Source organism: Clostridium gallinarum, assembly GCF_014836325.1.
Taxonomy (GTDB): Bacteria; Bacillota; Clostridia; order Clostridiales; family Clostridiaceae; genus Clostridium; species Clostridium gallinarum.
Genome location: NZ_JACSQZ010000030.1, coordinates 1 through 40389, shown reverse-complemented (window position 1 = coordinate 40389; position 40389 = coordinate 1). Strand labels below are relative to the sequence as shown.

Below are 40389 nucleotides of genomic sequence, written 5' to 3'. Positions count from 1 at the left end.
TTCGCAACTCAATCTTAACACGAAAAGTAATCCTATGGATTTTTTTATTTAGTTCAAGTTCATTTTACAACTAATCATTTGTTTTTATATTAAAGATTAATATAGAAATTAGAGTAAAACTTAGTTAATCAGAATAAAATTAATAGAAGTTTAGATTTTTAGTGTTTTTTTTATAATTTGAAGAATCTATCAATTTGAATATATAGCTTTTTAGTGTATTATATAATTAATGATACAATAGATAAAAGGAGAAGAGAAATGAAGACATTAGTAATTAACTGTGGAAGTTCGTCATTAAAATACCAATTAATTGACATGGAAACAGAAAAGTCATTAGTTCAAGGATTGGTTGAAAGAATTGGTATTGAGGGTTCAATTTTAACACAAAAAGTTGAAGGTAAGGATAAATATATTATTAAAGAAAACATGCCAAATCACAAAGTAGCAATAGAACATGTTTTAAAAGCTTTAATCAATAAAGATCACAATATAATTCAATCAATGGATGAAATAGGGGCTGTAGGACATAGAGTTGTGCATGGTGGTGAAAAGTATTCTCATTCAGTAGTAATTGATGATGAAGTTTTAGAATCTATTAAAGAGTGTAGTTCATTAGCACCTTTACATAATCCACCTAATATAATAGGAATTGAAGTATGTAGAGAACTTATGCCAAATACTCCTATGGTTGCTGTATTTGATACAGCATTTCATCAAACCATGCCTAAAGAATCATATATTTGTCCTTTACCATATGAATTATATGAAAAGTATGGTATTAGAAAATATGGGTTCCATGGAACATCACATATGTATGTTTCACAAAAAGTAGCAGAAGTTATGGAAAAAGATATTAAAGATTTAAAAATAGTTACATGTCATTTAGGAAATGGTTGTTCACTAGCTGCTGTTAAGGGTGGTAAATCAATAGATACTTCAATGGGATTTACACCACTAGCAGGTGTTATGATGGGAACTAGATCAGGAAGTATAGATCCTTCAGTTATTAGTTATTTAATGGAAGTACATGGATATGAGATAAATGATATTAATGAAATATTAAATAAAAAATCAGGGGTATTAGGAATTTCAGGAATATCTTCTGATTTTAGAGATGTATTAGAAGAGGCTGAAAACGGAAATGAAAGAGCTAAGCTTGCTTTAAATATATTCCATTATAAGGTAAGAGCGCAAATTGCTGCTTATGCTGGAATAATGGGAGGCGTTGATGCAATTGTATTTACAGCTGGTATAGGAGAAAATTCATCCGTAACTCGAAAAGAATGTTTAAAAGGACTTGAATTCTTAGGATTTGAAATTGATGATGAAAGAAATTCAGTTAGAGGAAAAATACAAGAAATATCAACTGATAATTCAAAAGTTAAGGTTTATGAAATACCTACTAATGAAGAACTTATGATTGCTAGGGATACAGTAAAATTAATTTCTAATATTTAATTTTAAGGCAGGTTTATGACCTGTCTTATTTTTATTTTAGGAAATCATTATACTTTAATACTTTTTATATGAAAAAACTGTATTGAATTAATATTCTAGCAATATAGAATAAAATAAAAGAAATAAAAGGAATGAGGAGATAATATATATATAATTTATGCTATTCAGTTTGTAATTAATAATTATTATTAATATAATAATAGAATAAGACTATAAAGGAGATGAAAAAATGATATCTGTTTGTCCAATTTGTTCAGGTATTGATATAGATGAATTAGAATTAAAATTTGGAGCCGATAATGTGGAAGTTGGTTGTATAGGTGAATGTGGTGGTATTGATGGATTAGTAATAGGTTACGTTAATGGTAAATATATAGAAACAGAAAGTGAAGAAGAGTTTATAGAGAAAATAGAAAAATAATTTCAAAAGTCTTAGATTTTATCCTCTAAGGCTTTTGATTTTTTTAGAAAATAAATGTATTATAAATTAAAAGGAGTGGTAAAATGAATAATTTAAGCAATAGAGTAAAGGGTATAATATTTATAATTTTTTCAGCTTTTGGGTTTGCTGGAATGTCGGCTTTTGTAAAGTTAGCTGGGGATTTACCATCATTTCAGAAAACTTTCTTTAGAAATTTAGTATCATGTATCATTGCATTAATATTTATTATAAAAAATAAGGAAAGTTTTTTTGGGAAAAAGGAAAGTCAAAAACTTTTGATATTAAGATCAACTTTAGGAACAATTGGAATAGTTTTAAATTATTATTCAATTGATAAATTAATATTATCAGATGCAAATATGCTAAATAAATTAAGTCCTTTTTTTGTTATAATTTTTTCAGCTTTATTTTTGGGAGAAAAAATTAATTTCAAACAAGTTATTTCTATTTGTATTGCATTTATAGGTGTATTATTTATAATTAAACCTACATTTAATGTAGATATGTTTCCATTTATTATAGGAATTTTAGGAGCTATTTTTGCAGCAGGAGCATATACTTGCTTAAGAACATTAGGTTCTAAAGAAAAACATTATACTATAGTATTTTATTTTTCTTTATTTTCTTTAATTGTAATTTTTCCTTTTATGATTGTGGTATATAAAAAAATGGAATTTATACAGTTATTTTATCTATTAATGGCCGGAGTTTTTGCGAGCATAGGTCAATTTGGAATTACAATTGCGTATAAATATGCTCCTGCAAAAGAAATATCAATATTTGATTACTCTAATATAATATTCTCAGCTATAATTAGTTTTATAATTTTTGGACAATTACCTGATAAATTAAGTTTTATTGGATATGGAATTATCTTTATAGCTTCATTATATATGTTTTTATATAATAAAAAGTTAGATAAAGTAGAAAAAAAATAAAGTAGATCCTCCGAAAGGAGGATTTACTTTATTTTAGGATATCTTTTACCATTGGATTAATTTTAGATCTATCAAATTTACCATTTACCATTGGCATTATTTCTTTCATTATTTTTCCCATATCAGCTGGACCATAGTTTCCTTTTGTTATTATTTCCTTTAACATTTCTTGAACTTCTTCATCACTTAATTGTGCTGGAAGATATGGTGTAAGTAATGTTATTGCAAAATTTCCCTCTTCTATTTTAGCTTCATCATTTAATTGAATAGCATATTGAAGAGTTTCTTTTAATTGTTTAAGTTGTTTTTCAACGATTTTAATAACTACGTCATCTGTTGCATCTTTTCTTTCATTTACTTCATATGCTTTAATTTCAGCATTTACTAATCGTAATACACTAACCGTTTGTTTATCTCTAGCTTTCATTGCAGCTATTTCATTTTTTTTCAGTTCTTCTTTTAACATAATTTCACCTCAAAAGATAAATTATAATAAACTAAGTTTATCATAGTATAAATTATAACTTTAATAAAAAATTATTTCAACAATGGAAGTGTTATCATGATAATATAATTTTTTCACCTATACATATTGCTTTAGAATTAGCACTATGCCCTAAATTAGATGTTTTTATAATAGGAAAATCATATTCTTGTAATTTTTCTAAAAATAAATCTATTACGAAAGACTCATTATATGTTTCCTCTAATTCAGTAAATTTTCCTAAAATAAGTCCTTTAATATCAGAAAAAGCTCTCAACTGCTTATATTGAGCAATAAAAGTAGATATTTTATTAACATCCCCGCTTAAAGCTTCTAAAAATAATATTTTATCTTTAAAATCTGGCATATATTCAGTACCAGCAAGTTTTAAAAAGCATCTTATATTTCCGCCTATTAAAACTCCTTCCATAGACTTACCTTTTATAAATTTATAATTAAGTTCTTCTAACATATTAGTATTTTCTAAAAATACATTTCTAAAATAATGAATTTGTTCTAGACTATTTTCTCTTATTAAATTTCTTAATTGATAGTTAAAATTTATTAAATTAGTTTTAGTATATAAAGCATTTAAAATTACGGTTAAGTCACTATATCCTATAAAAGGGGTATTAGATTTTAAAATTACATTATAATCTAAGAAGTCTAAAATTTCATTGCATAAATCTCCACCAGATAAATCAAATATAGCCTTTATATCTTTATTATTATATAAATTCATTAATTCATTAGCTCTAAATTTTCCATTTTCAGTAGAATTATATTTATTCTTAAATAAAGCATTTGAAGTAATCACATTTAGATTTAAAGATTTTAGTATGGTAATTAGTTTATCTATATTTTTTTTCATTGAGATATCTAAAGCATTAGAACAAGATATTAAAGCGATAGTATCATTTTTATTTAAAATACTCATTCTATCCTCCTTTATTTTTGTAATAAGATTATAATAAGTATTTTACAATTAACTTAACTATATTTCAAATTTTTATAATTATATAAAAAGATATAAATATAAAAATTAAATAAGAATAATAAAAATAGAATATGAATAACTTATAATGTATTAGGTTTATTGGAGGATATATGAAATACAGACTTTATGTCAGTGGATATTGTAGTGATAGTAGAGCTTTGCAAAGTAATATGAGTATTGGAGGAGTAATCTTAAGTAGTGATACTGAAAAAGAATTTTCTGAAATAGTAGGAAAGGGAACTTTGTTGGAATCTCATGTATATGCAATTATATATGGAATTGATGAAATTCTAAAGAATAATAAAGTTACAAGTATTGAAGTATATAGTACAAACTTAATGATAATAAATTATATAAACAATATGAATATTGAAATACCTATAAATGCAAAATTAATTATGAAAAAATTAGTTAAATTAATTAAGGACATAGAAGTAGATATTAAGTTTGAGTACTTCGAAGGAACTGAATATAAATATGTAAAAAATTTAGCTATAGATGCTTTAGAAGTTTAATTTAAAATTATATAAATAGGAGTGAATATTATGGTAAAAAAATTACAAGTTTATAAGTGTGAAGTTTGTGGAAATATGGTTGAAATATTAAACGATGCTGGTGGTTCCTTAGTTTGCTGTAATAAATCTATGATATTAATGTCTGAAAATACATTAGACGCTGCAATAGAAAAACATGTACCTGTCGTTATAGAAAAGGAAGGAAAAGTAATAGTTCAGGTTGGTGAAGTAGAACATCCTATGTTAGAAAAGCATTTTATTCAATGGATAGAGGTAATAACTAAAAGTGGACAAGTATTAAGACAATATTTAAATCCAGGAGAAAAACCAGTTGCTATATTTAAATTTAAAGGAGATATAGATAGAGTAAGAGAATATTGTAATATACATGGTTTATGGAGTAATAAATAATTTAAAAGGCTATCTTCTTTAGATAGCCTTTTAAATTATTTATAATTATTATAATATTATAATGAACAAAATAATTTGGAGGTTTACTAATGAAAAAATATTATAGTTTAACGACATTTTTAACATTTGGTGTATTCAGTATTTTAACAACATTTTATTTTCCTTATTTAAATCAAGAAATAGGGCTTAATCTTAATGAAGTAAGCAAGGTAGTTTCTATAGGTGCTTTATTTACTTTAATTTTTCAACCTATATTATCTAATAAGTTTTCAAGATCAGAAAATAAAAATAAATTTATTATTTTTTATCTATTACTAGTATTTATAGCTATTATTGGGCTTATGATTTTAAATAAAGATTTTACAATTTTATATGCACCTATTTATGGTGGAGCATTAGGATCATTAGCGGGTATTTTTGAAGTATATATTGAAGAGTTATGTATAAAAAGCAAATATGAGTTTTCGGATATAAGAAAATGGGGATCCATTGGATATGCAATAATAGTATTTATATCAGGTATAATAATAAATAAATTTGGATATAAGATATTACATATAATTGCTTTAATAATGGTAATGACTATGATATCAATTATTTTATTTAATTTTAAGGAAAATATAGAGATAAAAAAAAGTAAGAATGATTTTAAGTTTATAGATTTATTTAAAAATAAGAATATAATTTTACTTATTATTGTTGTGTTTTTAGGTATGGGAAGTTATATGGGGCTAGATTTCGCATATTCATCATATTTGGTTGATATAGTAGGTGATGTAAATATAGCAAATGAGATATATAGTAGCTCTATAAGTTTTAGAGTACTTATAGAGTTTTTATCTTTTATAATTATATATAGATATTTAACAGACTCTAATAGTAAAAAGTGTTTATTAATAGCCTTAATAATAGCAGCTTTAAAAATATTAATGTTTTCAACTGGAAATGTAATTCTAATTGTAATAGGAGATCAATTACATGGGATTATGTATAGTTTATATTTAAGTTTCTTATTTAAATATCTAAGAGATATTTTAAGTAATGAAATAATTGCAACTTCATTCGCTGTATTATCAGTATTAAGTACAGGAGGATCTAATTTTATCTATCCAACTATATATAGTTTTATTCAAGGTATATTGGGGTATTTTGGTATGTATTTTTCAGGATTTATTCTAATAATGATTTCTGTTATTATTTTCTTTATTTTTTTACCTAATCCTAAAAAGTCATAGGAGTAAGTTTATGAAGAGACAGATAAGCATAGAAAATACTGATATTTATTATGATTTGATTTTGAAAAATAAAAAGAATATTTCTATAAAAATAAATTCAAATGGACATCTTATTATTTATGCACCAATAGGTATAAGTTTAGCTTATATTGAAAAGTTATTAATAAGAAAGAAAAAATGGATAATAAAAAATCTAAATATAGTAAATAATAACCCGTACAATTTAAAAAATAGCATAATTTTTTTAGGAAATAAATATGATATTAAGTTGGAAATTACACAAAAAGAAAGTATCTGTTTAGATAGTGAATTTATTTATATTAAATCAAAGAGTATAGACTATAAATATATACAAAATTTATTAGGTAGTTGGTATAAAGAACAGGCTGAAAAAATCTTATTTGATAGAGTTAATATTTTATCAAATTATTGTAGATTATATCCATCTAATATAATTATAAAGGATCAAAAGACAAGATGGGGAAGCTGTAGCAGTAAAAAAGAAATAAGACTAAATTGGAGACTTATTTTAATGCCTAATAGTATAATTGACTATATTATTATACATGAATTATGTCATTTAAAAATAATGAATCATTCTAGTGATTTTTGGGAATTGGTTAAAATATATGTTCCTAATTATAGAGAATATAAGAAATGGCTAAATGAAAATGGAAGTTTAATTATGTCTGTAAAATAAAAATATAAAATTATATAATAAAAAATATTTATAAATTATACTAGTCAAAAACAACAGATAACTTTATAATATACTTAATTACATTAGATAATATAAGGAGATTAAAATGAGAACAGTTTATAGAAATCCAAAAGAATTAGCAACATGCTTAAAGGACTTAGTAGATAATTATTTGGAGTTTTTAATAAGTTATGATGACCTAGAAGAAAAAGTTAGAAAAATAGTTTCTGCAAATGGTGATAGAGTTTATAAGGATGGAATATTTTCTTCAAAATTATATCCTTATTTAGGTGATGAAAGAGTTGAAATTATTAATAATATTGTAAATAATTAAAAGTAAACCTCCTTAAAGAATATATCTTAAAGGAGGTTTTTAATATTTATAAAGGGGTGATTTAATGATAGAAGATGTACTAAAAGTATTTGAAAATTATACTCCCTATATTAATGGGTGGGAAAATATGAAGAGAGCTTCAGTAGCTATACTGATGGTGGATATGGAAAATAAAACTAATATAATATTTCAAGTTAGATCATTACATATGAGAAATCAGCCAGGTGATATATCATTACCAGGTGGTAAAATTGAAGAATATGAAAGTCCAATAGAAGCAGTTGAGAGAGAAGTGTGTGAAGAATTAGGCTTAATTAGAGATGATTTCGAAATAGTGGAAGCATTGGATTTACTTGTAACACATTATGGATTAATTATTCATCCTTTTTTAGGATATATAAAAAATATTAATAATATAAAAATTAATGAAGATGAAGTTGACCATATATTCACTGTTCCAATTGAAGAGTTAATTGATAAAAAACCTTTAGAAATAATAAGTGAAATAAATGTAAATAGAAATGAAAATTTTCCTTACAATTTAATTAATGGTGGAGAAAATTATAAATTTAAGACAGGATTATATAAATCTTTATTCTTTAAATACAAAGAATATACGATTTGGGGAATGACAGCACTTATAATTGAGAACTTTTTAAGTTTATTAAATAATAATAAATAAAGTACTTAATATAAAAACAAAAATTTAGAGTTATTATAAATGCTCTAAATTTTTGTTTTTTACTTAAAACCTATTATATTGTATTTAAAATGAAGTAAAGAATAAAAATAAAAGATATTATATACATAGTCATTGAGATTTCTTTACTTTTTCTAGTTCCTAGTTTCATTATTGTATATGAAATAAATCCAAAAGCTATTCCATCTATTATACTAAATGTTAATGGTATTAACACTATTATTAAAAAGCAAGGAATTGATTCTGAAATATCATTAAAATTAATATGAATAACTCCTTTAATCATTAAACTTCCAATAATAATTAATATTGGAGCAATTACTTCATTAGGAATTATACTTATAAAAGGAATAAATAATAGTGATATTAATAATAATATTCCTGCTATAAATGATGTTAATCCTGTTTTACCACCTATAGCTATACCAGCAGTTCCTTCTACAGTAGAAACTGAAGGACTAGTTCCAAGAAGTCCACAACTTATTGTAGATAATGCTATAGCAATTAATGATTTGCTTTGTTTCTTAGGACTTTTTAATAATCCAGTAACTTGGCCATGTAGCAATCCTATATTTTCAAAAACTAAGACTAAAGTTAAAGAAAATGTTGATATCCAAAATCTTATATTTAAAAATTCACTTAAATCAATATTAAAAAATATTTTCTCATACTCTTTAAAATTAGGCAGTGTAAAATTTAAGCTAGATATATCAACAAATTTAAATAAAATTGCTAAAATAGTGCCAAGTACTATACTAATTAAAAAACTACCAGGTATATTTTTAGCGAAAAGTATAATAGTTAGTATAAAAATAAATATAAAAAATAATATTCTTGGATTTGATATATCTCCTATTTTTACCAGGTTTGTAGGATCTGATATGATAAGGCCACCTTTTTGTAAACCTAAAAAAGTTATAAAAAATCCTATACCGATTGTAATTGATTCTTTCAAAGCATTTGGTATAGATTTATCTAACAATCTAGATAAAGGTGTAATAGCTATTATTAAAAATAATAATCCAGCTATAAATACACTACCTAATGCTTGATTAAAGCTTAATCCCATATTTAAAATAATAGTATATGTGAATAAAGCATTAATTCCCATACCGGGCATTATTATAAGAGGAGTATTACTTATAAATGCAACTAATAAACATCCTATAAAGGAAGCGAGAACTGTTGCTATTATAAGTGGTTCTTGAGATATACCTCCATCACTTAATATACTTGCATTAACCACAATAATATATACTGCAGCAAAAAAAGAAGTTACCCCAGCTATTAGCTCGGTTTTTAAATTTGTCTTATGTTCTTTTAGTTTGAATATTTTTTCCATCCTTTCTTTAAAACCTCTTTTCTTTTTCCCTCTCCCACCCACATCATATGATGCCTAAATATTATATCATTTAAATTCATTTTTTAAATAGTAAATTAAAAAAAAAAGAGCAATTAGCTCTTTTTTATTCTAACTTTAATATTATTTTATGCATATTTTTTATTATAAAGCTAAGATTTAATAAATCCTCTTCATCTAAATAAGAAAGTTTAGCCATTAAGTTGTTTTTTATTTCTATTTTCTTTTCCTTTAAAAAAGAATGTGCTTTTTCAGTTAATTCGACATTTATTTTTCTTCTATCATTCGGATCTTGATATCTATGCACGTATCCATCATTAATTAATTTATCTATAATAGGTGTCATATTAGGTTTTGATATATCTAAACATTTAGCCATTTGTGATACTGACATTGATTTTTTGTGTGAAAGATAAAAAATTACTTTTATATGTGATGGAGGCAAAATACTTCCTTTAATCATTTCACTTGGATTTAAAAGCTTGTTATGTATTTGGACTAATAATTCTAATAATTCACTAGTTAAAGTATTCATATCATTATTATTCATAAGTGTTCCTCCTAATTATTTATCAATTTTATTATAATCTATATTTTTTAGTTATACAAGTATAATTATTATTGACATATAATAGTTATGAAAATATAATTAATATATATTTATAATAAAAATACAATGCTTATTTTGAAAGGAGACAAAATAAAATGATGAAGCTATCAAAGTACTTAAAACCATTTATAGGTTCTATCATTGCTGTAATAATTTTATTATTTGTGCAAGCTGTTAGTGAACTATCATTACCAGATTATATGTCTAATATAGTAAATGTGGGAATACAACAGGGTGGAATTAAAAACTCAGCTCCAGAAGCTATAAGAAAAAGTCAATTTGATAAATTGCTATTATTTATAGAGGAGAATGATACGAAATTAATAGAGGATAATTATAAACTGATTAATAGAAATATTTTATCCGAGAATGAGTATAATAATTACTTGAAAAAGTATCCTATTATAGAAAAGGAGGATATATATGTCCTAAATACTAAGGATAGCTCAACCGTAGAAACAATAAGTTCTATTTTGGCTAAACCAGAGCTTATAGTTTCTGGGCTTAATTCAGGTAATTTAGGTGGAAAAGAGTTTCAAGGCCAATTGAATTTACCAGAGAATACTGATATATTTGTAGTATTTAAAAGCTTACCTAAAGAACAATTTAAAGAAATTTTAAATGATATTAATAAAAAATTTGATGAAATGCCAAATAGTATAATTGAGCAATCATCAGTTTCTTTTATAAAAGATGAGTATAAAGCTATTGGAATAAATACGGATAAATTACAAACAAACTATATAGCTTTAGCTGGATTAAAAATGCTTGGAATAGCATTAATAAGCATGGCTGCTACAGTTATTGTTGGATTACTTTCAGCAAAAATTGCAGCTGGACTAGGTAAAACTTTAAGAGGTGATGTATTTAAGAAAGTTACTAAATTCTCAAATGCTGAATTTGATAAATTCTCTACTGCATCTTTAATAACAAGAAGTACAAACGATATACAACAAATACAAACATTAATGGTTATGCTATTTAGAATAGTATTTTATGCACCTATTTTAGGAATAGGTGGAGTAATAAAAGTTTTAAAAACTGATACGAATATGACTTGGATAATCGCCATTGGTGTTATATTAATAATACTTTTAGTAAGTGTGCTATTTACTTTTGCAATGCCGAAGTTTAAAGCGGTTCAGAAGCTTATAGATAAACTTAATTTAGTTACTAGAGAAAGATTAACAGGAATGTTAGTTATAAGAGCTTTTAGTACAGAAAAACACGAAGAAGAAAAATTTAATAAAGCTAATATAGATTTAACAAAGACAAATTTATTTGTAAATAGACTAATGTCTTCAATGATGCCTATTATGATGCTTATTATGAACGGTTTAACATTATTAATAGTTTGGGTTGGAGCACATCAAGTTGATTTAGGGACAATGCAAGTAGGAGACATGATGGCATTTATGCAATACGCAATGCAAATAATAATGTCATTCTTAATGATTTCAATGATTTCAATAATGCTTCCTCGTGCATCAGTATCTGCTCAACGTATAAGTGAAGTTCTTTATACTGATATATCTATAAAAGATAATAAAGAAACTAGAAAATTCAATAATTCTAAAAAGGGATTAGTTGAATATAAAAATGTAAGCTTTAAATATCCAGGAGCTGAAGACTATGTAATTAAAGATATTAGTTTTACTGCAAAGCCTGGTGAAACAACAGCGATTATAGGGAGTACAGGTAGTGGTAAATCTACTTTAATAAATTTAATGCCAAGATTTTATGATGTATCTAATGGTAGTATACTTGTTGATGGAATAGATATAAGAGAAGTTAACCAAAAAGAATTAAGAAGTAAAATAGGATATATTCCTCAAAAGGGAGTTTTATTCTCAGGGACTATTGAAAGCAACTTAAAATATGGATCTCCAAATGCTGAGCTTGATGATTTAAAGTTAGCTTCAGAAATTGCACAAGCAACAGAATTTATTGAATCAAAACCTGATAAATATAATACAGAAATTTCACAAGGTGGTTCTAATGTTTCTGGAGGTCAAAAACAAAGATTATCTATTGCAAGAGCTTTAGTTAAAAAACCAGAAATATATATATTTGATGATAGTTTCTCAGCTTTAGACTTTAAAACAGATTCTAACTTAAGAAAAGCAATTAAAGAAAATATAAAAGATGCAACAATGATAATTGTAGCTCAAAGAATTAGTACAATTAAAGATGCTAATCAAATTTTAGTTTTAGATGAAGGAAGGATTGTAGGAATTGGAACTCATAAAGAACTTTTAGAAAACTGTGAAGTTTATAAACAAATAGCTTCATCACAACTTTCAAAGGAGGAACTAATGTCATGAGTAATAATGTAAAAGGTAAAAGACCTGGTGGCTTTGGTGGTCCAATGGGAGGAATGCATCTTGCCGGTGGAAAAGCTAAAGACTTTAAGGGGACATTAAGAAAGTTAATAAATTATTTAAAACCATATAGGCTATCTATAATTATTGTATTAATTTTTGCAATTGGTAGTGCTGCTTTTTCGATAATTGGACCAAAGATTTTAGGAAAAGCAACTACTAAATTATTTGAAGGTCTAATAAGTAAAATATCTGGAACAACTGATGCTGGAATAGATTTTACTTATATAGGTAAAATTATATCTTTATTATTAGTATTATATGTAATTAGTGCAGTATTTTCATTTATTCAAGTATTCATTATGTCAGGTATTGCACAAAAAGTTTCATATAAATTAAGAAAAGAAATATCTTTGAAAATTAATAAAATGCCACTAAAATACTTTGATAAAATGACTCATGGAGAAGTTTTATCTAGAGTAACTAATGATGTAGATACTGTAAGCAATACATTAAATCAAAGTTTATCTCAAGTATTTACATCTATTACAACATTAATTGGTGTACTTATAATGATGCTGTCTATAAGTGTTACAATGACATTAGCAGCTATAATAGTAGTTCCTTTATCAGGACTTCTTATATCACTTGTAGTAAAAAAATCACAAAAGTACTTTAAAGAACAACAAACATTTTTAGGTCATGTTAATGGACATGTAGAAGAAATATATAGTGGACATAATATAATGAAGGCATTTAACGGAGAAAATAAAGCGGTTGAAGAATTTGAAGAAATAAATAATACTTTATATAATTCAGCTTGGAAATCTCAATTCTTATCCGGAATGATGATGCCTATAATGACTTTTATAGGTAATATAGGTTATGTTATTGTTACAATATTAGGTGGATATTTAACTGTTAAAAATCGTATTGAAGTTGGTGATATTCAATCATTTATTCAATATATAAGATCATTTAATCAACCTATAGCACAAGCGGCTCAAATAGCTAATGTACTTCAATCAACAGCAGCTGCTGCTGAAAGAGTATTTGAATTCTTAGAAGAAGAGGAAGAACTAGATGATGCTGTAACTCCAATAAATATTGATAAAATAAAAGGGGAAGTTACATTTAAAAATGTTCACTTTGGCTATAATGAAGATAAAATTATAATTAATAATTTTTCAAGTAAAATAAAACCTGGTCAAAGAATAGCTATAGTAGGACCTACTGGTGCTGGTAAGACAACAATTGTAAAACTTTTAATGAGGTTTTATGAGTTAAATGGTGGAGAAATATTGCTAGATAACTATAATATAAATGACTTTACAAGAAGAGATCTTAGAAAGATATTTGGGATGGTTCTTCAAGATACATGGTTATTTAATGGATCTATTATGGAAAATATAAGATATGGTAAACTTAATGCAAGTGATGAAGAAGTTATTGAAGCTGCAAAAGCCGCACATGTTCATCATTTTGTAAAAACTCTTCCTGATGGATATAATATGGAGTTAAATGAAGATGCAGGCAATGTCTCTCAAGGACAAAAGCAATTACTAACAATTGCTCGTGCTATATTAGCTGATCCAAAGATATTAATATTAGATGAAGCTACAAGTTCTGTTGATACAAGAACGGAAGTATTGATACAAAAAGCTATGGATAATTTAATGAAGGGAAGAACTAGTTTTATAATAGCTCATAGATTATCTACAATAAGAGATGCTGATTTAATTCTTGTTATGAAGGACGGAGATATAGTTGAACAAGGTACTCATATTGAATTATTAAGTAAAAATGGTTTCTATGCAAACTTATATAATAGTCAGTTTGAAAATAACACACAAGTATCTTAATAAAAAATAGATGGTTAGAATTTTTCTAGCCATCTATTTTTATGTATATAATTTAATAAATGCTTTGGGTTTAATTTGGTAAAACATCAAGTAAAAATAATAGTAAAATAATTAGTAAAATTCAAGTAAAAATAATTGAATTTTTTTTCTATATATGATATTATAATAATGAAAATAATTACAGAAAATTTATTGGGAGTGATAATATGAGAGATAAAATAAATTCTATTTTTAAAAAAGCTTTTGGTAATAATAATGAAACAAGAACATTCTTTTCACCAGGAAGAGTTAATTTAATTGGAGAGCACACGGATTATAATGGAGGAAATGTTTTTCCGTGTGCATTAAGTTTTGGAACTTATGGTGTAATAAGATTAAGAGAAGATAATAAAGTTAGAATGTACTCAGGAAATTTTGAAGAAATAGGAATTATAGAATTTTCTTTAGAAGATATTAAGTATAAGGCTGAAGATAATTGGGTAAATTACCCTAAGGGTGTAATTGATGTAATGAAAAAACATGGATATAATATAAATAGAGGTTTTGAAATAGCTGTTTATGGAAATATACCAAATGGTGCAGGACTATCCTCTTCAGCATCATTAGAATTATTAATTGCAGTTATGATGGATAGCTTATTTAAATTTAATATAGATAGAGTGGAGTTAGTTAAAATTTCTCAAGAGGCAGAAAATAAGTTTGTTGGTGTAAACTGTGGTATTATGGACCAATTTGCAATTGGTATGGGAAAAGAAAATAATGCTATTTTATTAGATTGTAATACATTAAAATATACTTACTGTCCAATAGAATTAAAAGATGAGGTTTTAATAATAGCTAATACAAATAAAAGAAGAGGATTAGCTGATTCTAAATATAATGAACGTAGAAGTGAATGTGAAAAAGCTTTAGAAGAACTAAAATGTAAACTAGATATTACAGCTTTAGGAGAACTTTCAATAAATGATTTTGAAGAAAATAAATATTTAATAAAAGATGATATAAGAATTAAAAGAGCAAAACATGCTGTATATGAAAATCAAAGAACTTTAATGGCTAAGGAAGCTTTAGGTAATAATGATTTAGTTAAATTTGGTAAGCTTATGAATGAATCACATATATCTTTGCGAGATGATTATGAAGTAACAGGTATAGAGTTGGATACTTTAGTAGAATTAGCTTGGAAACATGAAGGTGTTTTAGGTGCTAGAATGACTGGTGCAGGATTTGGTGGATGTACTGTAGCTTTAGTAAAAAAAGATAATGCTGATGATTTTATAAAAAATGTTGGACAAGGTTATAAAGAAAAAATAGGATATGAAGCTAGTTTCTATATTGCTAATATTGGCAATGGAACTAGAGAAATTTAGGAGGTATTAATATGATTTTAGTTTGTGGTGGAGCAGGATATATTGGAAGTCATGCTGTATATCAATTAATAGAAAGAGGAGAAAATGTTGTTGTTGTAGATAACTTAGAAACAGGACATATAGAAGCAGTTAATCCTAAAGCTAAGTTCTATAATGTAGATATAAGAAATGAAGAAGAATTAGATAAAGTTTTCAAAGAAAATAATATTACAGAAGTAATACATTTTGCAGCTAATTCTTTAGTTGGAGAAAGTATGACTAATCCCTTAAAATATTATAATAATAATGTTCATGGAACTGAAGTATTATTAAAAGTTATGGTAGCAAATGATGTGAAAAAAATAGTATTTTCTTCAACAGCTGCAACGTATGGAGAAGCTACTAAGATGCCAATAGTTGAAACAGATAAAACTGAACCAACTAATGCTTATGGGGAAACTAAACTTGCTATGGAAAAAATGATGAAATGGGCTGATATTGCTCATGGAGTAAAATATGTTTCACTTAGATATTTTAATGTTGCTGGTGCTCATGTTACAGGAAGCATAGGTGAAGACCATAGTCCAGAAACTCATTTAATACCATTAATTCTACAAGTTCCTCTAGGAAAGAGAGATTTTATATCGATTTTTGGTGATGATTATGATACAGAAGATGGAACTTGTATTAGAGATTATATTCATGTAATAGACTTAGCTAATGCTCACATTTTAGCAATTGATTATTTAAGAAAAGGTAATAATAGTGATATATTTAATTTAGGAAATGGTAATGGATTTTCTGTAAAAGAAATGATTGACGCAGCTAGAAAAGTAACAGGTCATGAAATACCAGCAAAGATTTGTGAAAGAAGAGCTGGGGATCCTGCTAGATTAATTGCATCTGCTGAAAAAGCTAGAAAAACTTTAAATTGGGAAGCTAAATATGATAATGTAGAAGATATTATAGCCTCAGCATGGAATTGGCATAAAAATAATCCAAATGGTTTTAATAAGTAAGTAGGTGAGGTCATGAGTATTTATAGAGAAATCAAAAGATTAATTAATTATGGATTACAAAATAACCTATTTGAAATAGAAGATGAAATTTATATAAGAAATAAAATATTAGATATTTTAAATATAGATGAATATGAAGATATTTGTATAGAAGATGAAAATCTAAGTACACCAACAGAAATTTTAAATAATCTTTTAAACTATGCCTATGAAAATAAAGTTTTAGAATCTAATACTCCAATATATAGAGATTTATTAGATACAAAAATTATGGATGCATTAATGCCAAGACCATCTGAGGTTATTAAAAATTTCTATAATAAATATGAAAATTCAAAAGTGGATGCAACTAATTATTTCTATAAAATTAGTAAAGCTTGTGATTATGTAAGAACTGATAGAATTGCACAAAATTTAGTATGGAAGACATCAACAGAATATGGTGATTTAGATATTACTATTAACTTATCTAAGCCGGAGAAGGATCCTAAGGCAATTGCAGCTGCAAAGAATCTACCACCTGCTAAATATCCTAAATGTCTTTTATGTAAGGAAAATGAAGGTTATAGAGGTAGAATTAATCACCCTGCAAGACAAAACCTAAGAATAATACCAATAGAACTAAAGAATGATAAGTGGTTTCTTCAATATTCACCTTATGCATATTATAATGAACATTGTATAATATTTGCTGGTGATCATATTCCTATGAAAATAACAAAATCTACTTTTGATAGGAATTTAGAGTTTGTAGAAAAATTTCCTCATTATTTTGTGGGATCTAATGCAGATTTACCTATAGTTGGAGGATCTATATTAACTCATGATCATTATCAAGGTGGAAACTATGAATTTGCTATGGATAAAGCTAGTGATTATATAAAATTTAGAATAGAAAAATATAAAGATATAGATTTATCAATAGTAAAATGGCCCTTAACAGTAGTTAGATTAAAAGGGAAAAATAGATTCGATTTAAGTGAACTAGCAGAAAGTATATTAAATCATTGGAGAAATTATACTGATTCTGAAGTTGATGTATATGCATGTACTGGTGATACTCCTCATAATACTATAACTCCTATATCAAGAAGAGATGGTGATTATTATATATTAGACTTGGTTCTTAGAAATAATAGAACTAATGAAAAGTATCCAGATGGAATATTCCATCCACATGAAGAACTTCATAATATAAAGAAAGAGAATATAGGGTTAATAGAGGTATTAGGATTAGCTGTATTACCTGCTAGATTAAAAGAGGAATTAGAAAGTATTAAAAAAGCATTAATAAATAAAGAAGAAAATATCGATAATTATAATGATATTAGTATTCATGCAAATTGGTATAAAGAAATATTAAATAATAATAAGGATATTAATATATCAAATGTTGATAAGATAATAGAAAATGAAGTCGGAAATGTATTTAAAAAAGTATTAGAACATTGTGGTGTATTTAAATGGGATAGCAGTGGAAAAAATGCAATGGAAAAATATATTGAAAGCTTAAAGAAATCAATAGTTTAAGTTTCTAAATTTATTCTAAAGATAATAATATAATTATATTATTATCTTTAGATGTAAAATTAAAGCTTTAAGTTAAAACTCCAAAGGGAGTTTTATTTATTATTTATATTTTTTCCTAAATATATAATTAAAATTTAAGAAGGTGGTGATTAAAATGGCAACTATTAAAGATATAGCAAAAGCTGCTGAAGTATCTATTTCTACAGTTTCTAGAATACTTAATTTAGATAAAACACTAAATGTTTCAGAAGATACAAGAAAGCGTGTATTAAGTATTGCAGAAGAAATGAACTATGTAACTATAAAAGAAAGAAAAGGTAAAGTGAGTAATTATACAATCGGAATAGTTTGTTCTTTTACAGAAACAAAGGAATTAAGTGATCCATATTTCTTATCTATAAGAATGGCAATTGAAAAAAGATGTTTAGAAGAAAATATAGGTTTCAAATCCTTATATTTAAGTAAAATTTTCAATGATGATCTTTATAATTATAAAGATTTAAATGGAATAATTGCTATTGGTATTTTTCAAAAAGATGAGATTTTGAAACTTAAAGATTTATCTGAAAATATTGTATTTATAGATTCTTCACCTGAAGAATGGGAGTTTGATTCTGTAGTAGTAGATTTAAAATATGGTGCAAAAAAATCATTAGATTATTTATATAGTCTAGGACATAAAAATATAGGATATATTGGGGCAAAGGTAACACCTCATAATAGTAATGATGGATTAGAATTAATAAATTATAGAGAACTAACATATATAGAGTTTATGAATAAAATTAATAATTTAAAAGAAGAATGGATATTTAAGGGGAATTTCACTCCAGAAGATGGTTATGCTTTAATGAAAAAAGCATTAACTTTAAAAGAAATACCTTCAGCATTTTTCATAGCAAGTGATCCTATGGCAATTGGAGCATATAAAGCAATTCAAGAAGCAGGCTATACAATCCCAGAGGATATAAGTATAGTTGGATTTGATGATATCCCAACAGCACAATATTTATCACCATCATTAACTACGGTGAAAGTATATACTGATTTTATGGGAGAAACTGCTTTTAATGTTCTTATGGAAAGAATAAAGGATGAAAGATTATTAAGTAAAAAGGTTGTTTTACCGGTTAATTTAGTTATAAGAGATAGTTGTAAATCAATATAATATTATTACAAATATGGAGGATAAATTATAAATAAAATAATGTCCTTCCTTCAGTTTGCAAAGAGATGAACATTGTATTAGGTTGACTTGGAGCGCATGCGACGGAGCAAGGAATATAATGTTTATCTTTTTTTTATTTTTAATATTTATTCCATTATTTAACCAACATCTAAATAGCTAATAAACCCTAAATAGTATTGATATAAAAAATCCATTTAATTATAATATAACTGAAAAAGAAAATCAAAAAATGTCTAATAAGAAAAATATAATATATTATATGGAGAGGTATTAATTTTGATAAAAAGAGATGAGTTGAAAAATGAAAAAAATAGCTTTATAGAATTTAAAGATGTTAAAAAAACTTATAAAATGGGCGAAGTAGATATAGATGCGTTAAGAGGAGTATCTTTTAGCATAGAAAAAGGCGAAATAGTAATTATTGCTGGAACTAGTGGAGCAGGTAAAAGTACAATTTTAAATATTCTAGGTGGAATGGATACACTTACAAGTGGAAAGATAGTAGTAGATAACAATATTATTAGTAATTATTCTGAGAAGGAATTAATTTCATATAGACGTTTTGATATTGGATTCGTTTTTCAATTTTACAATTTAGTACAAAACCTTACTGCTTTAGAAAATGTAGAGTTAGCTACTCAAATTTGTAAAAATCCATTAAATCCTTCAGAGGTTTTAGACGCTGTTGGTTTAGAAAACAGAAAGTATAACTTTCCAGCTCAATTATCTGGAGGAGAACAACAAAGAGTAGCTATAGCAAGAGCGCTTGCTAAAAATCCTAAATTGCTTCTTTGTGATGAACCAACAGGTGCATTAGATTATAATACTGGTAAGTCAATACTGAAATTATTACAAGATACTGCAAGGAAATATGGCATGACTGTTGTTATTATTACTCATAATCTTGCAATTACTCCTATGGGAGATAAAATAATTAAAGTTAAAAATGGTATGATTGAAAGTGTTACTTTAAATGAAAATCCCCTTCCAATAGAAAGGATTGAATGGTAATATGAAAAATGCATTTTTAAAAGATGTACTAAGAGATATAAAAAAATCTAAAGGGAGATTTTTTTCTATTTTTGCAATTATTACATTAGGGGTAGCATTTTTTTCAGGAATAAAAGTTGCTCCTATAGATATGAAAAGAACTGCAGATAAATATTATGATGATTATAACTTTATGGATTTAACATTATATTCTACATTAGGTTTTAATGATGAAGATATTTCCGAAATAAAAAAAGTTGACAATGTAGAAGATGTTTTTGCAACTTATTCATTAGATACAGTTACTAAGATAGGTACTTCAGAACATGTTATTAAAGTTATGGGGATACCATTAGATACTGATAATTACGTTAATAAATATAAATTGATTGAAGGTAGATTACCTGAAAAAGAAAATGAATGTGTTTTAGAGTGGAGTAAAATAGAAAATCTAAATTTATCTATTGGTGACACAATAAAATTGGAATCAGGAACTAATGATGAAATTAGTGACAGTTTAGAAAATATAGAGTATGAAATAGTTGGAAAAGTACAAACTCCATACTATTTATCATATGAAAAAGGTACATCAAACATAGGTAATGGAAAAGTTTCTAGTTATATTGTAATTCCAATAAATAATTTTAAAATACCTGCATATACTGAAGTTTATTTAACAATAAATGATTCAAAATCCTATAATAGTTATTCAGATGAATATTTTGACCTTGTAGAAGACGTTCAATTAGATTTAGAAGCTTTAGGAAGTGAAAGAGCTAGTTTAAGGTACGATGAAATTTTAAATGAAGCTAATAAAAAACTAAATGAAAGTAAAGCTGAATTAAATAAGCAAAAAGATTTAGGAGAAGAAAAACTAAAAGAAGCTAAAAAACAAATAGAAACTTCTGAAAAGACTATTGAAAATGCAGAAGCTGAATTATTAAGAAAAGAAACAGATTATAAACTTCAAATTATTCAATCTGAAAATGAAATAGCTTTAGCCCAATATAAAATAGATAATGGTAAATCTCAATTGGAATCAGCTAAATTGACATTAAATCAAGAAAAAGAGAATGCAGAAAATATAATAAAAACAGCTAATGAATCATTACTCACATTAGAAAATACTAAAAATGACATAGATAATAAAATAAATGAAAAGAAAAATGAACTAAAAGATCCTAATTTAACTCAAATACAAAAAGATTTAATTGAAAGTGAATTAAATTCTTTATATAAAACAAGGAATGAAATAAATAGTGGTATTACTTATATAAATGAACAAATTAAATCAGCAAAGGATAAAATTACAAATGCTGAAAATGAAATATATAATAAAGAAAGCGAGCTTAATAATGCTCAAGCCTTATTAGATGAAAATAAGAAAAAGTTAGAGCTTGGTAAAATAGAGGCAGAGAGTCAATTTGAAAATGTTAAACTTGAATTGGAAAATGGAAAAATAGATTTAGAAAAAGGTAAATTAGAATATGAAGAATCTATAGAGAAGTTCAATAAAGAAATTGCATCTGCTGAATCAAAATTAAATAATGCACAAAATGAAATTAATTCTATTGCTGAACCTAGTTGGTATGTATTAGATAGAAATAGTCAATATTCATATGTTGATTATAAAAATAATGCAGATAGTATTGATAAATTAGCTAAGGTATTTCCTTTATTTTTCTTTTTAGTAGCTGCTCTAGTATGCTTAACTACAATGACAAGAATGGTAGATGAACAAAGAATAAATATTGGTACTTTAAAAGGACTTGGATATTCAAAATATAAAATAGCTTCTAAATATATAGTTTACTCCTTTACAGCAAGCTTCTTAGGAAGTATTTTTGGACTTATTATTGGATACACTATTTTTCCAATAGTAGTATTTGATGCTTATGGAATAATGTATTCATTACCAAGAGTAGAATTAGAATTTAACGTTCCTATAGCGTTATCGATAACATTAGTTTCTGTTTTAGTTACTACGTTATCTTCGGTATTAGCTTGTTATAAAGAATTATTAGAAACTCCTTCAACTCTTATGAGACCGAAGGCACCAAAAGAAGGAAAAAGAATTTTTATTGAAAGAATTGATTTTATATGGAATAAATTGAGTTTTATAGGTAAAGTAACTGTAAGAAATATATTTAGATATAAAAAAAGGTTCTTAATGACCGTTTTTGGAATTGCTGGATGTACTGCATTAATAGTAACAGGTTTTGGAATAAAGGATTCTATTAAGACCATTGTTGATAAACAATTTGGAAAAGTTTTTAATTATGATTTAACTATAAATATAGATAAAGATGCTAGTAATATTGAAAAGAAAGAATTAGAAGATAACTTAAATACTTTACAAGAAATAGATAAATTTCTTATGATTTCTTCTGAAAATGGTAAAATAAAAGGTGATAATACTGAGAAAGATATTAACATAATAGTTCCTGAGGATATATCTAGAATTAGTGAATTTGTTAATTTTATTAATAGAACTAATAAAGATAAATATAAATTAAATGATAATGGAGTTATTATATCTGAAAAAGCTGCAAAGCAATCCAAAGTTAAAATTGGAGATGAAGTAAAAATAAAAGTAAACAATAAAGAATATTCTTTAAAAGTTTCTGGAATAACAGAGAATTATACTTTTAATTATGTATATATATCTCCTAAGTATTATAAAGAAATTTTTGATAAAGAACCGATATATAATTCAATTATTGCTAATACAAACAGTTTACAAAATGAAAGTAATTTTTCTATGAAATTAATGGAGAATTCAATTGTAAAAGGAGTATCATTTAATACTAGTATTAGAGAAAATTTTGATAACATGATAAAAAGTTTAAATTACGTTATCATAGTAATAATTGTTTCAGCTGGAACTTTAGCATTTGTTGTTTTATATAATCTTACAAATGTAAATATCAGTGAAAGAATAAGAGAGATTGCAACAATAAAGGTTCTCGGTTTTTATGATAAAGAAGTTTCTGCTTATATTTATAGAGAAAATATTTTCCTAACCATATTTGGAATATTACTTGGTGAGGTATTAGGTGTATTTCTTCATAGATTTATTATGGTAACTGTAGAGATTGATAATATAATGTTTGGTAGAAATATAGATTTTCCTAGCTTTATATTTTCAGCAATACTAACACTTATATTTGCTATATTAGTCAATAGTGTTATGTATTATAAATTAAAAAAAGTAAAGATGGTTGAATCATTAAAATCTGTTGATTAATCTTAAAATAGACTACTTAGTAATTAGGTAGTCTATTTTGTTTTTAGAACAAAAGAGAAATTAAAGTATATAATGTATTGAATAATAATCATAGGAGAAAACAATGGCATATAGCGAGATTTATAAAAAAATTGGTTTGGAAAGAGAAATATATAGGTTACAAAAACAAGCATATTTTGGTTCTGATAGAGAAATAAAAATGTTAAGAAACTTAGGTGTAGAAGATAACAAATTATTACTAGAAATTGGTAGTGGTCCAGGCTACTATACGAAAGTATTATTAGATGCTTTTAAAAATACAGAAATTATATCCTTAGATAATGATGAAGCTTTACTTAGCTTTGCATATAAAATGTTAAATGATAAAAATGATAATTATGGAAATAGAGTTAGGTTTATAAATGATGATATTATCAAAAGTTCTCTTAAAGATAATTATTTTGATGTAGTTATAGCTAGATTTGTATTTCAACATTTAAGTGATCCAGTTAAAGCTCTTAAAGAGATATATAGAGTTTTAAAACCAGGTGGAAAAGTTATTATTATTGATGTAGATAGTGAACTCTGGGGATTAACCTATCCTAAAAATAATTTAATTAATCAATTAAATTCTAACTTATCTAAATTTCAATCTTCATTAAATGGTAATAGAGAAATAGGGCGAAGTTTATTAACTTTTATGAAATTATTAAACTTTAAAAACTTAAATATTGAAACAGTTATAAATCATAGCGATATCTTAGGGAAAGAAAACTTTAAATATAATATTGATAAAGCATTAGAAATAGATCCTAGAATGAGTAGTATTTTAAAAGAATATAATGACTTTTTTAACTTAAGTTATTCATCTATAATGATTTTAAAACTTTTCTTTTATGGAGAGAAGCCGGTTTAAGCTGAATTTTAAGAAGTGGATAAAACCACTTCTTTTTGTTATAATAAAAGAATATTGTTTTTAAGGTGAGGAGTATGTTGAAAAAAGAATTACTAGAAAAAATTAAGAAAAATATATCAAGTAAAAATGATGTATCAGCAAAGAAAATCTTAAAAGAAGATGCAATTTCTTCTTTTAAATTTAATTTTGATGATGGTTTAATATATATAAAGTCTACTATATTATCAGATGATTTTTATAGCGAATATAATAATGAAATAGAGTTAGAGGTAAAAAGTAAGTCTATAGTATCTACATATTGTACATGCGAAGATTTTGAAAAAAATGAATTTCGTAAAGAAAATTATTGTTGTAAACATCTAATAGCTACATATTATAAGTTTTTAGAGGAATTAGACAGTGACAATAATATTATTAAAAAATTTGGAGATTCTCTAGAAAATAAACCTATTTTTAAAGCTAGAGATAATATTTTAGATTTATTATTACAGGAAGAAAATAAAGACGAAATAAAGATGGAGGCTTATGTAAGTAGAATAGGTATAAAAAATAAATTAACTGTGGAATTTAAGGTTGGATTAAAGGGTTTATCATCAAACAAATTATATGTTGTTAAGGATATAAATCAGCTTTTAATATCAATTTATAATAAAATACCTATTAAATATGGTAAAGATTTTACTTTTAATTTAAGAGAGCAGCGATTTGGATTAAAAGAAAGTAAAATAATTAGATTTATAGAAAAGGTAAAAGCTGTTGAAGATTTACAATTAAATTTTGTAAGACGTCAAGATAAGTTTATAGATGGTAAAAGTCTTATAATACCTGACTTTTTAATAAGAGAATTCTTTGATACAGTTTCTAAAAATAGAGTATACTTATATGAAGGCTTTTTCTATAGACCAGTAGAAACAGAAGTAATATATAATAAACCTAATTTACAGTTTAATTTAAAGGAATTAAGTAATGAATATTTATTGTCATTAGATGACGGTATTCCAGAAGCTTTAGATAAAAATAAAACAGTATTTTTATATGGAAGTAGCATTTATTTACCGAGTTTTAATTATTGTCATGATATTTCAAATTATCTTGAAGCTTTTAAAGATAGTAATTATATAGAATTAGATAAAAATGATGAATTTAGAATTTTATCAAGCTTACTACCTAAGTTATATACTTTATCTGATTATGTAAATATAAATAAGTCAATTAGAGATAAAGTGGTTAAAGAAAATGTAAACTTTTGTTTTTATTTTGATAAAATTAATAAAGATATAACTTTAGTTTTAAAAGTAAAATACGGTGTTCATGAGTTTAATATTTTTCATGAATATAAAGATAAAATTATTTATAGAGATTTAAATAAAGAAGGTGAAGTTATATCAACTTTACGATCTTTAGGATTTGAAGCTTCTGGAGATAGGTTTTATTTATTATTAGGAGATGACTATATCTTTAATTTCTTTAAAAATGACATAGATAAGCTTCAAAATATAGGTGATGTTTTTTATTCGGAAAACTTTAAAATTATTAGGAAAATTAACAGTAAAAATATAGTTGGTCAAATACAATCTGGCAAATATGATTATTTTGAATTAAATTTTAATATAGATAATCTACCTAAAGAAGAAATTAAAAACATATTATTTGCATTTAAGGATAATCTAAAGTATTTTAAGTTAAAAACAGGTGAATATATAGATCTCGAAGAAATAGAACTTAAAAACTTTTTAAATTTATTAGATGTATTATCAGTTAATGATGATTTTGAAGATAATAAAATAATATTTAATAAAAATAAAGCTATATTTATAGATGATTTTATTAAAGAGAAAAGTATAAGGTATATTAAAGGTAAAAATGAATTAACTAAAATACAAAAGAAACTTAAAGAAGTAAAAAAAATTAACTTTAAGGAACCATTAACGCTAAATGCTAGTTTAAGAGAATATCAAAAAGAAGGTTATAATTGGCTTAAAACAATGGATTATTTAGGTTTTGGTGGTATATTAGGGGATGAAATGGGACTAGGTAAAACTATACAAGCAATTACTTTTATTTTATCAAATTTACCATCTAAAACTTTAATAGTAGCTCCAACTTCTTTAATTTATAATTGGAGTAGTGAAATTGAAAAATTTGCTCCAAGCATTAAATTAGCAGTAGTTAATGGATCTAAAGATGATAGAGTTAAGATATTAAATAATATACAAAATTATGATGTTATTATAACAACCTATAATATACTAAAAAGAGATTTAGACTTATATGAAAATATAGAGTTTGATTATTGTTTTATAGACGAAGCACAATATATAAAAAATAGCAGCTCTCAAAATGCAACATCAGTAAAAAAGGTTAAAGCAAATAGAAAATTTGCTTTAACAGGAACTCCGATTGAAAACTCTGTTATGGAATTATGGTCAATATTTGATTTTATTATGCCTGAATATTTATTTGATGAAAATAGTTTTAGTGTTAGATATTATAAAAAATTACATGAATCTAATGAAGTGCTAGAAGAATTAAATAAATTAATAAAACCATTTATTTTAAGAAGGTATAAAAAGGATGTTATAAAGGAATTACCTTTAAAAATAGAAAAGAAACTTTTAGTATCTATGTCTGAAGAGCAAGAAAAGATATATAATGTATATTCTGATTATGCAAAGAAATTAATAGAAAAAAAAGTTAAAGATGATGAATTAAAGAATAGTAAAATTGAAATATTATCATATATAACAAAACTAAGACAAATATGCTTAGATCCATCAGTTTTAGTAAATGATTATATAGGAAGCAGTGGTAAGATAGATTCATTAGTAGAGTTATTAAATCAAGGAATAGAAGAGGGACATAAAATACTTGTATTTTCTCAGTTTACATCAGTACTAAGAAATATTTCAAAAAGATTAGTAAATGAAAATATATCCTATAGCTATTTAGATGGCAGTATTCCTTCAGAGAAGAGAATTCAACTAATAAATGAGTTTAATAACGGTAATAACTCTGTCTTCTTAATTAGTTTAAAAGCTGGAGGAACTGGTTTAAATTTAACTTCTGCAGATATAGTAATTCACTTTGACCCTTGGTGGAATCCGGCAGTAGAAGATCAAGCTACAGATAGAGCACATAGATTTGGACAAAAGAACATAGTAGAAGTTATAAAACTAATTTCAAAAAATACTATAGAAGAAAAAATTGTAGAGCTACAAGATGAGAAAAGAAAGCTAATAGAGAAGATACTAGATAATAGTATGGAAAATTCAAATGTGAATTCATTAAGTGATGAAGATATTATAAGCTTATTTTCAATTTAATAAAGATAAGTATAGAAAATCAAGGAGCTGCTTTGTGGTAGCTCCTTAATTTTCTATCTAATATATACTTGAATACATTTTAAGTCAGTATTAAAATTAGTATATAAATTTAATAATAAATGTGAGGATGAAAATGAAAGTAAGAACACCAGATTATTTCAATGAATTTCAATGTATAGCTGATAAGTGTGAAGATACTTGTTGTGCTGGATGGGGTATAGTTATAGATAATGATAGCTATAAAAAATATTTATCTATTGAAGGTAACTTTGGAGAAGAATTAAGAAATAAGATAATAAATGAAGAGGGTGAAAATCTATTTCTTCTAAATGGTGATAGATGTTCTTTTTTAAATGAAAATAATTTATGTGATATATATAAGGAGCTAGGCTCAAATGGACTATGCTACACGTGCAGGCAGTATCCAAGATACTTGGAGGAGTTTGGTAATTTACGTGAGATTGGAATATCTTTATCTTGTCCCGAAGCAGCTAGAATAATCTTACGAAGAAAAGATAAAGTAGAATTTGAACTTATAGAGAATGATGAAGAGGTTAGTAGTTATAATGATATAAATCCTAATATTTATATCAATCTTATGCAGTGTAGAAAGATTGTTTTTAATATATTACAAGATAGAGAGATAGATTTAAAATATAGATGTGCTTTGATACTTAACTTTATAAATGAAGTTCAAGAAAAAATAGATAATAATGATATTAATTCAATTAAGGATATTAAGGATAAGTATATAAATAAAGAATATTTATCTGATATTATTAGTTCATTTAAAATGTTTAATAATAAATCAGAGGAAAAATACTTAAATATTTATAAAGTTATTAATACATTTAAAGATTTAAAGCATATAAAACCAAATGATATATTAGGATTAGAAAATTCATTAAGATACTTTTGGCGAAATGAAGAAGATATTAATATTTACTCATCTCTTAATATAGATTTTAATAGATATTATATAGAAAATGAATATAAGTTTGAACAAATTCTTGTTTATTATATATATAGATACTTTATGAAAGCTGTTTTTGATTATGATGTATTAGCAAAGGTTAAATTTGCTTTAATTAGCTTTATAATAATTAAAGAATTATCTGTAATACGTTATTTTGAAAATAAGGAATTTCTAGATGAAGATATAGTGGATATAGCTCATATCTATTCAAAGGATATAGAACATTTAGAGGAAAATGTAGAAGTTTTACAAGAATTATTTGAGACTAATAGTGAGTTTACAATTGAAAACTTTATTATAAATTTAATTAATTGCTAAATATTATATAAATGAATAAGAATTTTTATGTAGTTTTTAGCTTAAAAGGATATATATTATATTACTACCCATTAAATTTTAGGCGGTAGATATGGATATAGTATGTATCCTTTTTATAGTTAAAGTTATTACTTTTTATTGTTCTAACTTTATAGTATAATAGTCATAAAACCTTATATTTCAAGGTTTATACATAAATTTAATTTGTGAGGTATAAAGAATATGTTAACTCCAATGATGAGACAATATTTTGAGATAAAAGAAAATTATAAGGATTGTATCTTATTTTTTAGATTAGGTGATTTTTATGAAATGTTCTTTGAAGATGCTAAAATAGCTTCAAGAGAATTAGAACTTGTTCTTACAGGGAGAGATTGTGGATTAGAAGAAAGAGCTCCAATGTGTGGTATTCCCTTTCATGCAGCCTCTTCATATATAGCAAGATTAGTTAATAAGGGATATAAAGTTGCTATAGGTGAACAAGTAGAAGATCCATCGGTCGCAAAAGGAATTGTAAAAAGAGATGTTATAAAGGTTATTACGCCAGGTACTTTTATTGAATCCTCTGAAGACAATGAATATAAAAACACATATTTAATGTGTATTATTGAGGAAAATGGTAGTTTTGGTGTTGCAATATCAGATATATCAACTGGAGAGTTTAAAGTTACATCCTTTAACTCTATTAAATCAACATTATTAGATGAAATAACAAAGGTTAATCCTAAGGAAATATTAGTAGACGAAAAGATTAATGAGAGTATTTTAGAGGAAATATCTACAGTTTCACAAGCTTTGATTACTAAAAGGAATTTATCAAAGGAAATTTGTAATGAAGATGAGCTTATTAATAAGTTCTCAGAGGTTTGCATAGTAAATTTAAATGATTTATCTAAGAAAGTTTCTGGAGCTTTACTTAAATATATTTATGATACTCAAAAAATGAATTTAACTAATATAAATCTTTTAGAATATTACGATATAGTAAATTATATGACTATAGATGGAAATTCTAGAAGAAATCTAGAACTTACAGAAAGTTTAAAAGAAAAATCAAAAAAAGGTAGCTTAATTTGGGTTTTAGATAAAACAGCCACATCTATGGGAGGAAGAGCTATTAGAAAATGGATAGAAGAACCTCTTATAGTGAAAAAAGAAATTGAAAAAAGACTAGAAGGTGTAGAAGAACTATTTAATAATGGTTACTTTAATGAAGACTTAAGATTATTACTTAAAGAAATATATGATATAGAAAGAATAGTTGGTAAGATTTCTAATAAAAATGTAAATGCTAAGGATTTAATTTCTCTTAGAAATTCCATAGATAAGCTTCCAGGTATAAAGGCTCATTTATCTAAATCAAATTCTAACATATTAAAAGAGTGGTTTAACGAATTAGATGAATTAATTGATGTTAAAACTCTTTTATCTAATTCTATATTAGATGATCCATCTATATCTGTTAAAGAAGGAAATATAATAAGGGATGGATATAATGAAGAAGTAGATAGTTTAAGAACAGCTAAGCTTCATGGTAAGGAGTGGATAGCAGCATTAGAAAATAGAGAAAGAGAGTTTACTGGAATTAAATCTTTAAAGGTAGGTTATAATAAGGTATTTGGATATTATATAGAAATATCTAAAGCTAATTACTCTTCTATACCAGAAGGAAGATACATAAGAAAGCAAACTTTAGCTAACGCTGAAAGATTCATCACTCAAGAGTTAAAAGAAATGGAAGATAAGATATTAGGTGCTGAAGAAAAACTAATATCATTAGAATATAATTTATTTGTTGAAATTAGAGAAGCTATTGAAAAAGAAATTCCAAGACTTAAACAAAGTGCTAGAATAATAGGGAATTTAGATGCATTATCAACACTAGCATTAATAGCTTTAGAAAATGATTATGTAAAGCCTTCTATAAATGAAGAAGGTATTATAGATATAAAAGAAGGTAGACATCCAGTAGTAGAAAAAGTTATTGGTAATGGTGAATTTGTATCTAACGATACAAAACTTAACACTAAAGATAATAGACTGTTATTAATCACAGGTCCTAATATGGCTGGTAAGTCTACTTATATGAGGCAAGTAGCTTTAATTACATTAATGGCTCAAATAGGATCATTTGTTCCTGCAAAAGAAGCTAATATATCAGTTTGTGATAAGATATTTACTAGAATAGGTGCTTCTGATGATTTAGCTGGTGGTAAGTCTACTTTTATGGTAGAAATGTGGGAAGTATCTAATATTTTAAAAAATGCTACTTCAAAGAGTTTAGTTTTATTAGATGAAGTTGGTAGAGGAACTTCAACTTATGATGGTCTTAGTATAGCTTGGTCTGTTATAGAGTATATATCTAATAATAAAAATCTTAAATGTAAAACTTTATTTGCTACTCACTATCATGAGCTTACTAAGTTAGAAGGAAATATAGAGGGAGTTAAAAATTATTCAGTTGCAGTCTCAGAAGTAGATGATAATATAATCTTTTTAAGAAAAATAATAGAGGGTGGAGCTGATCAATCTTACGGGATAGAGGTTGCAAAGCTTGCTGGTTTGCCAAAGGATGTTATTGACAGAGCTAAAGAAATACTATCTTCTCTTGAAAATAGCAATAATGATAATCATGTTGAAATAATTAAGGAAGTTGCTGCAGAAAAAGAAGAAAAACCTAAAAATAAAAAAAGTGTTTTTAAAGAAGAAAATTATCAATTAGATTTTGGCTCTATTGAGAAAGATAATTTAATTAATACTATAGCTAATTTAGATATTATGTCATTAACTCCAATGGAAGCTATGAATGAATTATATAAAATAACGATAGAAGCTAAAAAATTAAAGTAATTAAAGGGGTGAGAATATGAAGAGAATAAATATTCTAGATGAACATACCTCTAATAAGATAGCAGCAGGAGAGGTTGTAGAGAGACCTGCTTCTGTTGTAAAAGAATTAATGGAAAACTCTATAGATGCAGGCTCAAAGAATATTACAATAGAAATAGAAGAGGGTGGAGTATCATTAATTAGAATAATAGATGATGGTCATGGTATCCATAAAGATGATATTAAAAAGGCTTTTTTACCCCATGCAACATCAAAAATAAAAGAGGTTGATGATATTTACTCTATTATGACTCTTGGCTTTAGGGGGGAAGCACTAGCATCTATAGCTTCTATATCAAAGGTAAGTTTAAAAAGTAAAATAGAAGAAGATGAGTTTGGTTCAGAAATTATAATAGAGGGTGGAGAAATATTATCATTAAATAGTATAGGTACTAATAAAGGAACTATAATTGAAATTAAAGATTTATTTTATAATGTTCCTGCTAGAAAGAAATTTTTAAAGTCTATATCTAGAGAGGGTGCTTTAATTGGAGATATAGTTAATAGAGTGGCGTTATCTCATCCAGATATATCTATAAAATTCTATAATAATGGTAAAAAGGCATTACATACTTATGGAACAGGTAACTTAATAGATGTAATTAGAACTATATACGGGAAAAATATTAGTGAGAATTTGATTTACTTTGAAAACAAGGAAGAATCTATATCTTTATACGGATATATAGGTAAAGAAGAAATATCTAGAGGTTCTAGAAATAATCAAAGTATATTTGTTAATGGTAGATATATAAAGAATAAAACTATTGTAGCTGCTGTAGAAAATGCTTTTAAGTCTTTTGCAACAGTTAATAAGTTCCCTTTCTTTGTATTATTTTTAGAATTATATCCTGAATTTGTAGATGTAAATATACATCCTACTAAAGCAGAAATAAAATTTAAAGAGGATAGAGGAATATTTAAAAAAGTTTTTGATGCTGTACACAAAGCATTTAAACATGAAGTTTTTGAAGAATTTTATATTCCTGAAGAGGAAAAAAATGAGGAAACTAATAAAATTGAAGTTGAAGTTGAAGAAATTAAATTTAATATTAATGATATTTCCTATGAATTAAATGAATCTAAAACCCCAAAAATAATTGAGAGAGATATAAAAGATATATCTTACGAAGATATAAAAAAAGAAGAAGAATTATATAATAATTTAAAAGCTTTAAATAATAATATTATTAAACAAGAGGATGTTATTATTACAGAAAAAACAAATAATGATGAAAAAATAATAATTAATGAAGAAAAAGAAAGTTTTAAAAGTATAAACAATAAGTATGAAGAAGAAAAAATTGCTAAATTTCCCAATTTAAAAGTTATAGGTCAATTTAATAAAATGTATATATTAGCAGAGTATGAGGATATTTTATATATTATAGATCAGCATGCAGCCCATGAAAAAATACTATTTGAAAAATACTTAAAAAGTATTGAAGATGGAGATATTATAATACAACAGCTTTTGGTTCCAATATTAATTGATTTAACTACAGATGATTATTGTTATTATGAAGAAAACTCTGATATATTTACTAAGGCAGGGTTTATAATAGAGAACTTTGGTGGAAATACTATAGCAATAAAAGAAGTTCCTTACTTTTTAGGTAAGCTAGATGCTAAGAACTTATTTATAAATATATTAGATAACATTAAAAGTTTAGGTACTGGAAAAACAACAGAGGTTAAATATAATAGAATAGCTACTTTAGCTTGTAAAGCTGCAGTAAAGGCTAATGATTACTTAAATGAACATGAAATGGAAAAGTTAATTAATGATTTAAGATATATAGATGACCCTTTCCATTGCCCACATGGTAGACCAGTAATTATTAAGTTTACTAATTATGATTTAGACAAGAAATTTAGACGGATAGTATAGGGAGAAATAATGAAGAATAAACTTTTAATTATAGCTGGCCCAACAGCTGTAGGAAAAACAGATTTATCTATAAAGCTAGCAAAAGAGTTAAATGGTGAAATTGTATCAACTGATTCTATGCAGATATATAAATACATGGATATAGGCTCAGCTAAAGTTACTAAAGAAGAAATGGATGGTGTAGTCCATCATATGATAGATGTTATAGAGCCAGATAAACCTTTTTCAGTAGCTGAATATAAAATGATGGCTACTAAATGTATTGAAGATATTTTATCTAGGGGAAAGTTACCAATATTAGTTGGTGGTACTGGATTATATATAAATTCTATAACTTGTAATATGAATTTTACAGAAGCAGAAAGTGACGAAGCATATAGAAAAGAACTAGAGGCTCTTGCAAATGAATATGGAAATGAGTATATCCATAATATGCTTAAGGATATAGATCCTATAAGCTTTAAAGAAATACATTATAATAATAGAAAAAGAGTAATAAGGGCATTGGAGGTTTATAAATTAACTAAGAAGCCATTTAGCTCTTTTAATGTAGGTGATGATTTTTATAATGGTCCATATGATGTTAAATATTATGTTCTTAATATGGATAGAGAAAAATTATATGAAAGAATTAACTTAAGAGTTGATATTATGCTTAAAAATGGGTTAATTGAAGAATGCATAAAACTTAAAGATATGGGGTATAATTCTCTTATGCAATCAATGCAAGGGATAGGGTATAAAGAAGTATTTTACTACTTAGACAATAAGATTTCCTATGAAGAAGCTATTGAAATGATTAAACAAGGATCTAGAAATTATGCTAAGAGACAGCTAACTTGGTTTAGAAGGGATCCGAGAGTTACTTTTCTAAATAAAGATGAGCTAACTGAAAATGAGATATTTAATAAAGTAGTTAAAGAAATAAAAATGAAATAGATTTAAAATTTTTGGGAGGTAATATGTATGAAGCAACCTAATAATTTACAAGATATCTTTTTAAATGGAGCTAGAAAAAATAAAGTATCTGTAATAATTTATTTAACCAATGGTTTTCAATTAAAGGGATATGTAAAGGGGTTTGATAGCTTTACTGTAGTTCTTGATAGTGATGGTAAACAAATGTTAGTTTATAAGCATGCAATAACTACAATAACTCCTTCAAAACCTATATTATTTAATAATGCTGAAGAGTAGGTAATACCTGCTCTTTTTTCTTGTATAACATGTATATTCTATACTAAGTAGTTTTTAAATTTGAGCTATTTTAAAAATATCTGAAATATGGTAATATTATTTTTATGATAGTAAAATAAAGAGTAAGAAGGGAGAGTAGTATATTATACATTATAATATACTAATAATATTATGCTTAAACAAACAGAAGATTTAATGATAAAGACTTTAAATTTCAAAGAAAATACCTTTGAATTATACGAAAAAGCTTTAAAGGATGTAGAAGAGGTATTTAGTTCTTATGATTATATTAGAGAATATAATCAATTAAAAGTATTAAAGGCTTTTCAAGAAGAAAGAATAAGTGAATCACATTTTACTAATTCTTCTGGATATGGATATGATGATATAGGTAGAGATTCTTTAGATAAAGTATATGCAAGGGTATTTAATACAGAAAGTGCTCTAGTTAGACCGCATTTTGTAAATGGTACACATGCTATAGGTTGTGCTTTAATGGGTAATTTAAGAACAGGAGATACTATGGTGTGTATTTCTGGAGCTCCTTATGATACGCTTCATAATATAATTGGAATAAGTGGAAAAGAAAATATAGGCTCTCTTAAAGAATATGGAGTTAACTATAAGCAAGTTGATTTAAAAGAAGGTAAATTTGATTATGATAAAATTAAAGAAGTACTTTCTAATGATAGCACAATAAAGTTAGTACATATACAAAGAAGTACAGGTTATGGATGGAGAAATTCTTTTTTAGTTAGTGAAATTGGAGAAGTAATTAAGTTTGTAAAAGAAATAAGAGAAGACTTAATTGTTTTTGTAGATAACTGCTATGGAGAATTTATTGATACAATTGAACCAACAGATGTAGGAGCTGATATAATAGCTGGATCTTTAATAAAGAACATTGGAGGAGGAATTGCACCTACAGGAGGATATATAGCTGGTAAGAGCAAATACGTAGAACAAGCATCTTATAGATTAACAACTCCAGGAATAGGAGGAGAGTGTGGCTCTACTTTCGGTGTTATGAGACAATTTTATCAAGGACTATTCTTAGCACCACATATAGCTATGGAAGCTGTAAAGGGAGCTGTATTTTGTTCAAGAATTATGGAACTTGCAGGGTTTGAAGTTCTTCCTAAATATAATGAAAAGAGAAGTGATATAATTCAAGCTATTAAGTTTGGAAATAAGGATAACTTAATTAAGTTCTGTAAGGGAATTCAAAAAGGTTCTCCAATAGATTCATTTGTTGAATGTGAACCATGGGCAATGCCTGGGTATAATGATGAGGTTATAATGGCTGCTGGAGCTTTCATACAAGGTTCATCAATAGAGTTATCTGCAGATGCGCCTATTAGAGAACCTTATATAGCTTATCTTCAAGGTGGCTTAACCTTTGATCACGCTAAAATAGGCATAATGATTTCGTTAAATAACATACTTAATAATTAATTTAATATAGAAAGTTTTTTTATAATACTGGGCTTTTTTAAAAACAGCCCAGTATTAATTTAATTATAAAAAATAAATTCATCAGGAGTTAATTTGATAGTACTTCCTAAAGAATAGTTCTTTAATATAAGTAATGAGTATATTAAATCTTTAGTTCCAATAATAGCACTTACTGTTCCTAAGACGTATAAGTATATATTGAATTCTAGTTTATAGCTCAAAACAGTTGGAATAATAGATAAAAATATAAATGGTAATATAAATGATAAAATTACACTCATTTTAGATATTTTAATATTAGAGCATATATCGATTGATAAGTTATAAGGATTCAAACTTAAAATAATTTTATCCTTATCAAAAGTTTTGGGTAATAATAAAGCTTTTAAAAAAGATAAAGGAAAATCTATAAAAATATAAGCTAAAATTAATAAACATAAAAATCTTAATCCTACCTTTATATAATCTTCACCAAAGAAAAATAAACTATAACCTAACCCAAAGGCATAGAGTAGAGCCACTATTACTTTTATTGTTAATATTAATCCAGCTAGATTTTTTTTATTAACTTTATAGCTTTCTAAAGTAGAATTTTCTCCTAACTCAGTATTATTATTTAAAATATAAATCTTCAATTTATCCCTCCTTTAGAATATAAGAAATAAGAGTCATACACAATATTGTATGACTCTTATTTCTTAATATGCTCTAAATAGACCAACTAATTTTCCTAATATACTACAGTTTTCAACAATAATAGGAGATAAACTATCATTTTCAGGTTGAAGTCTTATATGATTTTTTTCTTTATAAAAAGTTTTTATAGTAGCTTCATTTTCTATTAAAGCTACAACAATTTCTCCATTTTGAGCAGTTGGTGCTTTTTCAATAATAGCATAGTCTCCATCGTTTATTCCAACATTTATCATACTATCACCAGTAACTCTTAACATAAATAATTCATCATTATGTTTTATATAATCTATGGGCATAGGGAATGTATCTTCAATATTTTCAGTGGCTAAGATCGGTGCTCCTGCAGTTACTTTACCTACTATAGGTATATTTAGCATTTCTTTTTTATTATTTGAATTTTCTATTATTTCAAGAGCTCTAGGTTTAGTTGGATCTCTTTTAATAAGTCCTTTTGATTCAAGTTTTTTTAAATGACCATGAACTGTTGAAGTAGATCTTAAATTTACAGCCTCACATATTTCTCTTACTGATGGTGGATACCCCTTATTTTCAGTATATATCTTCAAAAATTCATATATTTCCAGTTGTTTATCTTTTACTTCCATAAATAAAACACCTCACTTTATTGGATTTATTATATCATAAAAAGCTTATAATATCAAACTTATGTTCTTTTTACTTTTTAAAAGGATATTATTTGATTATTTTAAATAACTTTGATATAATATGTCTTACGTTAAAAATGAATGGTAGGTGTGTTTTAATGAATATTAATAAATATACTGATGATGATATATGTGATATATATCCTAATAGAATATGCGATAACTGCGGAGATTGTCTTAAGGAAGAAGGAATAGATGTAAGAGCTATAAAAATAGAAGATATAGCTAAAAATATTGAAGAAAATGAATTTTTAGAAGCAGAGTATAAGAGTATGCTTGAAGCTTTAAAGGAAGAGCAAGCTTCTAAACTAGATTCCGAAGAGAATTTAGAAGATCAGGGAAATCTAGAGTATATAGATGCTTTTGATAATATTGAATACATAGATGATTTAGATTATTTAGAAGAAGATTTTGATGAAGCTACAGAAGAAGTATTTCCTGGTTTTAGAATATTAAAGAGAAAAAATTATTAAATTATAAAAGGGTATGTAAGCAATACATATCCTTTTATAATTTTGAAAGTGGATTAGATTTTACAGCATCTCTTAATATATCATCATCAACGTGAGTATATATTTGAGTTGTAGATATATTTTCATGACCTAATATACTTTGTAAACTTCTTATATCAACATTTCCATGTTTATACATTAATGTTGCTGCTGTGTGTCTTAATTTGTGAGGAGTATATTTTGCATTACTTAATCCGGAGTTTGTAATATGTTTTTTAACTAAAAGCTCTACAGTTCTTTTATTTATGGGTTTAAAACGGGAGGAGAGTAGTAGATATTCTTTATCATCTGCAAGACACTTAGAATCATCTCTTACTTTTAAATAATTAGATATTGCTTTTATACATGCTTCATTTAAATATACAGTTCTTTCTTTATTTCCTTTACCTATTATGGTAAGAGTATCTCCCTTAATTTTATCTATCTTTATGCTGCAGAGTTCTGATAAACGCATTCCACAATTTAAAAACAAAGTAAGTATACAATAATCTCTAAAATAATTTTTACTAGTTTTATCTAAGGAACTTAATAAATTCACACTTTCATCTAATGTTAAATAAATAGGATGACGTTTATTTATTTTAGGAGACTCTAATTCTAAAGTTGGATTATCTTCAATAATTCTAGCTTTTCCTTGAAGGAATTTAAAATAAGACTTTAAAGCTGCAACTTTTCTAGCTCTTGCATAAGTACCATTATTTCTTTGTTTTTCTGTAAAACTTAAAAAGGCATATAAATCAGTAAGTTTTATAGATCTAATAAAATAATTATCTATATCTCTTATATTAATTTCATGAAATTCTAAAGAAGCATCATTTATATATCCTTTATATATTTTTAAGAATTTAAAAAACATTGCTAAATCTATCTCATAACCCTTAATAGTATTTACTGATTTTCCTTTTATTGTCTCAAGATAGTTTAGAAAATCTATTAGCGATTGTGGTAAATTTCTAAATTCAACTTTTTCTATACCGTATTTATTCATTATTGAATCAGAACTTAAATTTATTTTTTTGTCAGAATCCAATTGTATATTAATTTTAGAGCTTTTCTTTTGGATCTTCTGAGCTTTTTTTATAGATCTATTTAATCCTAATTCTTTAAGCCAAATTTGAATATTTCTAACTCCGGTATTATATATTTTAGATATTTGAGCTGTAGATAACTTGTGAACTTCTGATAATTTAAATATATCTGCAATTATAAATTCATAGCCACGTTCAGAACCTAATTCTTCGTATCTTAAATAAACTTCATCTAATTTCTTTTGCTGCTTAACATTTAATTTTATAGATAAAAGCTCTTTAACGTCATCAGTATAATTGAAATCTTTATATTTATATGTTATATTTCGCGTAATAGCCATTTTTTATACCTCCTAAATCATGCGAAAAGCCTTGATTTTATTATATCATAGAGATTTTTTTATTTCAATACAACGAAATACACTAAATGTATATTTAGCGAAATAATATTTCGTAAAAATATGAAATATTTTATCAGATTTTAGTATTCATATTAAATATTATGTAAAGTTATATTTTGTTTCCTACTTTTAAAAAATAAATTTAGTCATATTTTTATTTAAAATGATTTACAAATGAATTTATTTGTTTAAGAATTATATTGCTTTATTTTAGTTTTTGAAATTTAAGAATTTATCTAAAGTGCATAATATAGATTTTTGTATTGTTTAAAATTATTTTTTTATATAAAAGCACTTTATTCATTGAAGTTTAGAGTTATAATTTTTATCTTATTTTCTTTTAGTTATTATAATAAAATAGTTTCTATTTTATGCTTTATTAGATTTTGAAAATTATTTTTAATTTATTTATTGTGTATTTTCTTCATTTTCAATATATTATATATTTTTGT

The 40389-nt window shown here is 25.4% G+C and carries 33 protein-coding genes; 26 read left to right on the top strand and 7 right to left on the bottom strand.

Annotation, left to right across the window (positions count from 1 at the left end; translation table 11 throughout):
• Positions 1–258 precede the first annotated feature (258 nt).
• The 3 genes from H9660_RS09440 to H9660_RS09430 all read left to right on the top strand — a co-directional run bounded on the left by H9660_RS09440 (position 259) and on the right by H9660_RS09430 (position 2838).
• Positions 259–1458, top strand: coding sequence for an acetate/propionate family kinase (locus H9660_RS09440; protein ID WP_191750130.1), 1200 nt, complete (start codon positions 259–261; stop codon positions 1456–1458).
• A 229-nt stretch (positions 1459–1687) separates the two neighbouring features.
• A complete protein-coding gene (locus H9660_RS09435; protein ID WP_191750129.1) occupies positions 1688–1879 on the top strand; it encodes a DUF1450 domain-containing protein in 192 nt (63 codons plus the stop codon).
• An 83-nt stretch (positions 1880–1962) separates the two neighbouring features.
• Positions 1963–2838 (top strand): DMT family transporter, encoded by an 876-nt coding sequence (locus H9660_RS09430; RefSeq protein WP_191750128.1) that lies wholly within the window; start codon positions 1963–1965, stop codon positions 2836–2838.
• A 28-nt stretch (positions 2839–2866) separates the two neighbouring features.
• On the opposite strand, the gene H9660_RS09425 is transcribed toward H9660_RS09430, so the two are convergent.
• Positions 2867–3304 carry a GatB/YqeY domain-containing protein gene (locus H9660_RS09425; RefSeq protein ID WP_191750127.1) on the bottom strand — a complete coding sequence of 146 codons (438 nt, stop codon included), beginning with the start codon at positions 3302–3304 and terminating at the stop codon, positions 2867–2869.
• Between the two features lie 94 nt (positions 3305–3398).
• The gene (locus tag H9660_RS09420) at positions 3399–4259 is read right to left on the bottom strand and encodes a S66 family peptidase (RefSeq protein WP_191750126.1); all 861 of its coding nucleotides are present in this window, start codon (positions 4257–4259) and stop codon (positions 3399–3401) included.
• A 170-nt stretch (positions 4260–4429) separates the two neighbouring features.
• Here H9660_RS09420 and H9660_RS09415 point away from each other — a divergent pair, with 170 nt between their 5' ends.
• The 6 genes from H9660_RS09415 to H9660_RS09390 all read left to right on the top strand — a co-directional run bounded on the left by H9660_RS09415 (position 4430) and on the right by H9660_RS09390 (position 8196).
• Positions 4430–4834 carry a ribonuclease H family protein gene (locus tag H9660_RS09415; protein ID WP_191750125.1) on the top strand — a complete coding sequence of 135 codons (405 nt, stop codon included), beginning with the start codon at positions 4430–4432 and terminating at the stop codon, positions 4832–4834.
• Between the two features lie 30 nt (positions 4835–4864).
• Positions 4865–5245, top strand: a complete 381-nt coding sequence (locus tag H9660_RS09410) for a desulfoferrodoxin (RefSeq protein ID WP_191750124.1) — start codon at positions 4865–4867, stop codon at positions 5243–5245.
• 89 nt (positions 5246–5334) lie between these two features.
• A complete protein-coding gene (locus H9660_RS09405) occupies positions 5335–6480 on the top strand; it encodes an MFS transporter (protein WP_191750123.1) in 1146 nt (381 codons plus the stop codon).
• Positions 6481–6490: 10 nt separating this feature from the next.
• Positions 6491–7180 carry a M48 family metallopeptidase gene (locus tag H9660_RS09400; RefSeq protein WP_191750122.1) on the top strand — a complete coding sequence of 230 codons (690 nt, stop codon included), beginning with the start codon at positions 6491–6493 and terminating at the stop codon, positions 7178–7180.
• A 106-nt stretch (positions 7181–7286) separates the two neighbouring features.
• Positions 7287–7514: a TIGR04540 family protein gene (locus H9660_RS09395; protein ID WP_191750121.1), complete on the top strand. Its 228-nt coding sequence runs from the start codon at positions 7287–7289 to the stop codon at positions 7512–7514.
• A 64-nt stretch (positions 7515–7578) separates the two neighbouring features.
• Positions 7579–8196, top strand: coding sequence for an NUDIX hydrolase (locus H9660_RS09390; protein WP_191750120.1), 618 nt, complete (start codon positions 7579–7581; stop codon positions 8194–8196).
• 73 nt (positions 8197–8269) lie between these two features.
• Here H9660_RS09390 and H9660_RS09385 read toward each other — a convergent pair whose 3' ends face one another.
• Positions 8270–9556: an NCS2 family permease gene (locus tag H9660_RS09385; RefSeq protein WP_191750119.1), complete on the bottom strand. Its 1287-nt coding sequence runs from the start codon at positions 9554–9556 to the stop codon at positions 8270–8272.
• A 124-nt stretch (positions 9557–9680) separates the two neighbouring features.
• Positions 9681–10124, bottom strand: a complete 444-nt coding sequence (locus H9660_RS09380) for a MarR family transcriptional regulator (RefSeq protein ID WP_191750118.1) — start codon at positions 10122–10124, stop codon at positions 9681–9683.
• Positions 10125–10279: 155 nt separating this feature from the next.
• Between H9660_RS09380 and H9660_RS09375 the strand changes: the two genes are divergently transcribed.
• From H9660_RS09375 to H9660_RS09300, 16 genes are all read left to right on the top strand, one after another.
• Positions 10280–12508, top strand: coding sequence for an ABC transporter ATP-binding protein (locus H9660_RS09375; RefSeq protein ID WP_191750117.1), 2229 nt, complete (start codon positions 10280–10282; stop codon positions 12506–12508).
• Positions 12505–14367, top strand: coding sequence for an ABC transporter ATP-binding protein (locus tag H9660_RS09370; protein WP_191750116.1), 1863 nt, complete (start codon positions 12505–12507; stop codon positions 14365–14367). Before H9660_RS09375 ends, H9660_RS09370 begins: the two co-directional genes overlap by 4 nt.
• A gap of 206 nt (positions 14368–14573) precedes the next feature.
• On the top strand, positions 14574–15737 hold the full coding sequence (locus H9660_RS09365) for a galactokinase (protein ID WP_191750115.1): 1164 nt from the start codon (positions 14574–14576) through the stop codon (positions 15735–15737).
• A gap of 11 nt (positions 15738–15748) precedes the next feature.
• The gene (gene galE, locus H9660_RS09360) at positions 15749–16735 is read left to right on the top strand and encodes a UDP-glucose 4-epimerase GalE (protein ID WP_191750114.1); all 987 of its coding nucleotides are present in this window, start codon (positions 15749–15751) and stop codon (positions 16733–16735) included.
• A 12-nt stretch (positions 16736–16747) separates the two neighbouring features.
• Positions 16748–18265: a UDP-glucose--hexose-1-phosphate uridylyltransferase gene (gene galT, locus H9660_RS09355; protein ID WP_191750113.1), complete on the top strand. Its 1518-nt coding sequence runs from the start codon at positions 16748–16750 to the stop codon at positions 18263–18265.
• A gap of 154 nt (positions 18266–18419) precedes the next feature.
• Positions 18420–19433, top strand: a complete 1014-nt coding sequence (locus H9660_RS09350; protein WP_191750112.1) for a LacI family DNA-binding transcriptional regulator — start codon at positions 18420–18422, stop codon at positions 19431–19433.
• Positions 19434–19805: 372 nt separating this feature from the next.
• Complete coding sequence (locus H9660_RS09345) at positions 19806–20465, top strand: ABC transporter ATP-binding protein (RefSeq protein WP_191750132.1); 660 nt, start codon at positions 19806–19808, stop codon at positions 20463–20465.
• A gap of 1 nt (position 20466) precedes the next feature.
• The gene (locus H9660_RS09340) at positions 20467–23691 is read left to right on the top strand and encodes an ABC transporter permease (protein WP_191750111.1); all 3225 of its coding nucleotides are present in this window, start codon (positions 20467–20469) and stop codon (positions 23689–23691) included.
• A gap of 103 nt (positions 23692–23794) precedes the next feature.
• A complete protein-coding gene (locus H9660_RS09335; protein WP_191750110.1) occupies positions 23795–24586 on the top strand; it encodes a class I SAM-dependent methyltransferase in 792 nt (263 codons plus the stop codon).
• Positions 24587–24660: 74 nt separating this feature from the next.
• Positions 24661–27909 (top strand): DEAD/DEAH box helicase, encoded by a 3249-nt coding sequence (locus tag H9660_RS09330; protein ID WP_191750109.1) that lies wholly within the window; start codon positions 24661–24663, stop codon positions 27907–27909.
• A gap of 133 nt (positions 27910–28042) precedes the next feature.
• Positions 28043–29203 carry a flagellin lysine-N-methylase gene (gene fliB, locus H9660_RS09325; RefSeq protein ID WP_191750108.1) on the top strand — a complete coding sequence of 387 codons (1161 nt, stop codon included), beginning with the start codon at positions 28043–28045 and terminating at the stop codon, positions 29201–29203.
• 222 nt (positions 29204–29425) lie between these two features.
• Entirely contained in the window at positions 29426–32053 is a 2628-nt protein-coding gene (mutS, locus tag H9660_RS09320) for a DNA mismatch repair protein MutS (protein WP_191750107.1), read from the top strand.
• 16 nt (positions 32054–32069) lie between these two features.
• Complete coding sequence (gene mutL / locus H9660_RS09315) at positions 32070–33983, top strand: DNA mismatch repair endonuclease MutL (protein ID WP_191750106.1); 1914 nt, start codon at positions 32070–32072, stop codon at positions 33981–33983.
• A gap of 9 nt (positions 33984–33992) precedes the next feature.
• Positions 33993–34922 carry a tRNA (adenosine(37)-N6)-dimethylallyltransferase MiaA gene (miaA, locus tag H9660_RS09310; RefSeq protein WP_191750105.1) on the top strand — a complete coding sequence of 310 codons (930 nt, stop codon included), beginning with the start codon at positions 33993–33995 and terminating at the stop codon, positions 34920–34922.
• 27 nt (positions 34923–34949) lie between these two features.
• Positions 34950–35180 (top strand): RNA chaperone Hfq, encoded by a 231-nt coding sequence (hfq, locus tag H9660_RS09305; protein ID WP_191750104.1) that lies wholly within the window; start codon positions 34950–34952, stop codon positions 35178–35180.
• Between the two features lie 171 nt (positions 35181–35351).
• Positions 35352–36635 (top strand): methionine gamma-lyase family protein, encoded by a 1284-nt coding sequence (locus H9660_RS09300; protein WP_191750103.1) that lies wholly within the window; start codon positions 35352–35354, stop codon positions 36633–36635.
• A gap of 59 nt (positions 36636–36694) precedes the next feature.
• On the opposite strand, the gene H9660_RS09295 is transcribed toward H9660_RS09300, so the two are convergent.
• Both H9660_RS09295 and lexA read right to left on the bottom strand, forming a co-directional pair.
• The gene (locus H9660_RS09295) at positions 36695–37270 is read right to left on the bottom strand and encodes a metalloprotease family protein (protein ID WP_191750102.1); all 576 of its coding nucleotides are present in this window, start codon (positions 37268–37270) and stop codon (positions 36695–36697) included.
• 63 nt (positions 37271–37333) lie between these two features.
• Positions 37334–37936, bottom strand: a complete 603-nt coding sequence (gene lexA, locus H9660_RS09290; protein ID WP_191750101.1) for a transcriptional repressor LexA — start codon at positions 37934–37936, stop codon at positions 37334–37336.
• Positions 37937–38094: 158 nt separating this feature from the next.
• Between lexA and H9660_RS09285 the strand changes: the two genes are divergently transcribed.
• Positions 38095–38469 carry a hypothetical protein gene (locus H9660_RS09285; RefSeq protein WP_191750100.1) on the top strand — a complete coding sequence of 125 codons (375 nt, stop codon included), beginning with the start codon at positions 38095–38097 and terminating at the stop codon, positions 38467–38469.
• A 34-nt stretch (positions 38470–38503) separates the two neighbouring features.
• Here the strand turns inward: H9660_RS09285 and H9660_RS09280 are convergent, their stop codons facing one another.
• Positions 38504–39496: a tyrosine recombinase XerC gene (locus H9660_RS09280; RefSeq protein WP_191750131.1), complete on the bottom strand. Its 993-nt coding sequence runs from the start codon at positions 39494–39496 to the stop codon at positions 38504–38506.
• Positions 39497–40389 lie beyond the last annotated feature (893 nt).

Bases quoted from the DNA above. Each gene is read 5' to 3' on its own strand.
- H9660_RS09405 (WP_191750123.1), top strand. From the start codon at position 5,335: ATGAAAAAATATTATAGTTTAACGACATTTTTAACATTTGGTGTATTC.
- H9660_RS09365 (WP_191750115.1), top strand. From the start codon at position 14,574: ATGAGAGATAAAATAAATTCTATTTTTAAAAAAGCTTTTGGTAATAAT.
- H9660_RS09385 (WP_191750119.1), bottom strand. From the start codon at position 9,556: ATGGAAAAAATATTCAAACTAAAAGAACATAAGACAAATTTAAAAACC.
- H9660_RS09440 (WP_191750130.1), top strand. From the start codon at position 259: ATGAAGACATTAGTAATTAACTGTGGAAGTTCGTCATTAAAATACCAA.
- H9660_RS09340 (WP_191750111.1), top strand. From the start codon at position 20,467: ATGAAAAATGCATTTTTAAAAGATGTACTAAGAGATATAAAAAAATCT.
- galT (WP_191750113.1), top strand. From the start codon at position 16,748: ATGAGTATTTATAGAGAAATCAAAAGATTAATTAATTATGGATTACAA.
- H9660_RS09430 (WP_191750128.1), top strand. From the start codon at position 1,963: ATGAATAATTTAAGCAATAGAGTAAAGGGTATAATATTTATAATTTTT.
- H9660_RS09375 (WP_191750117.1), top strand. From the start codon at position 10,280: ATGATGAAGCTATCAAAGTACTTAAAACCATTTATAGGTTCTATCATT.
- H9660_RS09300 (WP_191750103.1), top strand. From the start codon at position 35,352: ATGCTTAAACAAACAGAAGATTTAATGATAAAGACTTTAAATTTCAAA.
- H9660_RS09345 (WP_191750132.1), top strand. From the start codon at position 19,806: ATGGGCGAAGTAGATATAGATGCGTTAAGAGGAGTATCTTTTAGCATA.
- H9660_RS09400 (WP_191750122.1), top strand. From the start codon at position 6,491: ATGAAGAGACAGATAAGCATAGAAAATACTGATATTTATTATGATTTG.
- miaA (WP_191750105.1), top strand. From the start codon at position 33,993: ATGAAGAATAAACTTTTAATTATAGCTGGCCCAACAGCTGTAGGAAAA.
- H9660_RS09410 (WP_191750124.1), top strand. From the start codon at position 4,865: ATGGTAAAAAAATTACAAGTTTATAAGTGTGAAGTTTGTGGAAATATG.
- H9660_RS09395 (WP_191750121.1), top strand. From the start codon at position 7,287: ATGAGAACAGTTTATAGAAATCCAAAAGAATTAGCAACATGCTTAAAG.
- mutS (WP_191750107.1), top strand. From the start codon at position 29,426: ATGTTAACTCCAATGATGAGACAATATTTTGAGATAAAAGAAAATTAT.
- H9660_RS09330 (WP_191750109.1), top strand. From the start codon at position 24,661: ATGTTGAAAAAAGAATTACTAGAAAAAATTAAGAAAAATATATCAAGT.
- H9660_RS09380 (WP_191750118.1), bottom strand. From the start codon at position 10,124: ATGAATAATAATGATATGAATACTTTAACTAGTGAATTATTAGAATTA.
- H9660_RS09425 (WP_191750127.1), bottom strand. From the start codon at position 3,304: ATGTTAAAAGAAGAACTGAAAAAAAATGAAATAGCTGCAATGAAAGCT.
- lexA (WP_191750101.1), bottom strand. From the start codon at position 37,936: ATGGAAGTAAAAGATAAACAACTGGAAATATATGAATTTTTGAAGATA.
- H9660_RS09435 (WP_191750129.1), top strand. From the start codon at position 1,688: ATGATATCTGTTTGTCCAATTTGTTCAGGTATTGATATAGATGAATTA.
- galE (WP_191750114.1), top strand. From the start codon at position 15,749: ATGATTTTAGTTTGTGGTGGAGCAGGATATATTGGAAGTCATGCTGTA.
- H9660_RS09335 (WP_191750110.1), top strand. From the start codon at position 23,795: ATGGCATATAGCGAGATTTATAAAAAAATTGGTTTGGAAAGAGAAATA.
- hfq (WP_191750104.1), top strand. From the start codon at position 34,950: ATGAAGCAACCTAATAATTTACAAGATATCTTTTTAAATGGAGCTAGA.
- H9660_RS09285 (WP_191750100.1), top strand. From the start codon at position 38,095: ATGAATATTAATAAATATACTGATGATGATATATGTGATATATATCCT.
- H9660_RS09415 (WP_191750125.1), top strand. From the start codon at position 4,430: ATGAAATACAGACTTTATGTCAGTGGATATTGTAGTGATAGTAGAGCT.
- H9660_RS09280 (WP_191750131.1), bottom strand. From the start codon at position 39,496: ATGAATAAATACGGTATAGAAAAAGTTGAATTTAGAAATTTACCACAA.
- H9660_RS09370 (WP_191750116.1), top strand. From the start codon at position 12,505: ATGAGTAATAATGTAAAAGGTAAAAGACCTGGTGGCTTTGGTGGTCCA.
- H9660_RS09420 (WP_191750126.1), bottom strand. From the start codon at position 4,259: ATGAGTATTTTAAATAAAAATGATACTATCGCTTTAATATCTTGTTCT.
- mutL (WP_191750106.1), top strand. From the start codon at position 32,070: ATGAAGAGAATAAATATTCTAGATGAACATACCTCTAATAAGATAGCA.
- H9660_RS09350 (WP_191750112.1), top strand. From the start codon at position 18,420: ATGGCAACTATTAAAGATATAGCAAAAGCTGCTGAAGTATCTATTTCT.
- fliB (WP_191750108.1), top strand. From the start codon at position 28,043: ATGAAAGTAAGAACACCAGATTATTTCAATGAATTTCAATGTATAGCT.
- H9660_RS09390 (WP_191750120.1), top strand. From the start codon at position 7,579: ATGATAGAAGATGTACTAAAAGTATTTGAAAATTATACTCCCTATATT.